This window comes from Inquilinus sp. OTU3971, assembly GCF_038440215.1.
The window spans coordinates 1-41,032 of sequence record NZ_JASATH010000054.1; the positions used below are offsets into that span (position 1 = coordinate 1).

Consider the following 41,032-nt stretch of genomic DNA (forward strand, 5'->3'; position numbering starts at 1 on the left):
GGCAATCCAGAGACTGCGTCGAGCCCTTCTGGATGCCCGGGTCGAGCCCGGGCATCCAGAATGGGACGGTCAGCCTGACCTCAGATCGAAGGATCCGCGTCTTCCCCGGCCCGTTTGGCCGAGCCGGCGAAGCTGGTGATGGCGAAGGACTCCAGGAGGTCGATCGCGGCGTCGCGCGGCATGGCACCGGTGTCGATCGTCAGGTCCGGCGTCTCTGGCTCCTCGTAAGGCGCCGAGACCCCGGTGAAGCCCTGGATCTCGCCGCGGCGCGCCTTGGCGTAGAGGCCCTTGGGGTCGCGCTGCTCGCAGATCGCCAGGTCGGCCTTGACGAAGATCTCGCGGAAGCCGTCGCCGATCACATCGCCGGCCAGGGCGCGGTGCCAGCGCTCCGGCGAGATCAGCGCCACGATCGCGATCAGCCCGGCCTCGGCGAACAGCCGTGCCACCTCGGCCGCGCGGCGCACATTCTCGGCCCGGTCCTCGGTCGAGAAGCCGAGGTCGCGGCCGAGACCGGTGCGCAGCGAATCGCCGTCCAGCACCGTCGCCTGCCAGCCGCGCGCGAACAGGCGCGATTCCAGCGCCGTCGCCAGGGTCGACTTGCCGGCGCCGGACAGGCCGGTCAGCCAGACCACGCCGCCGCCATGGCCGTTGGCGATGCGCCGGGCGGCGGCATCGACCCGCCGCTCGGTCGGGAACAGGAGCCGGCTGTCGCCGGTGGCGTCGAGGATGGTGACGCCGCCCACGACGTCGTAGCCGTCGACCAGCACGCCGCGGCCGGTGCCGGGCAGATCGGCATGGCGGTCGAAGGCCATGGCGGTGCGGCCGACCACCTCGATCTCCGCCGTCTCGTTGCGCCGCACCAGCTCCGCCGTCCGGGTCTCCAGCGTGTGCACCTCGACCACATGGGCGATGCGCTCGACCGTCACCGTGTGCTCGGCGGTGGCCAGGCGCAGCGTCAGCCGCGCGCCGGGGCGCAGCGGCTCGCGCGCCAGCCAGAACAGGCGCAGCTTCAGCCGGGCCGCCGTCGCCGGCGCCTCCTCGACCAGGGTCGCGATCTGGCCGCGCTCGACGAAGACCGGCGGGTCGAGCGTCAGCCCGACCGCCTGGCCGGCCTTGGCCGTGGTGATCTCCGCCGCCGGCCAGCTCTCGATCGCGGCGATGCGCGCGACCTTGCCCGAAGGCGCGAAGCGCAGCGTCTGGCCGACCGCGAGCGCACCGCTCTCGATCCGGCCGGCGACGATGCGCCGCTCGTCGAACTTGTAGACGTCCTGCACCGGCAGGCGCAGCGGCTGGTCGACCGGCGACGGCGCGGCCTCCAGCCCGTCCAGAGCCTCGACCAGCGAGGGCCCGTCATGCCAGGGCATCAGCGCCGAGCGGGTGGCGATGTTCTCGCCGTGCCGGGCGGCCAGCGGCACCACCACCGCGGGGGTGATGCCGACGCTGTTCAGATAGGCCGAGATCTCGTCGACCACCGCCTGGAAGCGGGCCTGGTCGTACTCCACCAGGTCCATCTTGTTGATCGCCACCACCACCTGGGTGATGCCGAGCAGTCCGAGGATCAGCGCGTGGCGGCGCGACTGCTCCAGCGTGCCCTCGCGGGCATCGACCAGCAGCAGCGCCGCATCGGCCCCGGCGGCGCCGGAGACCATGTTCTTGAGGAACTCGGCATGGCCCGGCGCGTCGATCAGCACATAGCGCCGGCGCGGGGTGCGGAACTGCACCTCGGCCGTGTCGATGGTGATGCCCTGGTCGCGCTCCGACTGCAGCGCGTCGATCAGGAACGACCATTCGAACGGCATGCCGCGCTTCTTGCTCATCGCCTCGACCGCCGTGACGCGCTCGGGGCCGAGCGTGCCGGTGTCGTGCAGCAGGCGGCCGATCAGGGTCGACTTGCCGTGGTCGACATGGCCGGCGATGACGACGCGCAGGGTGCGGGCGGCGGCCAGCGCCGGGTGCAGGGCCACGATGCCGTCCATCTTACATGTATCCCGCGCTGCGGAGACGCTCAAAGCCGTCCTCGGTCTCGTTGTCGATGATGCGGCCGGAGCGTTCGGAGACCTTGGTGGTCTCGAGCTCGGCGATGATCGCCTCGATCGTGTCGGCGTCGCTGGCCACCGGCAGGGTGATGTTCTTCTCGCCCAGCGAGCGGTAGCGCAGCCCGTCCTTGGCCAGGTACAGCGGCACGATCGGGATGCCCTCGCGCTGGGTGTAGCGCCAGACGTCGATCTCGGTCCATTTCAGGATCGGGTGGATCCGGACATGGGTGCCGGGCTCGAACCGGGTCTTGTACTGGCCCCAGAATTCCGCCGGCTGGTCGGCCACGTCCCAGGCACCCTCGAAGCTGCGCGGGCTGAACACCCGCTCCTTCGCCCGCGTGCCCTGCTCGTCGCGGCGGATGCCGACGATGATGCCCTCGAAGCCCTCGCGGTGGACCACCGCCTTCAGCCCCTCGGTCTTGCGCGCCGCCGCCCGGCCGCCGGCCGCCAGGGTCGGATCCATGTCCTCCTCCGGCGGGCAGTCCTCGATGATCAGCGGCAGGTTCCAGTCCCGCACCAGCTTGTCGCGGAACTCGTAGACCTCCGGCAGCTCCATATGGGTCTCGAGCTGGATCAGCGGGAACGGGATGTGTCCGAAGAACGCCTTGCGCAGCAGCCACAGGATCAGGGTGGAGTCCTTGCCGATGGACCACAGCAGCGCCAGCCGATCGATGCGGGCGAAGGCCTCGCGGAGGATGGTGATGCTCTCCGCTTCGAGTTCGTCGAGATGATTCATGGCCTAAAGGAACGTGACTGGGGAGGTGGCAGGGTCGGCGGTGCGGTGGATACCGCATTCGGTCTTGTCTTGGCCAGACCAGCGGCCGGAGCGCGGGTCTGCGCCCTGCGCGACCCGCTCGGTACAGGGCATGCAGCCGATCGACAGGAAGCCGTCGGCCTCCAGCGGATGGCGGGCCAAACCCCGGCCCTCGAACTCCGCGGCGATCCGGTCGGGCGACCAGCCGGCCAGCGGGTTGATCTTGAATCGGCCCTCGTCGGCCGCCCATTCCACCGCCGGCAGATCAGCGCGGGTGAGCGCCTGGAACCGCTTGCGGCCGGTGATCCAGCCGCCGAAGCCGGACAGCGCCCGCTCCAGCGGCTCGACCTTGCGCAGCGCGCAGCATGCGTCCGGGTCGCGCTGGAACAGCAACAGGTCGGGGTCTCGTCTGGCGATCTCAGTGGGGTCGGGCCTGACCGAGCGCACATCCTCGAGTCCGAGCTGCGCGACCAAGCGGTCGCGGTAGCGCAGAGTCTCGCCGAAATGCCGCAGCGTGTCGAGGAAGATGACCGGCGTGGCCGGTGCGACCTCGGCCACCAGGGCCAGCAGCACCGCCGATTCGGTCCCGAAGGACGACACCAGTGCGACGCGTCCGAGCCTGGAATCCGCCAGCACCTTTTCGATCAGCGCACACCCGTCCAGCCCGTCGAAATCGGCGGCGATCAGCTCCTGTTCGAGCTGCGAAGGGACAGCAGCAGAGGCGGACATCGGGTGCTCATTCTCGGCAATTGCTCCTACTTTACTGTAAAATAGAGCGCATTTGCTGATTGACTGTGTGTGAATCCGTGGACTAATGTCAACCATCAATTGTGGATAGAACGCCGCCGCCGATGTCCGCCGATCTGCCCGCCGCCCCCGCGGCCCCGCCGAAGCTTTCCGCCGTCGAAGGCGTGAAGGAACAGAGCCGATTCCTGCGCGGCGGCATCGCCGCCGACCTTGCCACGCCCGGCATCTCGGTCACCGAGGAAAGCTATAACCTGCTGAAATTCCACGGCAGTTATGAGCAGTACGACCGTGACACAGCGACCGCGCGGAAAAAGCAGGGGCTGGAGAAGGAATACCAGTTCATGGTCCGCGCCCGCATCCCGGGCGGGCGGATCACGGCCGAACAATATCTCGCCCTCGACGCCATCGCCGACAGATATGCCAATGGATCGGTGCGAATTACCACGCGCCAGGGCATCCAATTCCACGGCGTGCTGAAGGGAAATCTGAAGGCAACGATCGCCGACATCAACCACTCGATGCTGACCACCATGTCCGCCTGCGGCGACGTGGTGCGCAACGTCATGACCACACCGGCGCCGATCCGCGATGCAGTGCATGCGAGGCTAGAGGCGGACGCCCGTTTCCTGTCGACGCGGCTGCTGCCGAAGAGCCGGGCCTATTACGAGCTGTTCCTCGACGAGGAGAGCCAGGCACCGGCCGAATCAGTCGACGAGCCGCTGTACGGCGCCACGTACCTGCCGCGGAAGTTCAAGATCGGCCTGGCCGCGCCCGAGGACAACACGGTCGACATCCTGACCCACGACCTCGGCATCCTCGCCGTGTTCGAGGGCGACCAGTTGCAGGGCTACAACCTCAATCTCGGCGGCGGCCACGGCCTGACCCACACCAAGCCCGGCACCTATGCCCGCATGGGCTCGCCGATCGCCTCGGTCGGCCCGGGCGAGCTGCTGCAGGGCGCCGAGGCGGTGATCCGGCTGTACCGCGACCACGGCAACCGCGCCGACCGCAAGCGCGCCCGGCTGAAATACGTGCTCGACGACATGGGGCTGGACTGGACCCGCAAGGAGCTGGAGCGCCAGTTCGGCCGGGTCCTGGCCGACCCGCTGCCGCACGCGCCGCTCCAGGTGCCCGACCATCTCGGCTGGCACGAGCAGGGCGACGGCCGCTTCTGGCTGGGCCTGCCGGTCGCCAGCGGCCGGATCCAGGACGGCCCGCAGATCCGCCTGCGCACCGCGCTGCGCACGCTGTTCGAGAACTGGGCCAAGCCGGCGGTGCTGACACCGCAGCAGGACATCCTGATCGCCGACATCGCGCCGGCCGAGCGCGACGAGATCACGGCGCATCTGCGCAGCCACGGCGTGGTCTTCGCCGAGGACCTGACCGCGGTCCGCCGCTGGGCCCTGGCCTGCCCGGCCTTGCCGACCTGCGGCCTTGCGCTGTCCGAGGCCGAGCGCATCCGCGAGCCGCTGATCGATTCGGTCGAGGCGGCGCTGCGCAAGCACGGGCTGATCGAGGAGCGGATCAGCATCCGCATCACCGGCTGCCCGAATGGCTGTGCCCGCCCCTATGCCGGCGACATCGGCCTGGTCGGCCGCACGCCCGGCACCTTCGCCCTGTTCGTCGGCGGCGATTTCGAGGGCACGCGGCTGAACACCAAGCTGACCGAGAAGGTGCCGGAGGCGTCGATCGCCGACACGCTGGACCCGCTGCTCGGCGCCTTCGCGCGGGAACGGCTGCCGGGCGAGGGCTTCGGCGACTATTGCCACCGCCAGGGTGTCGAGAAGCTGGCCACCCTGCTGCCCGGCGGGAAGGCGCTCTGATGCTGCCGATTTCCCTGTGCCCCGAGGCAGTGCCGGTCGCCCTGGTTGGCGCCGGCGACAAGGCGGTGCACCGGCTGGCCCAGTTGGACGAGGGTGGCTTTACCGTCGCCGTGTTCTCGGACGCGCCGTCGCGCGATCTCGTGTTCGCCGCCGGCGACCGGCTGCGTCGCCGCCTGCCCGGCGCGGCCGACCTGGGCACCCAGCGTCTCTTGCTGGTGGCCGATCTGGACGAGGGCCGCGCCGCCGACCTCGCCCTCCTCGCCCGCCGCCTCGGCCTGCTGGTCAATGTCGAGGACCGGACGGCTTTGTGCGATTTCCACCTGCCGGCGATCGTCCGCCGCGGCGACCTGGTGGTGGCGATCTCGACCGGCGGGCTGAGCCCGCGCCTGGCCGGCCGCCTGCGCCGCGCCGCCGAGCGGCTGATCCACCGCGACTGGGGCGCCCGCCTGGCCCGGCTCGGCCTGCTGCGCTCCGAGCTGCGGGCCCAGGGCAAGGGGCCGGCGGAGATCGCCCGCGCGATCGATTCGGTGATCGACGGCGAAGGCTGGCTGGGCCGGCCGGGAGCCTGATCCGGACGGGCCGCCTGAGCTCTCTCCGCGGCCCGAACTATGTCCCGTCATGGCGAGCCCCGAAGGGGCGCGGCCATCCAGGAATCGAGCCGCTGGATCGTCACGTCCCCGGCCCAGCGCTTTCGGGCGCAACATTGCTGCGACGTCCGGCGCCCGCATCTCATCCCCCGGCAACGCTTCCCGCTGCGGAGAGCTTGTCCCGAAACTCGCTGTGCTCATGATCCCTCCTGGCTGTCGTCAGGAGGGGTCAGTTTTCCATGTCGCCTGACATCTGAGCGCCTCTCAATCACGTCCCCATACGCCCATCAGCATCTTGAGAAATCGCTCCGCCGCCGGCGACAGGCTGCCGCCGCGACGGCGAACCACGCCGATTGTTCGCGATATCTCGGGATTGCGGATGGGTCGGGTGATCAGAAACGGATGGTCTTCTTGCGGGGTTGCCATTCGTGGCAGCACCGAAATCCCCAGGCCTGCCTCCACCAACCCGAGGGAGGTGGACAGATGGGTCACCTCGTAGAACCAGCGAAGCTTGATGTTCGATTTTGCGAGTGCCGCGTCGAGCAGGGTTCTGTTGCCGCTTGATCGATGAACCGTGATCAGATGATAGGGCTCCAGTTCCGCCCACCCGACCCATGGTTTGGCCGCAAGAGGGTGATCCTTGCGCGCTGCAAGCACGAATGGGTCTTCCGCGAGCCGCTCGAAGGTCAAGTCCGGATCCGACGTGCCCATGATGTTTATGCCGAACTCCACCTCCCCGCGTGCCACGGCTTGAAGACCGTCGGTCGCCGGCAAGTCGAGGATACGAAAGCGGATGTTCGGATACTCCTCGTTGAACTGCCGGATGACGGTAGGCAGGAAGTAGAATGCCGCGGTGGGGAGGCATGCGATCGTCACCAGTCCGCCTCGATTGGGTCCAACGTCACGGACAACAAACAGAGAGCCATCGAACTCCTCCAGCATGCGTCGGACGAGCGGCACGAGCTCCGTACCGAGAGCCGTCGCGGACACATGCCTGGTTGTCCGTTCCAGGAGAGGCGCCCCGATAACCTGCTCCAGTTTTTGAATGCGGCGGCTCAGCGCGGGCTGTGACAGATGCAGGGCATCTGCCGCGCGATGAAAGCTCTCCAACTCCACGACGCCCAGGAAGGCTCGAAGGTCGAGGATCTCGCAATTAATGCTCATTTCGCATCAATCCCCTGATTCTTGGCATTTCACAAATAAACGCCTCTTCCGATAATTGGATCAAAGAGCGCCGATTGATAAGGCGATGACATAAGTTCGGAGGAAGCACAAGCGATGAACGACCTGTTGGCGATCCCTTGCGTTCTGATGAGAGGCGGCACCTCAAAGGGCCCGTTCTTCTTGGCAAGCGATCTCCCCGCGGCTGCCGGTCAGCGTGACAAGATCCTCCTGTCCGTCATGGGCTCGGGTCATCCGTTGCAGATAGACGGCATCGGTGGCGGCAACCCGGTCACGAGCAAGGTGGCCATCGTCGGACCTGCCAGCATTCCCGGCGCCGACGTGGATTATCTCTTTGCCCAGGTGCGGGTCGACCAACAGATTGTCGACACCTCTCCGAACTGCGGCAACATGCTGGCTGCGGTCGCCCCGTTTGCCATCGAAGCCGGACTTGTCCCGGTTCGTGGAGAAACGACGCTCGTCCGGATCCATAACGTCAACACCAGCAAGCTGATCGAGGCCGAAGTTCCCACTCCAAACGGCAGCGTCTCCTATCTCGGTGACGCTGCAATTGACGGCGTGCCCGGCCGTGCGGCGCCGATCGCATTGACCTTCATGGACGCAGCGGGGGCTCGCACCGGACAGCTCTTTCCCACTGGCAAGCCGGTCGACTTGATCGATGGCGTGGCTGCCACCTGCATCGACTGTGCAATGCCGATGATGTTGATCGAGGCGGACTCGATCGGCGCAAGCGGCTTCGAGTCAGCGGCTGAACTCAATGCTGATAAGGAATTGCTAGGACGGCTGGAAAAGCTGCGCATCGCTGCCGGCGAACGGATGGGCCTCGGAGACGTGTCCAATCAGGTAACGCCGAAGCCGGTGCTGATTTCCCGGCCAATGTCGGGAGGCGACATCAGCGTACGGTATTTCATGCCGCATCAATGTCATCCGTCGCTCGCAACCACGGGCGCCGTAGGGATCGCCACAGCTTGTATCAGCCAGGATACGGTTGCTTCGCTTCTGATCGGCAGGCGTGCCCCTCCAGTCGTGCTTTCCATAGAGCACCCAAGCGGCCACCTGGACGTCAAGCTGTATGAAAGGGACGGCAAAGTCGTCGCCGGAATCCTTCGCACCGCCCGCCGGCTGTTCGAAGGACATGTATTCGCAAAACCGGTCGCGCAGCTGGGTTGCGCGGCATAACAACCGTGGCCGCCGGAAGGCGCCACGAATGGGAGGAAAATATCGTGCGCAAGCTCATGCTCGCCCTCGCGGCAACCGTCGCGTTTACCGGTTCCGCGTTCGCCGATCCGATCCGCATCAGCGTCGGCTCTTACAACCTCAACAATCTTCCCTTTCCAGTCGCCCAGGGGCTCGGCCTTTATGAAAAGGAAGGCCTGGAGGTGACCGTCGAAAACTTCGCATCGGGCGGGTCGAAGACGCTTCAGGCGCTTGTTGCCGGCTCGACGGATATCGCCGTCGGCTTCTACGACCATACGATCCAGATGCAGTCGCAGAAGAAGGCTGTCGTGGCGTTCGTGCAGCTCGCCCGCAATTCCGGGCTCGTGCTGGCTGGCGGCAAGGACAGCACTTTCGACCCGGCAAAACCGGAAACGATCAAAGGTGCAAAAGTCGGGATCACCTCGCCAGGCTCGTCTTCCGATTTCTTTGTCCGCTATTACCTGCAGCGCAACGGCTTGTCCGCGGACGATGTCTCGCTGATCGGCGTTGGCTCCGGGTCCGCCGCCGTCGCGGCCCTCGAACAGGGCAAGGTCGACCTCCTCGTCAACTATGACCCGGCAGCGACCTTCATCGAGGCCAGGGGCGTCGGCAAGATCCTGATCGACGGGCGCAGCGACGAGGGCGCCAAGGCGATCTATGGCGGGATTTACCCAACCTCCGTCCTCTATGCCACACAGAGCTATATTGAGGAAAATCCGGAGACCATCCAAAAGGTCACGAATGCGACGGTCAAAGCGCTCGAGTGGATGGACAGCCACTCCGCGGAAGAGATCGTCGACAAGCTCCCGAAGGAGTTCATCTCCGGCGATCGTGATACCTACATCAAGGCGGTCGAGAACGCGAAGGCGATCTTTTCCAAGGACGGCCGTATCAACGAGGAAGATATCAAGGTCCCGCTCGCCGTCTTGAAGAGCTTCAACAAAAACGTTGCGGCGGCTGAAATCGACCTGACGAAAACCTACACGAACGAGTTCGTCGGCAAGGTCCCGAACATCGCCGCCAACTGACAGGAGGAGGTCATGGCATTGGCCGCAGTGAAAACCGCACCCCCGACGGAGAATCCGCATCAAGCAAAGCCGATGGTTTCCATCGGCTCGGTCACCATGTCCTTCGGCGCATATGTGGCCGTGCAGGATGTGAACTTGAGCGTCGCCGACGGCGAGTTTGTCGCGATCGTCGGTCCGACCGGCTGCGGCAAGAGCACTGTTCTCAACGCGATTGCCGGGCTGCTGAAGCCCTCGAGCGGTACTGTCGCCATTGACGGTCAGCCGGTACGCGGGGTCCAAAACGATATCGGCTATCTGTTCCAGCAGGATGCACTGCTTCCTTGGAAGACTGCGCTCGAGAACGTCGAACTTGGCCCCATGTTCAAGGGTACAGGCGCTGCCGAACGGCGCGAGCGGTCGATGCAGTGGTTGGCGAAAGTTGGTCTGAAGGGCTTCGAGCATCGCTATCCCCATCAGCTTTCCGGCGGTCAGCGCAAGCGCGTCCAGATGGCGCAGGCGCTGATTACCGGCCCCAAGGTCATCCTGATGGACGAGCCCTTTTCGGCACTCGACATCCATACCCGCCACCTGATGCAGAATGAGCTGTTGCGGCTTTGGCAGGAGGAACGGCGCGCCGTGGTGATGATTACGCACGACCTCGAGGAGGCGATTGCTCTCGCGGATCGGGTCGTGGTGCTTGCCGCCGGACCGCGCTCGCGCGTGATCGACAGCTTCCCCGTCGATCTCCAACGCCCGCGCGATGTCGCTGAAATCAAGCTCGATTCACGCTTCATGGATCTTTATCGCAACATCTGGTCATCGCTGCGCGGCGAAGTGGAGAAAAGCTATGAACGCCATGACTGAACGCCTCATCCAAGTCGCACTGCTGGTGGCAATTGTCGGCGGCTGGCAGCTGGGTGTCGCGGCGGGCGTCATCGACGTCTTCTTTTTCCCGGCTCCGGTCGATATCTTCAACCAGGTGGTATCCTGGGTGGTGGACGCCGGCTTTTATAGCCATGTGGCCATCACCCTGACGGAAACCGTGCTCGGCTATCTGGTCGGAACGGCACTTGGCGTGGCCGCAGGCGTCTGGCTCGGCCTCAGCCGTTCGGCCGCGCGCATTCTGGATCCTTTCATCAAGGGCTTGAACGCGATCCCTCGGGTCGTGCTTGCCCCCATCTTCGTACTCTGGCTCGGCCTCGGTCTCTGGTCCAAGGTGGCGCTCGCCGTGACGCTGGTGTTCTTCGTCACCTTCTTCAACGCCATGCAGGGCGTTCGTGAAGTGAACCCGGTGGTGCTGTCGAACGCCCGCATTCTCGGAGCCAAGCGGTCGGACCTGCTTCGCCACGTCTACTTCCCGGCAGCGGCAAGCTGGATCCTGTCTTCGTTGCGCACTTCGGTCGGCTTTGCCGTCGTCGGGGCGATCATCGGCGAGTATCTCGGCTCCTCCGCCGGGCTTGGCTATATGATCGCTCAGGCAGAAGGCAATTTTGATGCGGTCGGCGTCTTCGCAGGCATCCTGATCCTCGCGATCTTTGTCCTGATTATCGACAGCATCCTGGACGTCGCCGAGAAGCATCTCATCAAGTGGCGACCGAGCGCTTCCGAACGGCCTGCGTGACGTCAGACGTTCCTTCCGGCGATCAGGAAAGCTCCCGTCACCAGCAGGACCGCGCCGAGGACCGGCAGCCCCTGCGCCGAGAGGGCCGGGGTGCCGGGCTTCAGCTGGTCCGCCGCCAGCCCGGCGACGAGCTGGCTCGCCACCAGGATGGCGATGGTGGGCGCCGCGCCGAGCCGCTGGTAGCCGAGGATCCCGGCGAAGACGAAGAACGATCCGAGTAGCCCCGGCAGCAGGGCCCAGGGGCGCAGCGCCGACACCGCCTCGGCCACGCCGCCCGCGCCGTTGCGGATCAGCAGCAGGCCGAGCAGCACCGTCAGCCCGACGGCGGAGTTGATCACCAGCGCGATCAGCACGGTCGAGGCCGACAGGGTGATCCGGACCATCAGCAGGTTCTGCAGCACCAGGCACAGCCCGGCCGAGACCAGCAGCACGACCGTCGGGGCGACACCCATCAGGCCCGCCCGTCCGGACCGGCGCGGCCGTCGAGCCGCAGCTGCAGGAAGGCCAGGTCGAGCCAGCGGCCGAACTTCGTCCCGACCTCGCGCATCACCCCCGCCGGCTCGAAGCCGAGGCCCTCATGCAGCCGGATCGAGCCGGCGTTGCCGGCCTCGATGCCCGCGACCATGACGTGCTTGCCGAGGGCCCGCGCCCGGAGGATGAGCTCCAGCATCAGCGCCTTGCCGACCCCGCCGCCGCGCCGGTCGCGGTGGACATAGACCGAGTGCTCGACGGTGTGGCGATAGCCGTCCCAGGCGCGCCAGTCGCCGAAGGAGGCGTATCCCGCCACCCGGCCGTCATCGTCGACCGCCACCAGCACCGGATAGCCGAGGCGCCGGCGCTCCGCCAGCCAGGCGGCGCGGTTGGCCGCATCGACCACGGTCTCGTTCCAGATCGCGGTCGTGTGGAGCACGGCGTCGTTGTAGATCTCCAGGATGCCGGCGATGTCGCCAGCCTCGGCGTCGCGAATGCGCATCTCACCCTCACGACAATGGACAGCCCTAGATATGGCTGCCCCGTGGCGCTGTCCATTTTAGTGATACGCATTGCTCATATGGTCCACTATAGTAGCAGGCATGGTGAGCTCCAACGGCATCGACCGGCGCATCGGCGCCCGCATCCGGATCGAGCGTGAGAGCCGCGGCTGGTCCCTCTCCGACCTCGCCGCCCGCGCCTCGGTCTCCCGCGCCATGGTGTTCAAGGTGGAGCGCGGCGAGAGCAGCCCGACGGCCAGCCTGCTCGGCAAGCTCTCCGGCGCCTTCGGCCTCAGCATGTCGACGCTGATGGCACGGGCCGAGATGCAGCAGGGACGGCTGTCGCGGCGGGCCGACCAGCCGGTGTGGACCGACCCGCAGACCGGCTATCTGCGCCGGCACGTCTCGCCGCGCACCGACCTGCCGCTCGACCTCGTGCGGATCGAGCTGCCGGCCGGGCGGGAGGTGCCGATGCCGGCCTCGGCCTATGCCTTCCAGCGCCAGCTGATCTGGGTGCTCGAGGGTGCGCTGGTCTTCGTCGAGGGCGCGGCGCGGCACGAGATGCAGGCAGGCGACTGCCTCGAGCTCGGCCCGCCGGTCGACTGCATCTTCCGGAACGAGAGCGATCGCCCCTGCACCTACGCCGTCGTGGTCCTGCGCCAGCCGTGACGCCTCAGGCCTTGTCCAGCGGGAAGCCCTTGAACGGCTTGATCTCCTTCAGCACGAACATGGTCTGCATCTCCTTGATCCCCGGCAGCCGGCGCACCACCGCCATGGCGAAGTCGGCATAGCTGTCGAGGTCCGGGGCGACGACCTGCAGCAGGAAGTCCGAATCGCCGGCGATGCTGTAGCAGGCGACCACCTCCGGCAGCTGCTGGACGCTCTCGGAGAACTCCTCAGCCTCCGCCGCGCTGTGGCTGTCGATCCTGACCCGGATGAAGGCGAGCACGCCGAGGCCGATCCGGCGCCGGTCCAGCAGCGCCGCATAGCCCTGGATGACGCCGTCCTCCTCCAGCTGGCGGACCCGGCGCCAGCAGGGCGAGGTCGACAGCCCGACCTCGGCCGACAGCGCCTGGTTGGTCAGCCGGCCGTCCTGCTGCAGGGCGGCCAGGATGCGGAGATCGACCGGCTCGAGCATGATCTACCTTGGAGAGGATTCGTCCCGGTAGATCCTACCAGGAAACCGGGCAGACGGCGCAAGGATAGGCAGGATCGACCGGCCCGCGGGAGGTATCCTGCCGTGCAGACAGCATCCGTGAAAGCCGCCATGACCCAGGATCTCCGCCTCGCCATCGTCGTGAACCCCGACCTGCCGCTCGGGCTGATCGCCAACACTGCCGGCGCCATCGCCATCGGCCTCGGGGCCCGGCTGCCCGCCCTGGCGGCGCGGCAGCTGACCGACCGCCACGACCGCACCATCGACATCAGCTCGAACCAGCCGGTGCCGGTGCTGCAGGCCGATGCGGCGGCGATCCGGGCGCTGCTGCTGAAGGCGCTCTCGCAGCCGGGCGAGCGGGCCGTGGTGCCGTTCCCGGCCTTCGCCCGGTCGCTGCACGCCTATACCGAATACGAGGCCGCCTTCCCCGGCCGCGACCTGGGCGAGGAGGCGATCGACGGGCTGGGCCTCGCCGGCCCGGCGAAATGGGTCAAGTCGCTGACCGGCTCGCTGAAGCTGCTGCGCTAGCCCTGCCTCACGCCTGGTCCGGGTCCTCCGGCCATCGCCGGGCGTGCTCAGGGATGGTCACGCCGGGCAAGGCCCGGCTGGTCCAGATGTGGACGGCGTCGCTGAGGTCCAGGGGCTCGTCGAGGGAGCCTCCCTTGATGCAGACCTCGTCCTCCCGGTCCTTGTCGCCGTCCCAGAGGCGCGATCCGCAGGTCGGGCAGAAGAAGGAGACGATCGTCCACCCCGATTTCGCCGGCCGCGACCAGCGGCTGGGCGTGCCGCCGAGCAGGCGAAGGTCGGCGCTGCGGAAGAACGCCGAGATCCCGAAGGCCGAGGCCGACTGCTTCCGGCATTCGCGGCAGTGGCAGACATACAGGCCGAGCGGCGAGCCGGTGAGCTCGTAGCGCACCCGGCCGCATTGGCAGCCGCCGGTGAGGGGCGTTCCGGCCATCGCGTCTCCCATGGACCGTCAGTTCGCCGCCGGGACCGGGCAGCTCATGTCGCCTTCCTCGCAGTTGAGGTAGGCCTTGAAGTCCTCGATCCGGCTCTTGGTCTGGCCGTCCAGGCACATCGCATGGATCATCGGGGCGGCGGTGCCGCCCGCGACGGCGGACGTCTGGAAGTCGCATTCGGCGTCGCGGAAGGACACCCAGGTCCGCTGCGTCGCCACCAGCAACCTGGTCGTGTCCGGATCGTCCTTCAGCCGGCCCGTGATCTCCTTGTAGAGCCTGTTCAGCTCGGCATCCGACACCTTGAACGCCTTGCCGTAGCATTCGTTCAGATCCGCCTGGCCGGCCTGGGCGTTGTCGCAGTCATCGGCCCGTGCGCGGGTCGGGCCGGCGACGGCCGCAACCGCCAGCAGGGCGACGAGGCCGGCGAGTGAAGCACGCATCGACGATCTCCCCATCCTCGGCAGAAATTCTGCTGTCATGCCGGAGTCGTAGCGGCTTCCAACGCGAACTGCCAACAGGGAGTCCGCCATGGCGGAAACATCGATCGGCCCGCCGGCTCAGTCACCATCCGCGAAATAGCGGCCGGGGGTGACGCCGAAGGCCTTGCGGAAGCCGGCGACGAAGGCGCTCGGCCCCTCATAGCCGAGCCGGTCGGAGACCTCGCCGACCGGGGCGCCGAGCGACAGCCACTCCACCGCCTTCAACAGCCGGGCCTGGCGCCGCCAGGCGCGGAAGCTGAGGCCGGTCTCGGACCGGAAGTGCCGCTCGAAGGACCGCTCCGACAGCGCCGCCCGCTGTGCCACCTCGGCCAGGTCGTCGGTCCGCGCCGGGTCGGCCGCCAGATCGGCCACGGCCCGCCGCAGCCGGGCGGATTGCGGCATCGGCAGGTGCAGCGGCGCGATCGGCTCGGTCACCAGCTGGTCGAGGATGACGCCGACGATCCGCCCCGCCGGGCCGCCGGTCGCGGCATCGCGCGGATAGCCCAGCAGCGCCAGCACCAGCTCGCGCAGCAGCGGCGACAGCCGGATCACCGACGGGTCGCGCGGCAGGTGCCGCACCGCCTCGGGCCGCAGGAACAGGTAGCGCAGCGCCGAACGCTGCAGATAGGTGACGGCGTGCGGCACGTCCGGCGGGATCCACAGCGCCCGCTCCGGCGGCACCACGAAGCTGCCGCGCGCGGTCTCCACCGTCACCGAGCCGGAGACGATGTGGAACAGCTGGGCCCAGCGGTGGCTGTGCGCCTGGAAATGCAGCCCGGTTTCGACCTCGCCGGCGAAGGTGAGGACGGGGGCCGGATAGTCCTCCGCCGCCGGCCGGTCGAGATCGGGATGGACCAGATTGTCCGGATGGATCATGGCGACTCGGATACAGAACTCCGGCCGATAGCGCCAGGGGCTGGCGACTCAAATACACAAGTCGACGGAGTGGCGCTAACACGAAAATCGATCTTGGACCTAGTGTGACGCCGGTGACAGCGATCCCCCGCCCGACCAGGGCAGCGTGAGGATCGGCATCCAAAGGAGATCCGAGATGACCATGATCGTTTCACCGCGCGAGTCGCGGGCACCGGCCACCCGGCCGGCGTTGCTGACGACGACCGCCGCCCGCGCCATCGCCTGGGTCGGGCTTCGGCTGCGGATCCGGCGCGACACGGCGAAGCTGCTGGCGCTCAGCGACCACCTGCTGGCCGATATGGGCGTCCGCCGCGACCAGGTCGGGTCCGCCGTCCGCGACGCTTACCGCAACTCGCGGTGACCGGGCCTCAGCCGCGGCCGGCCAATCGCAGCCGGAAGCGGAACTGCAGCGTGCCCTCGCACCACATCGGGAAGTTGGTGCCCCATTTGTTGTTGTGCAGGTTGATCCGCACGCCGCCGGAGAAATCCGGCAGGCCGGGGGCGAAGGGCATGAAGGGCGAGGCGGCCGGGGCCGCCAGCGGCGCGTCGGGCGATTGCAGCAGGGCGGTGCCGCCCTCCGCCAGCCGGCCGCGGATGCCGGACACGGCCTGCAGCTGGCCGCCGCCCCTGGGCGTGATGCGGCCGGCCGGCTGCCACAGCCCCATCTTGCGGAAGTCCCAGCCCTCGATTCCGGCCGGGGTGAAGCCCAGGAAACTCGCCTCCGGCATCCGGTTCGCCGGCTTGTCGCGCAGCACCAGGACGAGGTCGAGCCCGTCTTCGGCCGCTGCGATCCGCAGCTCCGCCCGCCGCGGCGCGCCGAACACGCCATGCGCCTCCGTCGGCAGCTCCAGCAGCAGCGTGGTTCCCGATCCATCCTGCGCCAGCCCGGCCAGGCGCGGCCGCCAGGCGGCGGAGCGCGCGGTCCGCGCCCGCTCCAGCCCCGGCTTGCCGTGGTCCAGCAGCGCCCATTCGATCCGCTGCGTCAGATAGCCCAGCATATGGGCGGCGACATCGGCCGCGTCATAGCTCTCATAGCCATAGGCGATCAGGCTGCCGCCGATCCCCTCCAGCGTCCGGCCATCCGGCGCCGTGAGCCTGGCGATGGCCCCGGTCGTGCCGTCGACATCCAGCCGCCAGTCTCCGGCCCGGACCTCGACGGCTCCGGCCGCCGGCGCGTCCGCCGCGACCGGGTCGCCCGGCCGCAGCTCGGCCAGCGCCTGTTCCGCCGCCATCCGATCGGCCGGGGACAGTGCCTCCACGGCCGCATCGAGATATCCGCGCTGCTCGGCCCAGGAGCTTTCGGTGAAGCGGAAGCGCGGGTCCAGTCGCCGCGCCGCCTCGAACTCCGGCCGGTCCCAGGCGTCCTCATCGCGCAGGAAGGTCTTCACGTCGACGCCGCAGGTGTGCTCGGCGACCATCGCCAGGCGCCGGCCGAAGGCCAACCGACTCGCGTCCAGCCCCTCCTCCGCGAAGCGGTCATAGACCCGCTGCAGCGCCAGGAACCGAGCGGTCTTGTCCGGATCGCTGGCGCTGCCATGGATCCAGCTGTCGCCGATCTCGCGGTCGACCACCGGGAAGCGCTCGCGCTGCGGCCAGATCGCGGCGGCGAAATCGTCCAGGGTCGAGGCCCGGACCGCGGCGCCGGGATTCGCCGCCCGCAACTCGCGATGGCATTCCGCCGCCGCCGAGACGCCCTGCGGCCCGACATTGTCCGAGGTGTGGGCGAAGCTCAGCCCCTGGTCCATTCCCTCGGGGAAGAAGGTGGCGCCGTAGCTGCTCTGATACGCCACCAGCACCTCCTCGCCCGACGGCGCGCGCCAGCGGAACAGCGGCGGCACCTCCGGCAGGGTCGAGGCCGAGTTGACGCCGATGTGCAGGAAGCGGATGCCGGCCTCGGCCAGGATCGGCACGATGCCCAGCGGATGGCCCGGCACGTCGGTCATCTTGGCGGCGATGGTGCTGGTGCCGAAGCGGCGGTCCAGCGCCTGCGCATAGGACAGGCCGGCCCGGAACAGCGCCGGCGACATCAGCTCGGTGTGGGTGGTGAAGGGCAGGCCATGCCAGCGGATCAGGCCGCGCTCGATCGCCCGCTCCAGCCGCCGCACCTGGTCGCGCGGCTGGGTCTCGAGATGGTCCCAGATCAGCCAGGCGCCGGTGGTCCAGACGAACATGCGCTGTGCCGGATCCTCGGCGAAGAAGTGCTCGCCGGTGTCGATCGCGCGCGGGATGAACACCTCGTGGTATTCCCGCCGCACCGTCTCGGCCAGCTGGGTGAAGCCGATGTCCAGATGCGTCTTGAAGACGAGGTGAATCGTCCGGCCGGTCATCGTCTCATCCATGATGGCGTGAGGGGTCAGCCCACGGTGCCGCGGACGACCAGCTTGGTGCGGATCGTCTCGACCAGCGGCGGGGCGGCGCGGTTCTGCAGGCGCTGCAGGATCAGCCGCACCAGCGCGGCCACCCGCTCCTCCACATCGATCTTGATGGTCGTGAGGTCGTAGCTGCGCCAGGCGGCCTGGTCGATGTCGTCGAAGCCGACGACGCTGACCTCCTCCGGCACCTTCCGGCCGAGGGCGTGGCGCAGCGCGTCGAGCGCGCCGAAGGCGCTGACGTCGTTGGCGGCGAACACCGCGTCGGCGCCCGGCCCGCCGCGGAACAGCTCGATGGTGGCGTCGTGGCCGCGCTGGTAGCTGAAATCGCCCTCCACCACCGCGGCCGGCGGCAGGCCGCGCGCCGCCAGCACTTGCTGCAGCGTGCGCAGCCGCGCCGTGTTGGCCTGGGCCTTGGGGTTGCCGGCCAGATAGGCAAAGCGCCGGCGGCCGAAGCCGGACAGGAGGGCCACCGCCTGCTCGATGCCGTCGCGCTGCAGCACGCGCAGGCAGTCGAACCGGTGCATCCCCGATTCCGGCAGCGGACCCGGGTCGGTCGCCTCGTTCGGATAGTCGACATAGACCGGCACCGCCTGGTCGAAGGCGCGGTGCAGCTGGTCGGGCGGCACGTTCTCGGTGAACACCACCACGCTGTCCGGGTTGTAGGCCCGCATATAGGACAGAAGCTTCGGGTCCAGGCTGCGGTCGATCCGGGTCTTGAACAGCAGCGTGGCGAAGCCGCGGTCCTGCAGCGCCGTGGTCAGCGCATCGATCTCCAGGCTTTCCCAGGGGCTGCAGACATGCGGCACGATCACGCCGACCAGATGCGACCGCTGCGTGGCCAGCGCCCGGCCGGCCATGTTGGGGATGTAGTTCATCTCCTCGGCGATGCGCAGCACCAGCGCGCGCTTGTCGGCCCGCAGCGGCGCCTTCGGGTTGAACGCCCGGGACACCGCGGCGCGCGACACCTTCGCCCGGTCCGCCACGATCTCGGCGATGGATTGTCCCCTGGGCTGGTCCTCTCGTGCCACCTGCGCCTCAACCAACTGAAATCGCTTTCATCCACACTGGGCAGACGATCCTGGGCTGTCAAGCGCGGTTGCGCGGGAAGTCGGCTGAATCCCTCGCTTCTGAACGGCTTCCGGATAGGCCGCAGCGACATCCGGGAGATCAAAGCGATCGCGATTGACGGAAAACTGAAAGCGTGTTCACTTCTGCCCGAAGCTGCATCCCGCCTGAAGGATGCGCCGCCATGGGAGGGCACAGCGCATGACCGCACATCGCCTGGGGATTCTCGCCGCCGGCCTGCTCCTGTCCTGGGGCGCGCCGGCACAAGCCGCCGACCTGTCGATCGTCTGCCGCTGCGTCGAGGGCGGCGTCAACACCGAGCTGGCCACCTGGATCAAGACCTGGGTCATTCCCGAATTCGCCAAGACCCCCGCTGGGGCCGGCAACACCGTGACGCTGAAGAGCTTCGGCGGCACCGATGAGCAGCTGACGCAGCAGCTGGCGCTGGACTTCTCCACCGGTGCCGGGGCCGACGTCTCCAGCTTCGACGGCTTCCTGATCCCGAGCTTCGTCGAGGGCGGGCTCCTCAAGCCGCTCGACGAGATCGCCGGCTCCGAGGTCGACGGCTGGGACGGCTGGCCGCACATCTCGGCCGGCGCCCAGGCGCTGATGTCCTACCAGGGCAAGCGCTTCGGCCTGGCCGAGGGCACCGATGTCCGCGTCATCTTCTACCGCCGCGACGTGTTCGCGAAGGCCGGGCTGAAGGCCGAGGACTGGCAGCCGGCCAGCTGGGACGAGCTGCTGGCCGCCGCGCGCGCCCTGAAGAAGGCCGATCCGGACAGCTTCCCGCTGCAGATCAACGCCGGGGTCTCGATGGGCGAGGCCACCACCATGCAGGGCTACTACCCCCTGCTGCTCGGTGCCGGCGAGGCGCTGCAGGACAAGGACGGCAAGTGGATCACCGGCAGCCCGGCGATCCTGGCGGCGCTGAAGCTGTACAAGACCATCTATGTCGACGAGAAGCTGGGCGACCAGCGCGCCCAGCTGCTGGCCGACGGCCGCAACCGCAGCTTCGCCAATTTCCGCGACGGCAAGACGGCGATGCTGGTCGAGGGCGACTGGTTCTACCGCTCGGTCACCGCGCCGGGCAGCGAGTTCGCCGTCGCCGACCGCGACAAGACCATGGGCTGGGCCAAGATCCCGGCCGAGGCGGCGGGGCGCGGGCTGGACGGCCGCGACTTCGTCACCATCTCCGGCGGCACCGGCTTCGTGCTGAACCCGAACACGCAGCACCCGAAGCAGGCCTGGGCGCTGCTGGCCTTCATGAACAGCCAGCCGGCGCTGACCGCCTATCAGGGCTTCGAGGAGCGGATCCGCATCCGCGACGACGTGCCGGTGCCGAACTCCGCCTTCCTGCAGGACACCGCCAAGGCGCTGATGCCGATCACCACGGCCCGGCCGAACGACCCGAACTACGAGAAAGTCTCGGCCGAGCTGCAGCGCATGACCGAGGCCGTGGTCTCCGGCACCGCCACGCCGGAGGAGGCGATGGCCCGCTACGGCGCCGCCGTGAAGAAGATCGTCGGCGACGCCAACACCGTCAGCAAGGGCTGAGGATGGTGCCTGGAATGCCGGCAAGCGTCACCGCCCGCCTTTTGACTTTCCCCTCCCCTTGCGGGTTGCCGGCCTCACACATCGGCGAAACGAGCTTTTTCAAGTCCCCTCTCCCCTTGCGGGAGGGGGGCAGGGGGAGGGGGGACTCAAAGAAGGCGATATCTGGATGCCCTGACCCCGCGAGGGGAGAATAGTGGAGAACCGCCCCACCTTGCTCTCCGCCCGGTCGGGGGCCGCGTTCATGGTGCCGGCCGGGGTGCTGGTCGGGCTGTTCGTCGTCGTGCCGTTCTTCTGGATCATCGCGGTCAGCTTCACCAACCGCACCCTGCTGGGCCGCACCGCGCTGCACCCGGATTTCGTTGGGCTGCAGAACTACACCTCGCTGTTCGACGGCGGCTCGGTCTTCGCCCCCGGCGAGTTCGGCGCCTCGCTGATCCTGACCGTCCAGTTCGTGCTGCTCTCCGCCCTGATCGGCCAGGCCCTGCTGGGCCTGCTGCTGGCCTGGCTGCTGCAGAACGTTCCGCCGGCCCTGAAGGCGGCGGTGCAGGCGGCGGTGGTGGCGGCCTGGATCCTGCCGGAGGTGGTGATCGGCTTCGCCTGGTTCGCCTATCTCGACCGCGACGCCGGCACGCTGAACGGCATCCTCGGCACGCTCGGCCTGCCCCGGCCCGACTGGCTCTTGGAGATGCCGTTCCTGGCGATCGTCGTGTTCAACACCTGGCGCGGCACCGCCTTCTCGATGATGCTGTTCTCCTCGGCGCTGCAGTCGATCCCGCCGAGCTATTTCGAGACCGCCAGTGTCGTCGGCGCCTCGTCCTGGCAGAAGCTGCGCGACATCGCCCTGCCGCTGATCCGCGGCCATGTCGTGACCGGCCTGATCCTGGTGACGATGTGGACCTTCAACGTGTTCACGCCGTTCCTCTTGACCGGCGGCGGCCCGTCCTTCCGCACCGAGATCCTGTCGATCTACACCTATCAGCTGGCCTTCAAGCATTTCGAGTTCGGCCGCGGCGCCGCGGTCGGCGTCGTCATCATGCTGATCAACCTGGCCTTCGCGCTGGTCTATCTCGGCCTGGCGCGACGCCGCAAGGCCGCGGCGGAGCATTGAGATGGCGCTGCGCCCCATCCTCCTCCGCATCCTGTTCGCCGGCCTGGCGGCGCTGATCGGCCTGGTCTTCGCCCTGCCGCTCTTGTGGTTCCTGCTGGCGCCGTTCAACGCCCGGGCCGAGCTCGGCCTGGCGGTGCCGGACCCGTTCACCTTCGGCAACTTCGCCAAGGCGTTCGAGAACGGCTTCGCCATGCGGGCGCTCTTGAACAGCCTGATCCAGAGCGTCGGCGGCGTCGCCCTGGTGACCGCCGCGGCGACGCTGGCAGCCTATGCCATGTCGCGGGCGCCGGTGCCGGGCAAGGGCCCGATCACCTACCTGCTGCTCTTGTTCTCCTCGGTCGTCTCCGGCTCCGCCGCCATGGTGCCGATCTTCCTGATCGTCAGCGCCATCGGCCTGGTCGACACCCATATCGCCGTGATCCTGGTCTTCGCCGGTGGCCTCTTGCCGACCGCGATGTTCATCCTGCGCGACTTCATCGACGGGCTGCCGCGCACCTACGAGGAATCGGCGCTGGTCGCCGGTGCCTCGCCGCTGCGCGCCTTCTTCGACGTCGCCCTGCCGGTGATCCGCCCCGGCGTCGTGGTCGTCGCCGTCTGGGCCTTCGTGCAGATCTGGGGCAGCTTCCTGATCCCCTTCGTCCTGCTGCGCAGCGAATCCCGGATGCCGGCGGCGCTGGCGATCTACTCCTACTACTCCGAGGCCGGGACGCCGGTGGTCACCCTGCTTTCCGCCTATGCCGTGGTCTATTCTGCGCCGGTGGTGGCGCTCTACCTCTTCGTCAGCTGGAAGTTCGGCTTCCGGTTCTTCGGCGGCATCAAATCGTGAGCGAGCGGGAGACCCCATGGCGTCCGTGACCCTGGAGCGCGTGGAGAAGACCTTCGGCGACCTGACCGTGGTGCGCGACATCGACCTCGAGATCGGCGACGGCGACTTCGTCTGCCTGCTCGGGCCCTCCGGCTGCGGCAAGACCACGACTTTGCGCATGGTGGCGGGGCTGGAGCAGCCAACCGCCGGCCGCATCCTGATCGGCGGCGCCGACGTCACCCGCAAGCCGCCGAGGGACCGCAACCTCTCGATGGTGTTCCAGGACTATGCCCTCTATCCGCACATGTCGCTGGGCCAGAACATCGGCTATCCGTTGAAGGTTCGTGGCGCGCCCGTCGAGGCCCGTCGCGGCCGGACGCAGGAGGTGGCCGACATCCTGCAGATCGGCCATCTGCTGGACCGGCTGCCGTCGCAGATCTCCGGCGGCCAGCAGCAGCGCGCCTCGCTGGCCCGCGCCTTGGTGCACCCGTCCCAGGTCTATCTGTTCGACGAGCCGCTCTCGAACCTCGACGCCAAGCTGCGGCTGGAGGCACGGGCCTTCCTCAACCACCTGCAGCGCGACATCGGCATGACCGCGGTCTATGTCACCCACGACCAGGCCGAGGCTATGGCGCTGGCCACAAGGGTGGCGGTGATGGAGGCGGGGCAGGTGGTGCAATACGCCCCGCCGCTCGAGGTCTATCGCCGCCCGGCCACCACCTTCGTCGCCGGCTTCGTCGGCAACCCGCCGATGAACCTGATGCCGGTAGAGGCCATCCTGCATGACGGCGCGGCGTTGCTGGCGGCCGAAGGGCTGGACGCCCCGCCCCTGCCGCTGTGGGACGCGCTGTCCCGGGCGATCCACCATGGGGCCAGGCTGACGCTCGGCATCCGGCCGGAGCATCTGCGCATCGGCGGTGACGATTGGCACCTCTCCGGCGAGCTCTTCGCCAATGAGGGGATGGGGCCGGAGAGCCTGGTCACGGTGCTGCTGCCGGGCGACCGGCGGGTCACCGCCCGGATCTTCGGCGACGAGCCGCTGCGGCTCGACCGCTCGGTCCGGCTCGGCTTCCGGGCCGAGGACGCGGTCTTCTTCGACGCCGAGGGGCGCCGCATTCCCGGCCCGCGGGAGGAGCCGTGACCCAGGCTCTCTCCGTCCGGGTGACGGCCACGGAAGGTCCCTACCGCCCGGTCCCGGTCGAGATCCCGCCCGGCACCACCCGAATCGACGTCGCCATGGCCTATGGCAAGGCCGGCGACTGCATCATCGACCTCGGCCTGATGGACCCGCGCGCCACCGCCTTCCCCAGCCCGGCCGGCTTCCGCGGCTGGAGCGGCGGCGCCCGCGACGGCTTCTTCGTCGCCACCGACGACGCCACCCCGGGCTATGTGCCGGGGCCGATCCCGGCCGGGACCTGGACCATCCTGCTCGGCTTGTACCGGGTGCCGCCGGGCGGCGCCGAGGTGGCGCTGACCATCCGCCTCGACGACGCGCCCCGCCCCGACTGGTCGCCCGAGCCGGCGGCCGAGATACGCCATCCGTCACCCGGCTGGTATCGCGGCGACCTGCATTGCCACACCCATCACAGCGACGCCCAGGGCGGGCCGGAGCTGCTGCACGAGGCGGCGCAGCAGGCCGGGCTGCGTTTCCTCGCCGTGACCGACCACAACACCACCACCCAGCGCCGCTATTTCTCGCCGCGCAGCACCCCGGACCTGGTCTTCATCCGCGGCGAGGAGATCACCACCGCCGAGGGCCACGCCAATGTCTTCGGCGCCGAGGACTGGATCGACTTCCGCATGACCGCGCCGGCCGATGCGCACCTTCTGGCGGGGGCGGTGCGCCGCGCCCGCGGCCTCTTGTCGATCAACCACGACAAGCCGCCGATCCCGTGGCGTCACGATCTGCCGGCGCTGGACTGCATGGAGGCCTGGCAGTCGCACTGGTTCGCCGGCAACTGGATCTCGCTGGCCCGCTATGACGAACGGCTGCGCGCCGGCCGGCGGATCTCCCTGATCGGCGGCAGCGACTGGCACCAGCCGGCAACGCCGGCGCCGTCCGGCCCGCTCGGCCTCGGCCGGCCGGCCACCGCGCTGTGGCTGCCGGAGCTGTCGGAAAGGGCGGTGCTGCGGGCGCTGCGCGCCGGCCGCGGCTATGTCACCGAGGGGCCGGACGGGCCGCATCTCGCCGTCACCACCGGCGGCGTACCGATGGGCGGCACCCGTCTCGGCGGCCCCGACTGGACCGTCGAGGCGGAGGTGCGCGGCGCCGCCGGCGACCTTCTGGTCTGGGTGGATGCCGGCGGTACGGTCGCCGAGCAGGAGATCCCGGCGGAGGACTGGATCGGCCGGCTGACCCTGCCGACGCCCGACCGCTTCCTGCGCGCCGAGATCGTCGCCGTCGCCAGCCGCCCGCGGCTCGAGGCCGAGTTCCTGCAGGCGCTGGAGGGCCGCAGCCTGCCGGCCGGCCTGACCCGCGGCGACATCGCGACCCAGCCGCTGCGCCGGGCGCTCTGCAACCCGATCTATGTCGGCTGAGGCGGCCGGGCCTGTCGTTGCCGACCGCGCCCTACCTGCCTATTCGAACATGCCTTTCGGCGTCTGACCCTTCAGGAAGGGCTCGATCACGGCCACCAGCAGCTCGGTCTGGCCGATCACGGCGGTGTGCGAGGTCGCCGGCAGCACGGCGAGGCGCGAGGCCGGCAGCGGCTGGCCCATGTCGCCCATGCCACCGCCGCCGAGCAGCCGGAACAGCGCCACCGAATGCTCCAGCGTCGCGACATCGGCGTCGCCGGTGATGATCAGCATCGGGGTCTTCAGCGCCTTGACCTCCGCCTCCCACGCCATCGGCTCCTTCTCCAGCGCGATCAGCTTGCGGACCAGCTCGGGGAAGCCGTCGGGGTTGGCGGCGAGCTTGCGGTACGCCTCGGCGAACACCGGCATGCCGACGAACATCTCCACCGTCATCTGCGGGATGAATTCCCGGAACGCCGGCTGCCAGCCCTGGGCGTCGTAGGCGACCGAGGCGGCGACGAGCTTGTTCACCTTGTCCGGGTGGCGGATCGCCAGCTGCAGCCCGGCGGCGGCGCCCATCGAATAGCCGAACACGTCGGCCTTCCGCAGGCCCACCGCATCCATGAAGGCGGCCACGTCGTCGGCCAGGGCGGGGTAGGTGATCGGCCGGCCGATGTCGGTGGTGCGGCCGTGGCCCTGGAACTCGAGCGCGTAGACCTTGTGGGTCTCGGCCAGCTTCGGGATGATCGCGCCCATCGACGGGATGTTCATATAGGCGCCGTGCAGCACGACCAGCGGGTCGCCGTTGCCGGAGATTTCGTAGTAGACCTGCATGCCGTTGACCTCGACGCGGGCGCCCGCCGGCGGGCTTTCGGCAAAGGCGGGACCGGCGACGAGCAGGGCCGCGGCCATCAGGACGGTGCGGATCATGGGGTTTTCCTCTCCAACGCGTGCGGTTTCGCTGACGCTGTCGATAAGACGAAGCAACCCGCCACCGATCCGACACGGTGCGCGCGAAATTTTGAGAGTCGCATGATGACGATCCGCATCCGCCCGGCACGACGAGAAGACCGGGATACGCTCGGGGCGCTCAAGCTGCGCGCCTCGCTGGCCTGGGGCGACCATGTCGAGGAATTGCGGGCGCTGCCCGAGGCGCGGCAGGTTCCGGCGGAGCACCTGTCCTCGGTGATCGTCGCCGAGCGGGCCGGCAGGATCGTCGGCTTCGCCACCGTGCTGCCGCGCGGCGACGGCGAGGCCGAGCTGGAGGATCTGTTCGTCGACCCCGCATGCTGGCGCTGCGGCGTGGGCACCCGGCTGGTGGCCGAGGCCGAGCGGCGGGCCAAGGCGCTCGGCACCCGTTCGCTGCATGTGATCGCCGGCGAACGGGCGCAGGCCTTCTACGAACGCTGCGGGTTCCGGGCCGTTGGCACGGTCATGACCGACCTCGCCCCCGCCTGCGAGATGCGGAAGGAGCTGGTGCCCGCCTACTCCGCCGGCTTCGGATGGGCCGGCGGCTCGTCCTCCTCGACCACGCGGTGATGGTCGCGGGCGAGATAGGTGTAGACCATCGGCACCACGAACAAGGTGAACAGCGTGCCGATCGACATGCCGGACGCGATCACCAGCCCGATCGAGAAGCGCGCCGCGGCGCCGGCGCCGGTGGCGTAGAGCAGCGGCACCACGCCCAGCACCATCGCCGCCGTGGTCATCAGGATCGGCCGCAGGCGGATCGCCGCCGCCTGCTCGATCGCCTCGCGCCGCGCCAGCCCCTGATCCTCCTGCAGCTTGTTGGCGAACTCCACCATCAGGATGCCGTGCTTGGTGATCAGCCCGACCAGGGTGATCAGCCCGATCTGGGTGTAGATGTTGATGCTGGCCCCGGCGATGTTCAGGCCGAAGCCCGCCAGGATGGCGCCGACATTCAACGCCGCCAGGGCGCCGAAGATCGACAGCGGCACCGACATCATGATGATCAGCGGGTCGCGGAAGCTCTCGAACTGCGCCGCCAGCACCAGGAAGATCACGATCACCGCGAAGGCGAAGGCGATCATCACCGTGTTGCCCTCGGTGATGTACTGCCGCGAGTCGCCTTCATAGTCGTAGGACATGCCGCGCGGCAGGATGCGGTCCGCGGTCTGCTGCAGGAAGGTCAGCGCCTGGCCGAGGGTGACGATCACCGGCGTCGGCACCGCCTGGATGGTCGAGCTGTTGAGCTGGTTGAACTGGGTGTAGGAATTCGCCGTCGCCTGGGTCTTCAGCGTCACCACCGAGGACAGCGGGATCAGGTCGCCGCCGGCGGTGCGGATGAAGTACTTGTTCAGCTCCTCCGGGTTCAGCCGGCTTTCCTGCGCGACCTGCGGGATCACCTTGTAGCTGCGGTTGTCGCGGTCGAACCGGCCGATGTCGTTGCCGCCCAGCATGACGTTCAGCGTGGTGCCGATGTCGTCCATGTTGATGCCCAGCGCCGCCGCCTTGTTGCGGTCGATCTCGACCGACAGCTCCGGCCGGTCGAAAGCCAGGGTGGCGTTGGCGAACAGGAACATGCCGCTCTGCCGCGCCTCGTTGGCGATCTGCTGCGCCATCTCGTAGACCAGCTGGGGCGAGCCCGGGGCCTTGATCACGAACTGCACCGGCGGGCCGCCGCCGGAGCCCGGCAGGGCCGGCGGCGAGGTGGCGAAGCCCTCGACCCCGGCGATGTTGCCGACGATGCCCTGGACCTGGGCCTCGATCTCGGCGCCGCTGCGGGTGCGCTCACCCCAGGGCTTGAAGGTCATGCCGCCGAAGCCGGACGCCAGCGAGCCGGCGCCGTTGACCGCGAAGATCGCGTCGTGCTCCGGCACCGTCTGCAGGTCCTTGATCAGCTTGTCGCTGAACCGGTTCATGTATTCGAGATTGGCGTAGCGCGGGCCCTCGAGGATCATGAACACGAAGCCCTGATCCTCCTTCGGCGCCAGCTCGCTCGGCGTCTTCCAGAACAGGAAGGCCGAGGCGGCAAGCAGCACGACCGCCAGGAACACCGTCACCGGCCGGTAGTTCAGCGAGTTGTGCAGCCGCCGGTGGTACCAGTTCTGCAGCCCGGTGAAGAAGCGGTCGACCACGCGCTGGAACCGGCCGACGCCGGCGCCATGCGGCTTCAGCATCTTGCTGGTCATCATCGGCGACAGGGTCAGCGCGACGATGCCGGAGATGATGACGGCGCCGGCCAGGGTGAAGGCGAATTCGCGGAACAGCGCCCCGGTCAGGCCGGTGGCGAAGCCGATCGGCACATAGACCGCGGCCAGGGTGATGGTCATCGACACCACCGGCCCGGCGATCTCCGCCGCCCCCTTCAGCGCCGCCTGCCTGGGCGTCAGCCCCTCCTCGATATGGCGGTGGATGTTCTCGACCACGACGATGGCGTCGTCGACCACCAGGCCGATCGCCAGCACCATGGCCAGGAGGGTCAGCGTGTTGATCGAGTATCCGAGCGCGTAGAGGCAGAACAGCACGCCGATCAGCGACAGCGGGATGGTGACGACCGGGATGACGACGGCGCGGAACGAGCCGAGGAACAGCAGGATAACGACAACCACGATCGCCACCGCCTCGGGGATGGTCTTGCCGACCTCCCAGATCGAGGATTCGATGAATTCGGTGGCGTCGTAGACGATCTCGCCGCGCATGCCCTCCGGCATCTGGCGCTCGATGTCGACCATCGCCGCGCGCACATTGGCCGCCGTGGTCAGCGGGTTGGCCGCGGGCGTCGGGTTGATGGCGATGAAGATCGCCTCGCGCCCGTTGAAGGTGACGCGGGCGTCGTAGCTCTCGCTGCCCAGCTCGACCCGGGCCACGTCCTTCAGCCGGACGATGTTCGACCCGTCCGACCGCACCACCAGGTCGCCGAAGGCCTCGGCCGTGCGCAAAGTGGTGTCGGTGCGGATGGCGAAGGTGACCAGCTCGCCCTCGGTGCGCCCCGGCGCCGACTGGAAGTTGTTGGCCCGGATCGCCGTCACCACGTCGGCCGCCGTCACCATGCGCGCGGCCAGCCGGATCGGGTCGACCCAGACCCGCATGGCGAAGCTCTTGGCGCCCAGGATCTCGGCCTCGGCCACGCCCTCGGTGGTCGACAGCTGCGGCTGCACCACCCGGGTGATGTATTCGGTCACCTCCTCCGGCGACATCCGGTCGCTGTCCAGCGCGATGTACTGGATCGCGATCTCCTGCCCGGTGCCCTTGACCACCACCGGGTCCTTCGATTCGTCCGGCAGGTCGTTGCGGACCTGCTGCACCTTGGTCAGCACCTCGGTCAGCGCCGCGTCCGGGTTGGCGTTCAGCTTCATGTGCACCGACACGGTGCTGACGCCCTGGACCGAGGAGGAGGTGACGTAGTCCAGCCCTTCCGTGCTGGCCACCGACTGGGCGATCGGGGTGGTGATGAACCCCTGCATCAGGTCGGCGCTGGCCCCCGGATAGGCCGTGGTGATGGTGATCACCGTCTCCTCGGTCTTCGGGAACTGGCGCACCGGCAGGGTGGCCAAACCCTGCAGGCCGAGCAGCAGGATCAGCAGGCTGACCACCGAGGCCAGCACCGGCCGGCGGATGAAGATCGAGGTGAAGTTCACGGCGTTTCCCCCTTCCCGGCCGGGCCTAGGACCCGGCCTGCGGCGGACGCGTGGGGTCGACCGAGTTGTCGATCACCACCGGGAAGCCGTTCTGCAGCTTGAGCTGGCCGGAGGTGACGACCTGGTCGCCCGCCTTCACCCCCTCGACGATCTCGGCGATGTTGCCCTGGCGCTTGCCGACCCGGACGAAGATCTGCTCGACCATCAGCTGCGGCCCGGCCGGCGGCTGGCTCCCGCCCTTGCCGGCATCGCCGGAGGCGGCCGGCTTCTCCGCCGGTTGCTGCTGGCCGGCCTCGGCCTGCTTCTCGCGGATCACGAAGACGGTGTCGCCATAGAGGCTGAAGGTGATCGCGGTCTGCGGCACGGTCACGACGTTCGGCCGCTCCGGCAGGATCAGCCGGACATTGGCGAAGAAGCCGGGGCGCAGCTTGAGGTCGGGATTGTCGATGGTGGCCCGCACCTTGACCATGCGGCTGGCCGAGTCGACCACCGGCTCGATGCCGCTGACCTCGCCGCGGAACACCTCGTCCGGGAAGGCGTCGGCCCGCACCTCCACCTTCTGGCCGTGGCTGATGCGGCTGAACGCCTGCTCCGGCAGGGTGAAGTCGGCATAGACCTGGTCCAGGCGCTGCAGCGTCACCAGCGCATCGCCGGGGGCGACGTAGCGGCCGATGTCGATCTTGCGGATGCCGACGATGCCGGCGAAGGGCGCCATCACCGCCTTCTTGTCGATCGTCGCCTGGGCACGGGCGATTTGCGCCTGGGCCTTCAACAGCTCGGCATTGGCGGAGTCGAGGTCGGCCTGCGGGGCATTGCCGCGCGACCGCAGCGACGACACCCGGTCCAGGACCCGCTTCGCCAGGTCCATCGCGGCCTGGTACAGCCGCACATCCGCCTGGTCGATCGAATCGTCCAGCTGCACCAGCCGCTGCCCGGCGCTGACCGTGTCGTTCGGCTTGAAGTCGATCGACTTGACCGTGCCCGCGACCTCGGAGGCGAGTTCGATGCCCTCGACCGCGGAGACGCTGCCGATGCCCTCGAGGTAGTCGGTCCAGGTCTTCGCCTCGGCCTTGGTGGCGGAGATCGCCACCGGCGGCATCTGCTGGCCGGCAAAGAACGCCGCCACGCCCTGGTCGCGCATCACGTTCATGCCGACAAGCGCGCCGACGACGACGATCAGGCCGATCCCGACCAGAAAGAAGCGGAGAATCATGGGGGAACCGTCTCCCTGGCCGCAGCAGATCGTTGCCGGGCCGCGCTGTGAATCGAGAGGCGCGCCACCATACACCAGACTGTTACAGTTGACATGATCGGAAACATACATGCGTGTACGTCATATGTAACCGACCCCTCCATGCGCCGCTCGCAACCCGCCGGCGGGGGCCACCATCGCCCTTCGCATTGCCCCGTTCACCGACTAAGGTGCGGCTGGGACTGGACGGGACCCGCGTCATGCAAGTCTATCTGCCGATCGCCGAGGTCTCGGTGAACGCCCTGCTGATTCTCGGCATGGGTGGTCTCGTCGGGTTCCTGTCCGGCCTGTTCGGCGTCGGCGGCGGCTTCCTGATGACGCCGCTCTTGATCTTCATCGGCATCCCGCCCGCGGTCGCGGTCGGCACCCAGGCCAACCAGCTGGTCGCGGCCAGCGTCTCCGGCATGCTGGCGCATCTGCGGCGCGGCAATGTCGACCTGAAGATGGGGCTGGTGCTGCTGGCCGGCAGCGTGATCGGCAGCGTGCTGGGGGTGCGGCTGTTCAGCCTGCTGCAGCTGCTGGGCCAGATCGACCTCGCCATCAACCTGTTCTACCTGCTGTTCCTGGGCACGGTCGGCGCGCTGATGCTGGTCGAGAGCCTGCGGTCGATGCTGCGCCGCCGCCGATCGCCCGGGCAGCGGCGCAAGCTGCACAAGCACGGCTGGTTCCACGGCCTGCCGTTCAAGACTCGGTTCCCGAAGTCGCGGCTGTACATCAGCGCCCTGGCGCCGATCGCGATCGGCGCGCTAGGCGGCTTCCTGACCGCGATCATGGGCATCGGCGGCGGCTTCATCCTGGTGCCGGCGATGATCTACCTGCTGGGCATGCCGGCCTCGCTGGTGGCCGGCACCTCGCTGTTCCAGATCATCTTCACCACCGCCCTGGTCTGCTTCCTGCAGGCCTTCCAGAACCAGACGGTCGACGTGCTGCTGGCCCTGCTGCTGCTGGCCGGCGGCGTGATCGGCGCCCAGTTCGGCACCCATGCCAGCGGCCGGCTGCGCGGCGACCAGGCCCGCGCCCTCTTGGCCACGCTGGTGCTGATCATCTGCATCAAGGTCGGCTTCGACCTGATCGGCACGCCCGCCGACCTGTTCACCGTCGCCATGCGCCGGGGGGGCTGAGCCGTGCCGCGCCTCCTCTTGGCCGTCGCCATCTGGGCCGCGGCGCTGACCTTCTGCCGACCCGGCGCCGCCCAGGACCTGGTGGCCGACCTGTCCGACCACGTCATTGCCATCAACACCGGCTTCACCGGCACCAAGGTCCTGCTGTTCGGCGCCACCGAGGGCGAGGGCGACGTGGCGGTGGTGGTGCGCGGCCCGGCCGACCGGGCCACGGTGCGCGAGAAGGACCGCGTCGCCGGGGTCTGGCTGAACCATGCCAGCATGAAGTTCAACGGGGTGCCCGGCTTCTACGCCGTGGCCTCGAGCAAGCCCTTGGAGCAGCTGGCGCCGCCGCCGGTGCTGGAGCGCGCCGGCATCGGCCTGAAATACCTGCAGCTGGCGGTGAGCGACGACGACCGCGAGGCCGGGCCCGAAACCATTGCCGCCTTCCGCGACGCGCTGATCCGCGGCCTGCAGCGCGGCGGCCTCTACGTCGTCGAGACCGGCCAGATCAGCTTCCTCGGCGGCCGGCTGTTCCGGACCCGGATCGAGTTCCCGGCCAATGTCCCGACCGGCCAGTACCAGGTCGAGACCTATCTGTTCCGCGGCGGCCAGGTGGTCGACGCCCAGACCACGCCGCTGATCGTCGGCAAGGTCGGGATGGGCGCCGAGATCTACGAGTTCGCGCAGAGCGAGCCGGCGCTGTACGGGCTGGCCGCCATCATCGTCGCCGTCGCCTCCGGCTGGCTGGCGAGCGTCGTCTTCCGCCGCGCCTGATCCCTTCCCATCTGTTGAGGGTGCCATGACCGACAACGCCCCAGAGACCCCCAAACAGGAGCTGCCGCGCATCTTCCTCGTCGTCGTCGACGACACCGAGGAGTGGCGGGCGGCGCTGCGCTATGCCTGCCGCCGGGCCCAGCACACCGGCGGCCGGGTGGCGCTGCTGCACGTCATCAGCCCCAGCGAGATCCAGCATTGGGGCGCGATCGAGGACGTGCTGCGCGAGGAGGCCCGGCACGAGGCCGAGCAGCGGCTGCAGCGGGTGGCGCGCGAGGTCAACCAGCTGACCGGCACCATCCCGATCCTGCATATCCGTGAAGGTGCCGCCCGCGACGAGCTGATGGCCCTGATCGCCGAGGAGCCGTCGATCTCGGTGCTGGTGCTGGGCGCCGACACCGCCTCCTCCGCCGGCCCCGGCCCGCTGATCCAGTACCTGACCAGCAGCCGCGCCATCGGCAAGCTGCGAATCCCGCTGACCATCGTGCCGGGCCATCTGACGACCGACGCGATCGACGCCCTGAGCTGACGCGCGCCTCTTCCGCATGGCCGGCGGCTTGACGGCGCCATCCCGCGGTGGCATCCGAGCGTGACGGGTGCCGGCAGGCCCTGCCTTCGATGAATCGAGACATGGACGAGCCAGACAGTCGTCCCGACCGGGACGAATCACAGGGGCGACCCGACCGGATCGCCCCGCCAGGGAACGGACGGCCCAGCGCCGCGCCGGCCGAAGGGCCCCGCTAGACACCGCGGCCCCCGGCCCGGCGATGCGCCGGCCCGCAGGGGACAGACCGCGATGCTGCGCATCTATACGCTTTCGAACGCCCGTTTCGTCACGGTCGACCCGGCGAAGGGTGCCGCCTTCCCGCCGGACATGGTCTGGATCGACCTGTTCAACCCGACCGCCGAGGAGGAGCGGCTGGCCGAAGGGCAGCTCGGCCTGTTCCTGCCGACCCGCGAGGAGATGCAGGAGATCGAGGCGTCGAGCCGGCTGTACCAGGAGGATGGCGGCATGTTCATGACCGCCAGCGTGCTCTACGCCACCGAGACCGACGCGCCCGGCACCGCCCCGATCACCTTCGTGCTGAAGGGGCAGACGCTGATCACCATCCGCTATGCCGAGCCGAAATCCCTGGCCGGCTTCATCGCCCATGCCGAACGCCAGCCGATGCTGTGCCCCTCCGGCTCGGCCACGCTGATCGGCCTGCTCGAGGCCATCGTCGACCGCACCGCCGACATCCTGGAGCGGGTGGCGGGCGAGGTCGACGTCCTGTCGCAGCGGATCTTCAAGGTGCATGAGGCGGTGCACAAGCGCACCACCAATGAGGAGCTGGAGGCCAATCTCAAGCAGATCGGCCGCAGCCAGAACCTGGTGTCGAAGGCACGCGAGAGCCTGGTCAGCCTGGCCCGGCTGCTGAGCTTCCTGGCGGTCGGCGACGCCACCAAGGACAAGGTGTTCCGCACCCATCTGAAGAGCCTGAGCCGGGACGTGGCGTCGCTGACCGACCACGCCACCTATATCGGCAACAACATCACCTTCCTGCTCGACGCCTCGATGGGGATGATCAACATCGAGCAGAACGCGATCATCAAGATCTTCTCGGTCGCCGCCGTGGTGTTCCTGCCGCCGACCCTGGTGGCCAGCATCTACGGCATGAACTTCGAGGTGATGCCGGAGCTGAAATGGGTGGCCGGCTATCCCTGGGCCCTCGGCCTGATGGTCCTGTCCGCCGTGCTGCCCTATTTCTGGTTCAAGCGGAAGGGGTGGCTGTAGAAAGGCTGGAACGGCCTGAGGATATACGGGAGGCGTTCATGCCCGAGACCCGCGTCTTGAAGCTGTTCAGAACGGGCGCCGGCCAGATCGTCCGGTTGCCCGCGGACTTCCGATTCGACGGCGACACGGTTTACGCATCCCGCGATCCCCGCACGGGCGATGTAACTCTGTCCAGTCGGCCAGATGCCGATAGCTGGGGAGAGTTCTTCAAGCTGATGCGCTCGATCGACGTGCCCGACGATTTCCTAACCGAGCGTCCCATGAATGTTCTGCCGCGGGATGAAACCTTCTCAGAATAGCCTGAGCCTGCTTCTTCCTTGCCCCCTCCCGCGGAGGCTGTCGGATTCACACATTTTTGAAGTGAGCTTTTTTAGTCCCCCCTCCCGCAAGGGGAGGGGGACTAAAAAGAGGCGATGTGTGAATGTCTCAGCCCGCGAGGGAGGGGACTCGTTGAGCCGATGATCGAGCTGCGCCATCTCCGCTACTTCGTCGCCGTGGCCGAGGAGGGGCACGTCACCCGGGCGGCGGAGCGGCTGGGCATGCAGCAGCCGCCGCTGAGCCAGCAGATCAAGGCGTTGGAGCAGGCGCTGGGCGTCCCCCTGCTGCACCGGCTGCCGCGCGGCGTGCGGCCGACCGAGAGCGGCCTGGTGCTGCTGGCCGAGGCCCGCGCCATCCTGGCCCAGCTCGACCGTACGCTGGAGACGGTGCGGCGCACCGGGCGCGGCGAGCAGGGGCGGATCGCGGTCGGCTTCACCAGCTCCGCCGCCTTCCACCCATTCGTCTCCGCCGCCATCCGCGGCTTCCGCGAGGCCGCGCCGCAGGTCGAGATCGCGATGGAGGAGGGCAGCACTGGCGAGCTGGTCGAGGCGCTGCGGCTGGGCCGGCTGGACGCCGCCTTCATCCGCTCGCCGGTCGGCGACGCCGCCGGCCTCACGGTCGAGCCGCTGCTGGACGAGCCGATGGTCGCGGTCGTGCCGGCCGGCCATGCGCTGGCCGCCGGGCCGGCCCCGATCCCGCTGGCCGCTCTGGCCGAGCAGCCCTTCGTGCTGTACCGCCGCCCGAGCGGGCCGGGCCTCTATGATTCGATCATCGCCGCCTGCCGCGCCGCCGGCTTCAGCCCGCGCATCGTGCAGGAGGCGCCGCGGCTGGTGTCGACGCTGAGCCTGGTCGAGGCCGGGCTCGGTGTGTCGATCGTCCCGGCCTCGATGGCCCGGCTGGACACCGGCGGCGTCGCCACCCTGCGCCTGGCCACGCCCCTGGTGGCGCCGCTGCACCTGGCCCGCCGCGACGCCGAGCCGCTTGGCGCGACCCGGCGCTTCGTCGAGCATGTCCGGCGGATGGCCGAGGCTTAACGCGAGAAGCGCTTGGCCCCGGCCACGCAGAGGACCACCGCTGCGGCGCAGCCGACCAAGCCCCAGCCGACCGGCTCGTGCAGCAGGGTCGCGGCCAGGGCCAGGCCGAAGAAGGGCTGCAGCAGCTGCAGCTGGCTGACCGCGGCGATGCCGCCGAGCGCCAGGCCGCGATACCAGAAGATGAAGCCGATCAGCATGCTGAACAGCGAGACATAGGCCAGCGCCACGAGCGCCGGCCAGCCGACCGCGGCCCAGGAGGAAGGCCAGGTCAGCAGCGACGCCGGCAGCGACAGCGGCAGCGACAGCAGCAGCGCCCAGGAGATCACCTGCCAGCCGCCGAGCCGGCGCGACAGCCGGGCGCCTTCGGCATAACCCAGGCCGCAGGCCAGGATCGCCGCCAGCATCAGCCCGTCGCCGAGCAGCGAAACCTCGCCCCCCTGGCGCAGCGCATAGCCGCCGACGATGACGGCGCCGAGCACCGAGAACGCCCAGAAGGCCGGGCGCGGCCGTTCGCCGCCGCGCAGCACGCCGAACACCGCCGTGGCGATCGGCAGCAGGCCGACGAAGACGATGGCGTGGGCCGAGGTGACATAGCGCAGCGCCAGCGCGGTCAGCAGCGGGAAGCCGACGACGACGCCGAGCGCCACCACGACCAGCGGCCCGATGTCCGACCGCTCCGGCCGCCGCGGCCGCAGCGCCAGCAGCATCGTGGCGCCGAGCAGCCCGGCGATCGCCGCCCGCGCCAGGGTCAGGAACAGCGGGTCGAGGTCGAGCACCGCCACCCGGGTCGCCGGCAGCGAGCCGCTGAAGATGAGCATGCCGAGCAGGCCGTTGATCCAGCCCGCCGCCGCCTCGTTCGAAGGTTCCATGATCGTTCGTGTCGCTTCCATGCCGCCGACCATGACGGCCGGCGACGGCGCCGGCCAGAGATGGTAGAGTACAGTTTCGCCAAACTGTCCTGGTCCGGAGCCCGGTACGGATGCTCGATCTGGTTCCCGCGCCGCGAGACGGCGCCACGCTTGTTTCGACCGTGATGGACTCGATCCGCCAACGGATCGAGAGTCGTGCCTTGGCGCCGGGCGCCAAGGTACCGTCGATTCGCCGCCTGGCCGAGGCGCTGGGCGTGTCGAAATCAACCGTGGTCGAGGCCTATGACCGGCTGGCGGCGGAGGGGGCGATCGCCGCCCGCCCCGGCTCCGGCTTCTACGTCGCCCGGCGGGCGCAGCCTTTGACCCTGGCCGAGCCCGGCCGACGGCTGGACCGGACCATCGACCCGCTGTGGATCGCCCGCCAGGCGCTGGAGGATACCGACGGTCCGACGCTGAAGCCGGGCTGCGGCTGGCTGCCGGCCGACTGGATGCCCGATCCGGCGATCCGGCGGGCCCTGCGCGGCCTCGCCCGGTCGGAGGGCGCTGGCCTGGTCGACTATGATTCGCCGCTCGGCTTCGCCCCCCTTCGCCGCCACCTGGCCGGACGGCTGGCGGAGCGCGGCATCGCCGCCGAGGCCGGGCAGATCCTGCTGGCCGATGGCGGCACCCAGGCGATCGACCTGATCGGCCGGTTCCTGCTGGAGCCGGGCGACACGGTGCTGGTCGACGACCCCTGCTACTTCAACTTCCTCGGCGTGCTGCGCGCCCACCGCGCCCGGGTGATCGGCGTGCCGCGCACCCCGGCCGGCCCCGACCTGGACGCCTTCGCCCGCGCCGCGGCGGAGCACCGGCCGAAGCTCTACGTCACCAACGCCGCCCTGCACAACCCAACCGGCGCCAGCCTGGCGCCACAGGTTGCCCACCGGCTGCTGATGCTGGCCGAGACGCATGACCTGGTAGTGGTCGAGGACGACATCTTCGCCGATTTCGAGACTGAGCCGTCGCCACGGCTGGCCGCGCTGGACGGGCTGCAGCGGGTGATCCATATCGGCAGCTTCTCCAAGACCCTGTCGGCCGCGGTGCGCTGCGGCTTCATCGCCGCCCGGCCGGACTGGATCGAGGGGCTGACCGACCTGAAGCTCGCCACCAGCTTCTCCAACGGCGCCCTGGCAGCGCGGCTGGTGCACCGGCTGCTGACCGACGGCAGCTACCGCCGCCATGTCGAGGGGCTGCGCGGCCGGCTGGCGCGGGCGATGGGCGAGACCGCGCGGCGGCTCAGTGCCCTCGGCCTGGTGCCCTGGGTCGAGCCGCGCGGCGGCATGTTCCTGTGGGCGGCCCTGCCCGACGGCCTCGATTCGGCCGAGGTGGCGCGCCGCGCCTTGGCCCGCGACGTGGTGCTGGCGCCGGGCGACGTGTTCAGCCCGTCCCGCAGCGCCGGCCGCTACCTGCGCTTCAACGCCGCCCAATCCGCCAATCCGCGCATCTTCGCGGTGCTGGAGGAGGCGATGCGGGGGTAAGACAGGCAACGCAAAAGTGCGAGGCCTGCCACCCCAACAAAAAGGGCGCCCCGGTCGGGACGCCCTTCTGTCTTCAGAACCAAGCCGGCAATCAGGCCAACTCGGGTTCCTTGGCCGCGTCGTCGGACGAGACCGGGGCGGTCGGGTTCTCGATGTACTCGAACGCCAAATTCTCGCCATCCGCCGCCACGTCGACCCGGACCTGGCCGCCCTTGACCAGCTTGCCGAACAGCAGCTCGTTGGCCAGCGGCTTCTTGATGTGCTCCTGGATCACCCGGGCCATCGGCCGGGCGCCGTAGAGCTCGTCATAGCCGCGCTTGACCAGCCACTGCCGAGCCGCCGAGGACAGCTCGATCGTCACGTGCCGGTCGGCCAGCTGGGTCTCGAGCTGGATCACGAACTTGTCGACCACCTGGGCCACGATCTCCGGCGTCAGATGGCCGAAGGCGATGGTGGCGTCCAGCCGGTTGCGGAACTCCGGCGTGAACATCCGGTTGATCGCCTCCGTGCCCGCATCGTCCTTGCGGCTGGCGCCGAAGCCGATCGACTGCTTGGTCAGCTCGGTGGCGCCGGCATTGGTGGTCATGATCAGGATGACGTTGCGGAAATCGACCGACTTGCCGTTGTGGTCGGTCAGCTTCCCGTGATCCATGATCTGCAGCAAGATGTTGAACACATCCGGATGCGCCTTCTCGATCTCGTCCAGCAGCAGCACGCAATGCGGGTGCTGGTCGACCGAATCGGTCATCAGCCCGCCCTGGTCGAAGCCGACATAGCCCGGCGGGGCGCCGATCAGCCGGCTGATCGAGTGCCGCTCCATGTATTCCGACATGTCGAAGCGGACCAGCTCGATGCCGAGCAGCTTCGACAGCTGGCGCGCCACCTCGGTCTTGCCGACGCCCGTCGGGCCGGAGAACAGATAGTTGCCGATCGGCTTCTCCGGCTCGCGCAGGCCGGCGCGGGCCAGCTTGATCGCCGCCGACAGCGCGTCGATCGCCGGGTCCTGGCCGAACACCAGCGTCTTCAGGTCACGATCCAGGGTCTGCAGCAGCGCCTTGTCGTCGCGGCTGACGCTCTTCGGCGGGATCCGGGCGATCTTCGCCACCACCGCCTCGACGTCGCGCAGGCCGATGGTCTTCTTCCGGCGCGACGGCGGCAGCAGCATCTGGGCGGCACCGGCCTCGTCGATCACGTCGATAGCCTTGTCCGGCAGCTTGCGGTCGCCGATGTAGCGGGCCGACAGCTCCACCGCGGTGCGGATCGCATCCGCGGTGTAGCGCACCTGGTGGTGCTTCTCGTAGTAGGTCTTCAGCCCCTGCAGGATCTTGATCGTGTCCTCGACCGACGGCTCGTTGACGTCGATCTTCTGGAACCGGCGCACCAGGGCGCGGTCCTTCTCGAAGTAGTTCCGGTATTCCTTGTAGGTGGTCGAGCCGATGCATTTCAGCGCGCCCGAGGCCAGGGCCGGCTTCAGCAGGTTGGAGGCGTCCATCGCCCCGCCGGAGGTGGCGCCGGCGCCGATCACGGTGTGGATCTCGTCGATGAACAGCACCGCGCCGGGCAGGTTCTCCAGCTCCGACATCACCGCCTTCAGCCGCTCCTCGAAATCGCCGCGATAGCGGGTGCCGGCCAGCAGCGCGCCCATGTCGAGGGCGAAGATGGTGGCGTCGGCCAAGACCGGCGGCACCTCGCCGTCGACAATGCGGCGGGCCAGCCCCTCGGCGATCGCGGTCTTGCCGACCCCGGGGTCGCCGACATAGAGCGGGTTGTTCTTCGAGCGGCGGCAGAGGATCTGGATCGTCCGCTCGATCTCCGCCTCGCGGCCGATCAGCGGGTCGATCTTGCCCTTCGACGCCTTCTCGTTGAGGTTGACGCAATAGGTCCTGAGCGCCTCCGAGCCCTTCTTCACGACCTTCTCCGCCTGCGCATCCTCGTCGGCGCCCGAGACCGGACGCGATTCCCCCGGCCCGCCAGCGGGCCGCGCCCCACCAGAGGCGCCGGCCTTGGCGATGCCGTGGCTGATGTAGTTCACGGCGTCGAAGCGGGACATGTCCTGCTCCTGCAGGAAATACACCGCGTGGCTCTCACGCTCGGAGAACAGGGCGACCAGGACGTTGGCGCCGGTCACCTCCTCCCGCCCCGAGGACTGGACGTGGATCGCGGCGCGCTGCAGCACGCGCTGGAAGCCGGCGGTCGGCTTCGCGTCCTCGATCCCGTCGATCTTCAGGGTTGCGAGCTCGGTGTCGATATAGCCGACGAGGTCGCGGCGCAGCTTTTCGAGATTGACGCCGCAGGCGCGCATCACCGCGACGGCGTCCTGGTCCTCGGACAGCGCCAGCAGCAGGTGCTCGAGCGTGGCGTATTCGTGCCGTCGCTCATTGGCGAAAGCGAGGGCCCTGTGCAGCGTCTGCTCCAGATTCCGCGAGAGCATCGGTCGTCCCCATGCCGGAGGGCCCGCCAGACCTCTGGTCAGGCCTTCTCAAGAATACATTGTAGAGGATGCTGATTGCGGCGCGCGAAGTCCATCACCTGCGCCACCTTCGTCTCCGCCACCTCGTAGGTGAAAACGCCGCAGACGCCCACACCCCGACGGTGAACATGGAGCATGATGGTGGTGGCTTCCTCGCGGCTCTTCGCGAAGAAGCGTTCCAGGACATGGACGACGAACTCCATCGGCGTGTAATCGTCGTTCAGCATCAGGACCTTGTACATGGACGGCTTCTTCGTCCGCGTCCTGGTCTGAACGACAACCCCCGTGCCGGCGTCGTTGCCGCCTCCTCGATCATCCTTCCGTTCGGTGTCGCTCATGGATATGGGATGCGTGCTGCCGGTTTTGAACCCGACCATGATGATAGTGCCGCGCGGCCCGGAGTTGTAGGCCCGCGATGCGGAAAGAGTGCGGATGGCTGAAATGCGAACGGCCCCCGGGGCCCGGGGG

At 68.7% G+C, this 41,032-nt stretch carries 40 protein-coding genes; 22 read left to right on the forward strand and 18 right to left on the reverse strand.

The features are described 5' to 3' along the window. Window positions 1–80 precede the first annotated feature (80 nt). Genes cysC through AAHM41_RS15600 form a run of 3 tightly spaced genes read right to left on the reverse strand, consistent with a single transcriptional unit; the run spans window position 81 to window position 3,519 of the window. Window positions 81–1,976: an adenylyl-sulfate kinase gene (cysC, locus tag AAHM41_RS15590; protein ID WP_342237475.1), complete on the reverse strand. Its 1,896-nt coding sequence runs from the start codon at window positions 1,974–1,976 to the stop codon at window positions 81–83. 1 nt (window position 1,977) lies between these two features. After that, window positions 1,978–2,772, reverse strand: a complete 795-nt coding sequence (gene cysD / locus AAHM41_RS15595; protein ID WP_342237476.1) for a sulfate adenylyltransferase subunit CysD — start codon at window positions 2,770–2,772, stop codon at window positions 1,978–1,980. Window positions 2,773–2,775: 3 nt separating this feature from the next. Beyond that, complete coding sequence (locus AAHM41_RS15600; RefSeq protein WP_342237477.1) at window positions 2,776–3,519, reverse strand: phosphoadenylyl-sulfate reductase; 744 nt, start codon at window positions 3,517–3,519, stop codon at window positions 2,776–2,778. A gap of 122 nt (window positions 3,520–3,641) precedes the next feature. On the opposite strand from AAHM41_RS15600, the gene AAHM41_RS15605 reads away from it, so the two are divergent. Together AAHM41_RS15605 and AAHM41_RS15610 are read left to right on the forward strand one after the other, a co-directional pair. Further along, window positions 3,642–5,360 carry an NADPH-dependent assimilatory sulfite reductase hemoprotein subunit gene (locus tag AAHM41_RS15605; RefSeq protein ID WP_342237478.1) on the forward strand — a complete coding sequence of 573 codons (1,719 nt, stop codon included), beginning with the start codon at window positions 3,642–3,644 and terminating at the stop codon, window positions 5,358–5,360. Next, window positions 5,360–5,929 (forward strand): precorrin-2 dehydrogenase/sirohydrochlorin ferrochelatase family protein, encoded by a 570-nt coding sequence (locus tag AAHM41_RS15610; protein WP_342237479.1) that lies wholly within the window; start codon window positions 5,360–5,362, stop codon window positions 5,927–5,929. Before AAHM41_RS15605 ends, AAHM41_RS15610 begins: the two co-directional genes overlap by 1 nt. A 282-nt stretch (window positions 5,930–6,211) precedes the next feature. Here AAHM41_RS15610 and AAHM41_RS15615 read toward each other — a convergent pair whose 3' ends face one another. After that, window positions 6,212–7,111, reverse strand: a complete 900-nt coding sequence (locus tag AAHM41_RS15615) for a LysR family transcriptional regulator (RefSeq protein ID WP_342237480.1) — start codon at window positions 7,109–7,111, stop codon at window positions 6,212–6,214. Window positions 7,112–7,225: 114 nt separating this feature from the next. Between AAHM41_RS15615 and AAHM41_RS15620 the strand changes: the two genes are divergently transcribed. The 4 genes from AAHM41_RS15620 to AAHM41_RS15635 are packed head-to-tail and all read left to right on the forward strand — an operon-like array spanning window position 7,226 to window position 10,954. Next, on the forward strand, window positions 7,226–8,308 hold the full coding sequence (locus AAHM41_RS15620; protein WP_342237481.1) for a 4-oxalomesaconate tautomerase: 1,083 nt from the start codon (window positions 7,226–7,228) through the stop codon (window positions 8,306–8,308). Window positions 8,309–8,352: 44 nt separating this feature from the next. After that, window positions 8,353–9,354 carry an ABC transporter substrate-binding protein gene (locus AAHM41_RS15625; RefSeq protein WP_342237482.1) on the forward strand — a complete coding sequence of 334 codons (1,002 nt, stop codon included), beginning with the start codon at window positions 8,353–8,355 and terminating at the stop codon, window positions 9,352–9,354. A gap of 12 nt (window positions 9,355–9,366) precedes the next feature. Further along, the gene (locus AAHM41_RS15630) at window positions 9,367–10,197 is read left to right on the forward strand and encodes an ABC transporter ATP-binding protein (RefSeq protein ID WP_342237483.1); all 831 of its coding nucleotides are present in this window, start codon (window positions 9,367–9,369) and stop codon (window positions 10,195–10,197) included. After that, window positions 10,181–10,954, forward strand: coding sequence for an ABC transporter permease (locus AAHM41_RS15635; protein ID WP_342237484.1), 774 nt, complete (start codon window positions 10,181–10,183; stop codon window positions 10,952–10,954). Before AAHM41_RS15630 ends, AAHM41_RS15635 begins: the two co-directional genes overlap by 17 nt. Before the next feature lie 2 nt (window positions 10,955–10,956). Here the strand turns inward: AAHM41_RS15635 and AAHM41_RS15640 are convergent, their stop codons facing one another. Both AAHM41_RS15640 and AAHM41_RS15645 read right to left on the reverse strand, forming a co-directional pair. Then, window positions 10,957–11,406, reverse strand: a complete 450-nt coding sequence (locus AAHM41_RS15640) for a DMT family transporter (protein ID WP_342237485.1) — start codon at window positions 11,404–11,406, stop codon at window positions 10,957–10,959. After that, on the reverse strand, window positions 11,406–11,927 hold the full coding sequence (locus tag AAHM41_RS15645; RefSeq protein ID WP_342237486.1) for a GNAT family N-acetyltransferase: 522 nt from the start codon (window positions 11,925–11,927) through the stop codon (window positions 11,406–11,408). The genes AAHM41_RS15640 and AAHM41_RS15645 overlap by 1 nt, the downstream gene beginning before the upstream one ends. A gap of 100 nt (window positions 11,928–12,027) precedes the next feature. On the opposite strand from AAHM41_RS15645, the gene AAHM41_RS15650 reads away from it, so the two are divergent. Beyond that, on the forward strand, window positions 12,028–12,594 hold the full coding sequence (locus AAHM41_RS15650; protein ID WP_342237487.1) for a helix-turn-helix domain-containing protein: 567 nt from the start codon (window positions 12,028–12,030) through the stop codon (window positions 12,592–12,594). Between the two features lie 4 nt (window positions 12,595–12,598). On the opposite strand, the gene AAHM41_RS15655 is transcribed toward AAHM41_RS15650, so the two are convergent. After that, the gene (locus AAHM41_RS15655) at window positions 12,599–13,063 is read right to left on the reverse strand and encodes an Lrp/AsnC family transcriptional regulator (protein ID WP_342237488.1); all 465 of its coding nucleotides are present in this window, start codon (window positions 13,061–13,063) and stop codon (window positions 12,599–12,601) included. 129 nt (window positions 13,064–13,192) lie between these two features. On the opposite strand from AAHM41_RS15655, the gene AAHM41_RS15660 reads away from it, so the two are divergent. Beyond that, window positions 13,193–13,609 (forward strand): DUF2000 domain-containing protein, encoded by a 417-nt coding sequence (locus AAHM41_RS15660; RefSeq protein WP_342237489.1) that lies wholly within the window; start codon window positions 13,193–13,195, stop codon window positions 13,607–13,609. A gap of 7 nt (window positions 13,610–13,616) precedes the next feature. Here the strand turns inward: AAHM41_RS15660 and AAHM41_RS15665 are convergent, their stop codons facing one another. From AAHM41_RS15665 to AAHM41_RS15675, 3 genes are all read right to left on the reverse strand, one after another. Beyond that, window positions 13,617–14,039, reverse strand: coding sequence for a GFA family protein (locus AAHM41_RS15665; protein ID WP_342237490.1), 423 nt, complete (start codon window positions 14,037–14,039; stop codon window positions 13,617–13,619). An 18-nt stretch (window positions 14,040–14,057) separates the two neighbouring features. Next, window positions 14,058–14,480, reverse strand: a complete 423-nt coding sequence (locus AAHM41_RS15670; protein WP_342237491.1) for a lysozyme inhibitor LprI family protein — start codon at window positions 14,478–14,480, stop codon at window positions 14,058–14,060. Between the two features lie 117 nt (window positions 14,481–14,597). Continuing rightward, on the reverse strand, window positions 14,598–15,395 hold the full coding sequence (locus tag AAHM41_RS15675) for an AraC family transcriptional regulator (RefSeq protein ID WP_342237492.1): 798 nt from the start codon (window positions 15,393–15,395) through the stop codon (window positions 14,598–14,600). A 175-nt stretch (window positions 15,396–15,570) separates the two neighbouring features. Between AAHM41_RS15675 and AAHM41_RS15680 the strand changes: the two genes are divergently transcribed. Continuing rightward, a complete protein-coding gene (locus tag AAHM41_RS15680; protein ID WP_342237493.1) occupies window positions 15,571–15,795 on the forward strand; it encodes a DUF1127 domain-containing protein in 225 nt (74 codons plus the stop codon). A gap of 7 nt (window positions 15,796–15,802) precedes the next feature. Here the strand turns inward: AAHM41_RS15680 and AAHM41_RS15685 are convergent, their stop codons facing one another. After that, on the reverse strand, window positions 15,803–17,761 hold the full coding sequence (locus AAHM41_RS15685) for a DUF5054 domain-containing protein (RefSeq protein ID WP_342237494.1): 1,959 nt from the start codon (window positions 17,759–17,761) through the stop codon (window positions 15,803–15,805). Window positions 17,762–17,787: 26 nt separating this feature from the next. Then, the gene (locus AAHM41_RS15690) at window positions 17,788–18,834 is read right to left on the reverse strand and encodes a LacI family DNA-binding transcriptional regulator (RefSeq protein WP_342237495.1); all 1,047 of its coding nucleotides are present in this window, start codon (window positions 18,832–18,834) and stop codon (window positions 17,788–17,790) included. Window positions 18,835–19,072: 238 nt separating this feature from the next. Here AAHM41_RS15690 and AAHM41_RS15695 point away from each other — a divergent pair, with 238 nt between their 5' ends. From AAHM41_RS15695 to AAHM41_RS15715, 5 genes are all read left to right on the forward strand, one after another. Beyond that, a complete protein-coding gene (locus AAHM41_RS15695) occupies window positions 19,073–20,425 on the forward strand; it encodes an extracellular solute-binding protein (RefSeq protein WP_342237496.1) in 1,353 nt (450 codons plus the stop codon). A gap of 193 nt (window positions 20,426–20,618) precedes the next feature. Further along, window positions 20,619–21,533, forward strand: coding sequence for a carbohydrate ABC transporter permease (locus AAHM41_RS15700; RefSeq protein ID WP_342237497.1), 915 nt, complete (start codon window positions 20,619–20,621; stop codon window positions 21,531–21,533). 1 nt (window position 21,534) lies between these two features. After that, on the forward strand, window positions 21,535–22,359 hold the full coding sequence (locus AAHM41_RS15705) for a carbohydrate ABC transporter permease (RefSeq protein WP_342237498.1): 825 nt from the start codon (window positions 21,535–21,537) through the stop codon (window positions 22,357–22,359). A gap of 16 nt (window positions 22,360–22,375) precedes the next feature. Next, window positions 22,376–23,479, forward strand: a complete 1,104-nt coding sequence (locus AAHM41_RS15710) for an ABC transporter ATP-binding protein (RefSeq protein ID WP_342237499.1) — start codon at window positions 22,376–22,378, stop codon at window positions 23,477–23,479. Next, on the forward strand, window positions 23,476–24,876 hold the full coding sequence (locus tag AAHM41_RS15715) for a CehA/McbA family metallohydrolase (RefSeq protein WP_342237500.1): 1,401 nt from the start codon (window positions 23,476–23,478) through the stop codon (window positions 24,874–24,876). Before AAHM41_RS15710 ends, AAHM41_RS15715 begins: the two co-directional genes overlap by 4 nt. Before the next feature lie 39 nt (window positions 24,877–24,915). Here the strand turns inward: AAHM41_RS15715 and AAHM41_RS15720 are convergent, their stop codons facing one another. After that, window positions 24,916–25,782 (reverse strand): alpha/beta fold hydrolase, encoded by an 867-nt coding sequence (locus AAHM41_RS15720; protein WP_342237501.1) that lies wholly within the window; start codon window positions 25,780–25,782, stop codon window positions 24,916–24,918. Window positions 25,783–25,884: 102 nt separating this feature from the next. On the opposite strand from AAHM41_RS15720, the gene AAHM41_RS15725 reads away from it, so the two are divergent. Next, window positions 25,885–26,391 carry a GNAT family N-acetyltransferase gene (locus tag AAHM41_RS15725; RefSeq protein ID WP_342237502.1) on the forward strand — a complete coding sequence of 169 codons (507 nt, stop codon included), beginning with the start codon at window positions 25,885–25,887 and terminating at the stop codon, window positions 26,389–26,391. On the opposite strand, the gene AAHM41_RS15730 is transcribed toward AAHM41_RS15725, so the two are convergent. Continuing rightward, the gene (locus tag AAHM41_RS15730; protein ID WP_342237503.1) at window positions 26,337–29,453 is read right to left on the reverse strand and encodes an efflux RND transporter permease subunit; all 3,117 of its coding nucleotides are present in this window, start codon (window positions 29,451–29,453) and stop codon (window positions 26,337–26,339) included. The genes AAHM41_RS15725 and AAHM41_RS15730 overlap by 55 nt on opposite strands. Before the next feature lie 25 nt (window positions 29,454–29,478). Beyond that, entirely contained in the window at window positions 29,479–30,666 is a 1,188-nt protein-coding gene (locus AAHM41_RS15735) for an efflux RND transporter periplasmic adaptor subunit (protein WP_342237504.1), read from the reverse strand. 239 nt (window positions 30,667–30,905) lie between these two features. Between AAHM41_RS15735 and AAHM41_RS15740 the strand changes: the two genes are divergently transcribed. The 6 genes from AAHM41_RS15740 (at window position 30,906) to AAHM41_RS15765 (ending at window position 35,708) form a co-directional block, all read left to right on the forward strand. Next, complete coding sequence (locus tag AAHM41_RS15740; protein ID WP_342237505.1) at window positions 30,906–31,826, forward strand: sulfite exporter TauE/SafE family protein; 921 nt, start codon at window positions 30,906–30,908, stop codon at window positions 31,824–31,826. Window positions 31,827–31,829: 3 nt separating this feature from the next. Continuing rightward, window positions 31,830–32,582: a TIGR02186 family protein gene (locus AAHM41_RS15745; RefSeq protein ID WP_342237506.1), complete on the forward strand. Its 753-nt coding sequence runs from the start codon at window positions 31,830–31,832 to the stop codon at window positions 32,580–32,582. Between the two features lie 25 nt (window positions 32,583–32,607). Further along, window positions 32,608–33,111: a universal stress protein gene (locus tag AAHM41_RS15750; RefSeq protein WP_342237507.1), complete on the forward strand. Its 504-nt coding sequence runs from the start codon at window positions 32,608–32,610 to the stop codon at window positions 33,109–33,111. Window positions 33,112–33,378: 267 nt separating this feature from the next. Beyond that, window positions 33,379–34,356 (forward strand): magnesium transporter CorA family protein, encoded by a 978-nt coding sequence (locus AAHM41_RS15755; RefSeq protein ID WP_342237508.1) that lies wholly within the window; start codon window positions 33,379–33,381, stop codon window positions 34,354–34,356. 38 nt (window positions 34,357–34,394) lie between these two features. Next, entirely contained in the window at window positions 34,395–34,655 is a 261-nt protein-coding gene (locus AAHM41_RS15760; protein WP_342237509.1) for an antitoxin, read from the forward strand. 159 nt (window positions 34,656–34,814) lie between these two features. Beyond that, window positions 34,815–35,708, forward strand: coding sequence for a LysR family transcriptional regulator (locus tag AAHM41_RS15765; protein ID WP_342237510.1), 894 nt, complete (start codon window positions 34,815–34,817; stop codon window positions 35,706–35,708). On the opposite strand, the gene AAHM41_RS15770 is transcribed toward AAHM41_RS15765, so the two are convergent. Then, window positions 35,705–36,577 carry a DMT family transporter gene (locus AAHM41_RS15770; protein WP_342237511.1) on the reverse strand — a complete coding sequence of 291 codons (873 nt, stop codon included), beginning with the start codon at window positions 36,575–36,577 and terminating at the stop codon, window positions 35,705–35,707. The two genes, AAHM41_RS15765 and AAHM41_RS15770, sit on opposite strands and share 4 nt — an antisense overlap. Before the next feature lie 110 nt (window positions 36,578–36,687). On the opposite strand from AAHM41_RS15770, the gene AAHM41_RS15775 reads away from it, so the two are divergent. Then, a complete protein-coding gene (locus AAHM41_RS15775; RefSeq protein ID WP_342237512.1) occupies window positions 36,688–38,094 on the forward strand; it encodes an aminotransferase-like domain-containing protein in 1,407 nt (468 codons plus the stop codon). Between the two features lie 91 nt (window positions 38,095–38,185). Here AAHM41_RS15775 and clpA read toward each other — a convergent pair whose 3' ends face one another. Both clpA and clpS read right to left on the reverse strand, forming a co-directional pair. Further along, the gene (gene clpA / locus AAHM41_RS15780; protein ID WP_342237513.1) at window positions 38,186–40,525 is read right to left on the reverse strand and encodes an ATP-dependent Clp protease ATP-binding subunit ClpA; all 2,340 of its coding nucleotides are present in this window, start codon (window positions 40,523–40,525) and stop codon (window positions 38,186–38,188) included. Between the two features lie 38 nt (window positions 40,526–40,563). Next, complete coding sequence (clpS, locus tag AAHM41_RS15785) at window positions 40,564–40,902, reverse strand: ATP-dependent Clp protease adapter ClpS (protein WP_186002603.1); 339 nt, start codon at window positions 40,900–40,902, stop codon at window positions 40,564–40,566. Window positions 40,903–41,032: the final 130 nt, after the last annotated feature.

What these genes read in the sequence shown, in the direction of transcription:
- cysC (WP_342237475.1), bottom strand. Translation starts at nt 1,976, where the DNA reads ATGGACGGCATCGTGGCCCTGCACCCGGCGCTGGCCGCCGCCCGCACC.
- cysD (WP_342237476.1), bottom strand. Translation starts at nt 2,772, where the DNA reads ATGAATCATCTCGACGAACTCGAAGCGGAGAGCATCACCATCCTCCGC.
- AAHM41_RS15600 (WP_342237477.1), bottom strand. Translation starts at nt 3,519, where the DNA reads ATGTCCGCCTCTGCTGCTGTCCCTTCGCAGCTCGAACAGGAGCTGATC.
- AAHM41_RS15605 (WP_342237478.1), top strand. Translation starts at nt 3,642, where the DNA reads ATGTCCGCCGATCTGCCCGCCGCCCCCGCGGCCCCGCCGAAGCTTTCC.
- AAHM41_RS15610 (WP_342237479.1), top strand. Translation starts at nt 5,360, where the DNA reads ATGCTGCCGATTTCCCTGTGCCCCGAGGCAGTGCCGGTCGCCCTGGTT.
- AAHM41_RS15615 (WP_342237480.1), bottom strand. Translation starts at nt 7,111, where the DNA reads ATGAGCATTAATTGCGAGATCCTCGACCTTCGAGCCTTCCTGGGCGTC.
- AAHM41_RS15620 (WP_342237481.1), top strand. Translation starts at nt 7,226, where the DNA reads ATGAACGACCTGTTGGCGATCCCTTGCGTTCTGATGAGAGGCGGCACC.
- AAHM41_RS15630 (WP_342237483.1), top strand. Translation starts at nt 9,367, where the DNA reads ATGGCATTGGCCGCAGTGAAAACCGCACCCCCGACGGAGAATCCGCAT.
- AAHM41_RS15635 (WP_342237484.1), top strand. Translation starts at nt 10,181, where the DNA reads ATGAACGCCATGACTGAACGCCTCATCCAAGTCGCACTGCTGGTGGCA.
- AAHM41_RS15640 (WP_342237485.1), bottom strand. Translation starts at nt 11,406, where the DNA reads ATGGGTGTCGCCCCGACGGTCGTGCTGCTGGTCTCGGCCGGGCTGTGC.
- AAHM41_RS15645 (WP_342237486.1), bottom strand. Translation starts at nt 11,927, where the DNA reads ATGCGCATTCGCGACGCCGAGGCTGGCGACATCGCCGGCATCCTGGAG.
- AAHM41_RS15650 (WP_342237487.1), top strand. Translation starts at nt 12,028, where the DNA reads ATGGTGAGCTCCAACGGCATCGACCGGCGCATCGGCGCCCGCATCCGG.
- AAHM41_RS15655 (WP_342237488.1), bottom strand. Translation starts at nt 13,063, where the DNA reads ATGCTCGAGCCGGTCGATCTCCGCATCCTGGCCGCCCTGCAGCAGGAC.
- AAHM41_RS15660 (WP_342237489.1), top strand. Translation starts at nt 13,193, where the DNA reads ATGACCCAGGATCTCCGCCTCGCCATCGTCGTGAACCCCGACCTGCCG.
- AAHM41_RS15665 (WP_342237490.1), bottom strand. Translation starts at nt 14,039, where the DNA reads ATGGCCGGAACGCCCCTCACCGGCGGCTGCCAATGCGGCCGGGTGCGC.
- AAHM41_RS15670 (WP_342237491.1), bottom strand. Translation starts at nt 14,480, where the DNA reads ATGCGTGCTTCACTCGCCGGCCTCGTCGCCCTGCTGGCGGTTGCGGCC.
- AAHM41_RS15675 (WP_342237492.1), bottom strand. Translation starts at nt 15,395, where the DNA reads ATGATCCATCCGGACAATCTGGTCCATCCCGATCTCGACCGGCCGGCG.
- AAHM41_RS15680 (WP_342237493.1), top strand. Translation starts at nt 15,571, where the DNA reads ATGACCATGATCGTTTCACCGCGCGAGTCGCGGGCACCGGCCACCCGG.
- AAHM41_RS15685 (WP_342237494.1), bottom strand. Translation starts at nt 17,761, where the DNA reads ATGACCGGCCGGACGATTCACCTCGTCTTCAAGACGCATCTGGACATC.
- AAHM41_RS15695 (WP_342237496.1), top strand. Translation starts at nt 19,073, where the DNA reads ATGACCGCACATCGCCTGGGGATTCTCGCCGCCGGCCTGCTCCTGTCC.
- AAHM41_RS15705 (WP_342237498.1), top strand. Translation starts at nt 21,535, where the DNA reads ATGGCGCTGCGCCCCATCCTCCTCCGCATCCTGTTCGCCGGCCTGGCG.
- AAHM41_RS15710 (WP_342237499.1), top strand. Translation starts at nt 22,376, where the DNA reads ATGGCGTCCGTGACCCTGGAGCGCGTGGAGAAGACCTTCGGCGACCTG.
- AAHM41_RS15720 (WP_342237501.1), bottom strand. Translation starts at nt 25,782, where the DNA reads ATGATCCGCACCGTCCTGATGGCCGCGGCCCTGCTCGTCGCCGGTCCC.
- AAHM41_RS15725 (WP_342237502.1), top strand. Translation starts at nt 25,885, where the DNA reads ATGATGACGATCCGCATCCGCCCGGCACGACGAGAAGACCGGGATACG.
- AAHM41_RS15735 (WP_342237504.1), bottom strand. Translation starts at nt 30,666, where the DNA reads ATGATTCTCCGCTTCTTTCTGGTCGGGATCGGCCTGATCGTCGTCGTC.
- AAHM41_RS15740 (WP_342237505.1), top strand. Translation starts at nt 30,906, where the DNA reads ATGCAAGTCTATCTGCCGATCGCCGAGGTCTCGGTGAACGCCCTGCTG.
- AAHM41_RS15750 (WP_342237507.1), top strand. Translation starts at nt 32,608, where the DNA reads ATGACCGACAACGCCCCAGAGACCCCCAAACAGGAGCTGCCGCGCATC.
- AAHM41_RS15755 (WP_342237508.1), top strand. Translation starts at nt 33,379, where the DNA reads ATGCTGCGCATCTATACGCTTTCGAACGCCCGTTTCGTCACGGTCGAC.
- AAHM41_RS15760 (WP_342237509.1), top strand. Translation starts at nt 34,395, where the DNA reads ATGCCCGAGACCCGCGTCTTGAAGCTGTTCAGAACGGGCGCCGGCCAG.
- AAHM41_RS15765 (WP_342237510.1), top strand. Translation starts at nt 34,815, where the DNA reads ATGATCGAGCTGCGCCATCTCCGCTACTTCGTCGCCGTGGCCGAGGAG.
- AAHM41_RS15770 (WP_342237511.1), bottom strand. Translation starts at nt 36,577, where the DNA reads ATGGAACCTTCGAACGAGGCGGCGGCGGGCTGGATCAACGGCCTGCTC.
- AAHM41_RS15775 (WP_342237512.1), top strand. Translation starts at nt 36,688, where the DNA reads ATGCTCGATCTGGTTCCCGCGCCGCGAGACGGCGCCACGCTTGTTTCG.
- clpA (WP_342237513.1), bottom strand. Translation starts at nt 40,525, where the DNA reads ATGCTCTCGCGGAATCTGGAGCAGACGCTGCACAGGGCCCTCGCTTTC.
- clpS (WP_186002603.1), bottom strand. Translation starts at nt 40,902, where the DNA reads ATGAGCGACACCGAACGGAAGGATGATCGAGGAGGCGGCAACGACGCC.